Origin of the sequence: Neobacillus niacini, from assembly GCF_031456445.1 — a bacterium.
GTDB classification, from domain to species: Bacteria; Bacillota; Bacilli; order Bacillales; family Cytobacillaceae; genus Neobacillus; species Neobacillus niacini_I.
Genome location: NZ_JAVDUQ010000023.1, coordinates 1 through 57,671 on the forward strand (window position 1 = coordinate 1; position 57,671 = coordinate 57,671).

At 40.0% G+C, this 57,671-nt stretch carries 53 protein-coding genes, 2 pseudogenes and 1 riboswitch (1 of these 56 running past the window's edge); of the genes and pseudogenes, 23 read left to right on the forward strand and 32 right to left on the reverse strand.

What is annotated here, in order from left to right:
• A partial coding sequence (locus J2Y67_RS17535; RefSeq protein ID WP_157761917.1) for an IS3 family transposase occupies positions 1-87 on the forward strand: 87 nt, incomplete at its 5' end.
• A gap of 66 nt (positions 88-153) precedes the next feature.
• On the opposite strand, the gene nasC is transcribed toward J2Y67_RS17535, so the two are convergent.
• Both nasC and nirB read right to left on the reverse strand, forming a co-directional pair.
• On the reverse strand, positions 154-2,304 hold the full coding sequence (nasC, locus tag J2Y67_RS17540) for an assimilatory nitrate reductase catalytic subunit NasC (protein ID WP_310176139.1): 2,151 nt from the start codon (positions 2,302-2,304) through the stop codon (positions 154-156).
• 20 nt (positions 2,305-2,324) lie between these two features.
• The gene (gene nirB / locus J2Y67_RS17545) at positions 2,325-4,448 is read right to left on the reverse strand and encodes a nitrite reductase large subunit NirB (protein WP_310176140.1); all 2,124 of its coding nucleotides are present in this window, start codon (positions 4,446-4,448) and stop codon (positions 2,325-2,327) included.
• Between the two features lie 336 nt (positions 4,449-4,784).
• Between nirB and J2Y67_RS17550 the strand changes: the two genes are divergently transcribed.
• Entirely contained in the window at positions 4,785-5,990 is a 1,206-nt protein-coding gene (locus tag J2Y67_RS17550) for an MFS transporter (protein ID WP_310176141.1), read from the forward strand.
• 188 nt (positions 5,991-6,178) lie between these two features.
• On the opposite strand, the gene J2Y67_RS17555 is transcribed toward J2Y67_RS17550, so the two are convergent.
• Positions 6,179-7,615, reverse strand: a complete 1,437-nt coding sequence (locus J2Y67_RS17555; protein WP_310176145.1) for a DHA2 family efflux MFS transporter permease subunit — start codon at positions 7,613-7,615, stop codon at positions 6,179-6,181.
• Between the two features lie 275 nt (positions 7,616-7,890).
• Between J2Y67_RS17555 and J2Y67_RS17560 the strand changes: the two genes are divergently transcribed.
• The 3 genes from J2Y67_RS17560 to J2Y67_RS17570 all read left to right on the forward strand — a co-directional run bounded on the left by J2Y67_RS17560 (position 7,891) and on the right by J2Y67_RS17570 (position 10,623).
• Positions 7,891-8,670, forward strand: a complete 780-nt coding sequence (locus J2Y67_RS17560; protein ID WP_310176146.1) for a Cof-type HAD-IIB family hydrolase — start codon at positions 7,891-7,893, stop codon at positions 8,668-8,670.
• Positions 8,671-8,891: 221 nt separating this feature from the next.
• On the forward strand, positions 8,892-9,779 hold the full coding sequence (locus tag J2Y67_RS17565; protein ID WP_310176147.1) for an RMD1 family protein: 888 nt from the start codon (positions 8,892-8,894) through the stop codon (positions 9,777-9,779).
• Positions 9,780-9,918: 139 nt separating this feature from the next.
• Complete coding sequence (locus tag J2Y67_RS17570; protein WP_310176148.1) at positions 9,919-10,623, forward strand: YjjG family noncanonical pyrimidine nucleotidase; 705 nt, start codon at positions 9,919-9,921, stop codon at positions 10,621-10,623.
• 59 nt (positions 10,624-10,682) lie between these two features.
• On the opposite strand, the gene J2Y67_RS17575 is transcribed toward J2Y67_RS17570, so the two are convergent.
• Complete coding sequence (locus tag J2Y67_RS17575) at positions 10,683-10,910, reverse strand: hypothetical protein (protein ID WP_310176149.1); 228 nt, start codon at positions 10,908-10,910, stop codon at positions 10,683-10,685.
• Between the two features lie 86 nt (positions 10,911-10,996).
• Positions 10,997-11,272 (reverse strand): hypothetical protein, encoded by a 276-nt coding sequence (locus J2Y67_RS17580; protein WP_310176150.1) that lies wholly within the window; start codon positions 11,270-11,272, stop codon positions 10,997-10,999.
• 123 nt (positions 11,273-11,395) lie between these two features.
• Here J2Y67_RS17580 and J2Y67_RS17585 point away from each other — a divergent pair, with 123 nt between their 5' ends.
• Positions 11,396-12,139, forward strand: a complete 744-nt coding sequence (locus J2Y67_RS17585) for a YoaK family protein (protein WP_310176151.1) — start codon at positions 11,396-11,398, stop codon at positions 12,137-12,139.
• Positions 12,140-12,198: 59 nt separating this feature from the next.
• On the opposite strand, the pseudogene J2Y67_RS17590 reads toward J2Y67_RS17585, so the two are convergent.
• A pseudogene (locus J2Y67_RS17590) lies at positions 12,199-13,200 on the reverse strand (LLM class flavin-dependent oxidoreductase).
• A 119-nt stretch (positions 13,201-13,319) separates the two neighbouring features.
• Positions 13,320-14,438: a lipase/acyltransferase domain-containing protein gene (locus J2Y67_RS17595; protein ID WP_310176152.1), complete on the reverse strand. Its 1,119-nt coding sequence runs from the start codon at positions 14,436-14,438 to the stop codon at positions 13,320-13,322.
• A gap of 221 nt (positions 14,439-14,659) precedes the next feature.
• Between J2Y67_RS17595 and J2Y67_RS17600 the strand changes: the two genes are divergently transcribed.
• The gene (locus J2Y67_RS17600; protein WP_310176153.1) at positions 14,660-15,175 is read left to right on the forward strand and encodes a J domain-containing protein; all 516 of its coding nucleotides are present in this window, start codon (positions 14,660-14,662) and stop codon (positions 15,173-15,175) included.
• A 1,108-nt stretch (positions 15,176-16,283) separates the two neighbouring features.
• On the opposite strand, the gene J2Y67_RS17605 is transcribed toward J2Y67_RS17600, so the two are convergent.
• The 7 genes from J2Y67_RS17605 to queC all read right to left on the reverse strand — a co-directional run bounded on the left by J2Y67_RS17605 (position 16,284) and on the right by queC (position 22,824).
• On the reverse strand, positions 16,284-17,933 hold the full coding sequence (locus J2Y67_RS17605; RefSeq protein WP_310176154.1) for an AAA family ATPase: 1,650 nt from the start codon (positions 17,931-17,933) through the stop codon (positions 16,284-16,286).
• A 131-nt stretch (positions 17,934-18,064) separates the two neighbouring features.
• Positions 18,065-18,358 (reverse strand): hypothetical protein, encoded by a 294-nt coding sequence (locus tag J2Y67_RS17610; protein WP_310176155.1) that lies wholly within the window; start codon positions 18,356-18,358, stop codon positions 18,065-18,067.
• A 153-nt stretch (positions 18,359-18,511) separates the two neighbouring features.
• On the reverse strand, positions 18,512-18,706 hold the full coding sequence (locus J2Y67_RS17615; protein ID WP_310176156.1) for a Fur-regulated basic protein FbpA: 195 nt from the start codon (positions 18,704-18,706) through the stop codon (positions 18,512-18,514).
• 373 nt (positions 18,707-19,079) lie between these two features.
• Entirely contained in the window at positions 19,080-20,780 is a 1,701-nt protein-coding gene (locus J2Y67_RS17620; protein ID WP_310176157.1) for a pyruvate oxidase, read from the reverse strand.
• 182 nt (positions 20,781-20,962) lie between these two features.
• The gene (gene queE, locus J2Y67_RS17625) at positions 20,963-21,667 is read right to left on the reverse strand and encodes a 7-carboxy-7-deazaguanine synthase QueE (protein WP_396954099.1); all 705 of its coding nucleotides are present in this window, start codon (positions 21,665-21,667) and stop codon (positions 20,963-20,965) included.
• Positions 21,668-21,677: 10 nt separating this feature from the next.
• The gene (queD, locus tag J2Y67_RS17630) at positions 21,678-22,160 is read right to left on the reverse strand and encodes a 6-carboxytetrahydropterin synthase QueD (protein ID WP_310176159.1); all 483 of its coding nucleotides are present in this window, start codon (positions 22,158-22,160) and stop codon (positions 21,678-21,680) included.
• 4 nt (positions 22,161-22,164) lie between these two features.
• Positions 22,165-22,824, reverse strand: coding sequence for a 7-cyano-7-deazaguanine synthase QueC (queC, locus tag J2Y67_RS17635; protein ID WP_198309989.1), 660 nt, complete (start codon positions 22,822-22,824; stop codon positions 22,165-22,167).
• Positions 22,825-22,879: 55 nt separating this feature from the next.
• Positions 22,880-22,923, reverse strand: a riboswitch (PreQ1 riboswitch).
• A gap of 196 nt (positions 22,924-23,119) precedes the next feature.
• Here queC and J2Y67_RS17640 point away from each other — a divergent pair.
• The gene (locus J2Y67_RS17640) at positions 23,120-24,037 is read left to right on the forward strand and encodes an MBL fold metallo-hydrolase (RefSeq protein ID WP_310176215.1); all 918 of its coding nucleotides are present in this window, start codon (positions 23,120-23,122) and stop codon (positions 24,035-24,037) included.
• A 118-nt stretch (positions 24,038-24,155) separates the two neighbouring features.
• Here J2Y67_RS17640 and J2Y67_RS17645 read toward each other — a convergent pair whose 3' ends face one another.
• Entirely contained in the window at positions 24,156-25,346 is a 1,191-nt protein-coding gene (locus tag J2Y67_RS17645; protein ID WP_310176160.1) for a chromate transporter, read from the reverse strand.
• Between the two features lie 221 nt (positions 25,347-25,567).
• Here J2Y67_RS17645 and J2Y67_RS17650 point away from each other — a divergent pair, with 221 nt between their 5' ends.
• A complete protein-coding gene (locus J2Y67_RS17650) occupies positions 25,568-25,861 on the forward strand; it encodes a hypothetical protein (RefSeq protein ID WP_310176161.1) in 294 nt (97 codons plus the stop codon).
• Positions 25,862-25,946: 85 nt separating this feature from the next.
• On the opposite strand, the gene J2Y67_RS17655 is transcribed toward J2Y67_RS17650, so the two are convergent.
• Positions 25,947-26,354, reverse strand: a complete 408-nt coding sequence (locus J2Y67_RS17655) for a hypothetical protein (protein ID WP_310176162.1) — start codon at positions 26,352-26,354, stop codon at positions 25,947-25,949.
• A gap of 318 nt (positions 26,355-26,672) precedes the next feature.
• On the opposite strand from J2Y67_RS17655, the gene J2Y67_RS17660 reads away from it, so the two are divergent.
• The 4 genes from J2Y67_RS17660 to J2Y67_RS17675 all read left to right on the forward strand — a co-directional run bounded on the left by J2Y67_RS17660 (position 26,673) and on the right by J2Y67_RS17675 (position 29,650).
• Positions 26,673-26,843 (forward strand): hypothetical protein, encoded by a 171-nt coding sequence (locus tag J2Y67_RS17660; RefSeq protein ID WP_310176163.1) that lies wholly within the window; start codon positions 26,673-26,675, stop codon positions 26,841-26,843.
• A gap of 634 nt (positions 26,844-27,477) precedes the next feature.
• The gene (locus J2Y67_RS17665) at positions 27,478-27,717 is read left to right on the forward strand and encodes a hypothetical protein (protein WP_310176164.1); all 240 of its coding nucleotides are present in this window, start codon (positions 27,478-27,480) and stop codon (positions 27,715-27,717) included.
• Between the two features lie 179 nt (positions 27,718-27,896).
• Complete coding sequence (locus tag J2Y67_RS17670) at positions 27,897-28,628, forward strand: metallophosphoesterase family protein (RefSeq protein WP_310176165.1); 732 nt, start codon at positions 27,897-27,899, stop codon at positions 28,626-28,628.
• A gap of 122 nt (positions 28,629-28,750) precedes the next feature.
• Positions 28,751-29,650 carry a DMT family transporter gene (locus J2Y67_RS17675; protein ID WP_396954098.1) on the forward strand — a complete coding sequence of 300 codons (900 nt, stop codon included), beginning with the start codon at positions 28,751-28,753 and terminating at the stop codon, positions 29,648-29,650.
• Between the two features lie 37 nt (positions 29,651-29,687).
• Here the strand turns inward: J2Y67_RS17675 and J2Y67_RS17680 are convergent, their stop codons facing one another.
• Both J2Y67_RS17680 and J2Y67_RS17685 read right to left on the reverse strand, forming a co-directional pair.
• Positions 29,688-31,061 carry an MATE family efflux transporter gene (locus J2Y67_RS17680; protein ID WP_310176166.1) on the reverse strand — a complete coding sequence of 458 codons (1,374 nt, stop codon included), beginning with the start codon at positions 31,059-31,061 and terminating at the stop codon, positions 29,688-29,690.
• Positions 31,062-31,168: 107 nt separating this feature from the next.
• Positions 31,169-31,411 carry a glutaredoxin family protein gene (locus tag J2Y67_RS17685; RefSeq protein WP_310176167.1) on the reverse strand — a complete coding sequence of 81 codons (243 nt, stop codon included), beginning with the start codon at positions 31,409-31,411 and terminating at the stop codon, positions 31,169-31,171.
• Positions 31,412-31,807: 396 nt separating this feature from the next.
• Here J2Y67_RS17685 and J2Y67_RS17690 point away from each other — a divergent pair, with 396 nt between their 5' ends.
• The 3 genes from J2Y67_RS17690 to J2Y67_RS17700 all read left to right on the forward strand — a co-directional run bounded on the left by J2Y67_RS17690 (position 31,808) and on the right by J2Y67_RS17700 (position 33,669).
• The gene (locus J2Y67_RS17690) at positions 31,808-32,206 is read left to right on the forward strand and encodes a hypothetical protein (protein ID WP_310176168.1); all 399 of its coding nucleotides are present in this window, start codon (positions 31,808-31,810) and stop codon (positions 32,204-32,206) included.
• 57 nt (positions 32,207-32,263) lie between these two features.
• Positions 32,264-33,337: a glycosyltransferase gene (locus tag J2Y67_RS17695; protein WP_310176169.1), complete on the forward strand. Its 1,074-nt coding sequence runs from the start codon at positions 32,264-32,266 to the stop codon at positions 33,335-33,337.
• A gap of 83 nt (positions 33,338-33,420) precedes the next feature.
• Entirely contained in the window at positions 33,421-33,669 is a 249-nt protein-coding gene (locus J2Y67_RS17700) for a hypothetical protein (protein ID WP_310176170.1), read from the forward strand.
• Between the two features lie 50 nt (positions 33,670-33,719).
• On the opposite strand, the gene J2Y67_RS17705 is transcribed toward J2Y67_RS17700, so the two are convergent.
• Together J2Y67_RS17705 and J2Y67_RS17710 are read right to left on the reverse strand one after the other, a co-directional pair.
• A complete protein-coding gene (locus J2Y67_RS17705; protein ID WP_310176217.1) occupies positions 33,720-34,340 on the reverse strand; it encodes a polysaccharide deacetylase family protein in 621 nt (206 codons plus the stop codon).
• Positions 34,341-34,378: 38 nt separating this feature from the next.
• Entirely contained in the window at positions 34,379-34,504 is a 126-nt protein-coding gene (locus tag J2Y67_RS17710) for a hypothetical protein (protein WP_310176171.1), read from the reverse strand.
• A gap of 3 nt (positions 34,505-34,507) precedes the next feature.
• On the opposite strand from J2Y67_RS17710, the gene J2Y67_RS17715 reads away from it, so the two are divergent.
• Positions 34,508-35,518 (forward strand): CgeB family protein, encoded by a 1,011-nt coding sequence (locus J2Y67_RS17715; protein ID WP_310176172.1) that lies wholly within the window; start codon positions 34,508-34,510, stop codon positions 35,516-35,518.
• A 126-nt stretch (positions 35,519-35,644) separates the two neighbouring features.
• Positions 35,645-36,391, forward strand: coding sequence for a protein-glutamine gamma-glutamyltransferase (locus tag J2Y67_RS17720; protein ID WP_310176173.1), 747 nt, complete (start codon positions 35,645-35,647; stop codon positions 36,389-36,391).
• Positions 36,392-36,505: 114 nt separating this feature from the next.
• Here J2Y67_RS17720 and argH read toward each other — a convergent pair whose 3' ends face one another.
• Positions 36,506-37,996, reverse strand: coding sequence for an argininosuccinate lyase (gene argH, locus J2Y67_RS17725; RefSeq protein WP_310176174.1), 1,491 nt, complete (start codon positions 37,994-37,996; stop codon positions 36,506-36,508).
• Positions 37,997-38,154: 158 nt separating this feature from the next.
• Between argH and J2Y67_RS17730 the strand changes: the two genes are divergently transcribed.
• Positions 38,155-39,099, forward strand: coding sequence for a DMT family transporter (locus J2Y67_RS17730; protein ID WP_310176175.1), 945 nt, complete (start codon positions 38,155-38,157; stop codon positions 39,097-39,099).
• Between the two features lie 74 nt (positions 39,100-39,173).
• On the opposite strand, the gene J2Y67_RS17735 is transcribed toward J2Y67_RS17730, so the two are convergent.
• The 6 genes from J2Y67_RS17735 to J2Y67_RS17760 form a co-directional block, all read right to left on the reverse strand.
• Positions 39,174-40,166 carry an agmatinase family protein gene (locus J2Y67_RS17735; protein WP_310176176.1) on the reverse strand — a complete coding sequence of 331 codons (993 nt, stop codon included), beginning with the start codon at positions 40,164-40,166 and terminating at the stop codon, positions 39,174-39,176.
• Positions 40,138-41,436: an imidazolonepropionase gene (gene hutI, locus J2Y67_RS17740; protein WP_310176177.1), complete on the reverse strand. Its 1,299-nt coding sequence runs from the start codon at positions 41,434-41,436 to the stop codon at positions 40,138-40,140. Before hutI ends, J2Y67_RS17735 begins: the two co-directional genes overlap by 29 nt.
• Before the next feature lie 26 nt (positions 41,437-41,462).
• A complete protein-coding gene (hutU, locus tag J2Y67_RS17745; RefSeq protein WP_310176178.1) occupies positions 41,463-43,133 on the reverse strand; it encodes a urocanate hydratase in 1,671 nt (556 codons plus the stop codon).
• A 421-nt stretch (positions 43,134-43,554) separates the two neighbouring features.
• Entirely contained in the window at positions 43,555-45,738 is a 2,184-nt protein-coding gene (katG, locus tag J2Y67_RS17750) for a catalase/peroxidase HPI (RefSeq protein WP_310176218.1), read from the reverse strand.
• A 201-nt stretch (positions 45,739-45,939) separates the two neighbouring features.
• On the reverse strand, positions 45,940-46,230 hold the full coding sequence (locus J2Y67_RS17755) for an IDEAL domain-containing protein (protein ID WP_310176179.1): 291 nt from the start codon (positions 46,228-46,230) through the stop codon (positions 45,940-45,942).
• A 75-nt stretch (positions 46,231-46,305) separates the two neighbouring features.
• Positions 46,306-46,680, reverse strand: coding sequence for a glutamyl-tRNA reductase (locus J2Y67_RS17760; protein WP_310176180.1), 375 nt, complete (start codon positions 46,678-46,680; stop codon positions 46,306-46,308).
• Between the two features lie 438 nt (positions 46,681-47,118).
• On the opposite strand from J2Y67_RS17760, the gene J2Y67_RS17765 reads away from it, so the two are divergent.
• Together J2Y67_RS17765 and J2Y67_RS17770 are read left to right on the forward strand one after the other, a co-directional pair.
• Positions 47,119-48,270 (forward strand): SLC13 family permease, encoded by a 1,152-nt coding sequence (locus tag J2Y67_RS17765; protein WP_310176181.1) that lies wholly within the window; start codon positions 47,119-47,121, stop codon positions 48,268-48,270.
• Between the two features lie 101 nt (positions 48,271-48,371).
• Positions 48,372-48,561: pseudogene (locus tag J2Y67_RS17770) on the forward strand (IS4 family transposase); the annotation flags it as partial.
• A 264-nt stretch (positions 48,562-48,825) separates the two neighbouring features.
• Here J2Y67_RS17770 and J2Y67_RS17775 read toward each other — a convergent pair.
• From J2Y67_RS17775 to J2Y67_RS17785, 3 genes are all read right to left on the reverse strand, one after another.
• Positions 48,826-50,325 carry a helix-turn-helix domain-containing protein gene (locus J2Y67_RS17775; protein ID WP_310176182.1) on the reverse strand — a complete coding sequence of 500 codons (1,500 nt, stop codon included), beginning with the start codon at positions 50,323-50,325 and terminating at the stop codon, positions 48,826-48,828.
• A gap of 96 nt (positions 50,326-50,421) precedes the next feature.
• On the reverse strand, positions 50,422-52,038 hold the full coding sequence (gene dcuS, locus J2Y67_RS17780; protein ID WP_310176183.1) for a DcuS/MalK family sensor histidine kinase: 1,617 nt from the start codon (positions 52,036-52,038) through the stop codon (positions 50,422-50,424).
• 31 nt (positions 52,039-52,069) lie between these two features.
• Positions 52,070-52,747, reverse strand: a complete 678-nt coding sequence (locus tag J2Y67_RS17785) for a response regulator (protein WP_310176184.1) — start codon at positions 52,745-52,747, stop codon at positions 52,070-52,072.
• Between the two features lie 212 nt (positions 52,748-52,959).
• Between J2Y67_RS17785 and J2Y67_RS17790 the strand changes: the two genes are divergently transcribed.
• Positions 52,960-54,228, forward strand: a complete 1,269-nt coding sequence (locus J2Y67_RS17790; protein ID WP_310176185.1) for a dicarboxylate/amino acid:cation symporter — start codon at positions 52,960-52,962, stop codon at positions 54,226-54,228.
• A 121-nt stretch (positions 54,229-54,349) separates the two neighbouring features.
• Here J2Y67_RS17790 and J2Y67_RS17795 read toward each other — a convergent pair whose 3' ends face one another.
• The gene (locus J2Y67_RS17795; RefSeq protein WP_310176186.1) at positions 54,350-55,231 is read right to left on the reverse strand and encodes a LysR family transcriptional regulator; all 882 of its coding nucleotides are present in this window, start codon (positions 55,229-55,231) and stop codon (positions 54,350-54,352) included.
• 141 nt (positions 55,232-55,372) lie between these two features.
• Here J2Y67_RS17795 and J2Y67_RS17800 point away from each other — a divergent pair, with 141 nt between their 5' ends.
• A complete protein-coding gene (locus J2Y67_RS17800) occupies positions 55,373-56,281 on the forward strand; it encodes a DMT family transporter (protein WP_310176187.1) in 909 nt (302 codons plus the stop codon).
• Positions 56,282-56,388: 107 nt separating this feature from the next.
• Here J2Y67_RS17800 and gucD read toward each other — a convergent pair whose 3' ends face one another.
• On the reverse strand, positions 56,389-57,671 hold the 3' portion of the coding sequence (gene gucD / locus J2Y67_RS17805; protein WP_310176188.1) for an alpha-ketoglutaric semialdehyde dehydrogenase GucD. The gene runs 184 nt beyond the window's last position; only the last 1,283 of its 1,467 coding nucleotides appear in the window; its start codon lies off the right edge, out of view; the stop codon is at positions 56,389-56,391.

A 57,671-nucleotide genomic window follows, 5' to 3' on the forward strand; every position in this document is an offset into this window, starting at 1 on the left:
ATCTATTACAATCACTATAGATACCAATGGAATTTAAAAAAGATGACCCCTGTTCAATACAGAGATCATCTTCTTAAAACTGCCTAGGCTTTTTTAAAAATGTCCTTTACAAAGGGTACATTTTAACTTATCCCAGGCATCTTTCTTGTTTATTTAATTGGCCGAAAAATCCGTGATCTGACTCACTCTTACAGCACTTACTTTGAATCCTGGCATTTTGCAGTCAGGGTCTAGTTCATCAGAAACAAGGAGATTAACATTTTGCGAGTCTGCCCAATGAAACGGAACGAAGACCGTATCTTGACGAATCGTTTCTGACCATTTGCTCCGGACAATGATATTCCCCCTTCTTGATTCAATTTTTACTAAGGACTGGTCCGAAATACGGTATTTTTTCGCAGTGGTTGGATGAATTTCCATAAATGCCTCCACATTTCTAGCCGCTAAGGCTGCACTTTTTCTCGTTTGCACACCGGTTAAGTAATGGGACATGACTCGGCCGGTTGTTAAATACAGTGGAAACGTATCGTTAACCTGATCCTTTTGAATAACAGGTTTGTTGGGCACGACAACCATTTCTGCCTTCCCGTCTTCATGCGCAAAAGAGCTTTCAAACAGCCGCTTTGTCCCTTTATGATCAAGCTCTGGGCAAGGCCAAAGTATTCCGCCTTCCTTTCTGATCCGCTCATACGTTAGCCCGTAATAATCAGCGATTCCACCACGGCTAGCCATTCTTAATTCATTAAAAATTTCTTCTGCAGACGAAAATGAAAAGTACTCTCCCTTTCCAAGAACCCTCGCAATCTCACAAATAATTTGCCAATCATGCTTTACTTCTCCCGGACAAGGATAGCTCGCTTCTCTTAAAGTCACCCGCCCCTCTACATTCGTCATCGTTCCCGCATCCTCTAAATACGATGAGGTGGGTAAAATTAAATCTGCTAATCTCGCGGTCTCTGAAACAAACAGATCGACCGCGACAAAGAATTTTAGTTTTTTTATCGCTTCTTTTACGAAATAAGCATTTGGATTGGAGACAATTGGATTGGAGCACATTAGAAATAGACCTGTGATTTCACCATCATAGATTTTTCCCATCATTTCATAGGCAGAGACCCCTTTTCTCGGCAATTCATCCTTGTTGATTCCCCACACACTTGCCATATAGGCTCGATCTTCTTCGTTTTCAATGGAGCGATACCCGGGGAGCTGATCTGCTTTCTGCCCATGTTCTCTTGCCCCCTGGCCATTGCCCTGCCCCGTTACCGCAGCGTAACCGGAATGGGGCTTTCCAATTTTCCCTGTAGAAACAAGAATATTCAGGAAATTACGGACAGCCTTCGCCCCATCTGTTTGCTGTTCTACCCCTCTCGCTGTAAAAATCATTCCTGATGCTTCTTTGCCAAACATGATTGCTGCTTTCCGAATTTTTTCACGTGGTACCCCTGTTATTTCTTCTATTTCCCCCAAGTTTAGTGAAACTACATAATTTTTAACTTTTTCAAACCCATTAACCCGTTCTTCGATAAATGTTTTATCAATATATTTTTCTTCAATGATTACCTTCAACAATCCATTTGCCAGGGCTGCATCTGTTCCCGGTTTCAGTTTTAAATGTAAGTCAGCCATCTTGGTCGTCGCTGTTTCCCGAGGATCAATCGCGATGAGGTAAGCTCCGTTCTCTTTTGCTTTCTCAAAGTATGGCATGATGGTCGGCTGGCATTCGGCGATATTGGTACCTGCTAATATAATGCAGCGGGTAAAAGGAATTTCTGACAAACTGTTGGTAAACCCTCTGTCCATTCCGAATGTTTGATTTGCAGCAGAAGCAGCTGCTGACATACAGAGGCGGCCATTATAATCAATGTATTTCGTCTTTAAGGCAACGCGGGCAAATTTCCCCAGCAAATATGCCTCTTCATTTGTAATCGATGCACTCCCATAAACCGCTAAGGCATTTTGTCCGTCTTCCCTTTGGATTCGAGTAAAGTTTTCCTTGATGTGATGTAACGCTTCCTCCCAGGAGATACGGACAAATTCTCCTTTTACCTTTAACATCGGATACTTCAATCGCTCCCTGCTAAATGCGTGTTGATGGGCATTCATGCCTTTAATACATAAACGCCCTTGTGATGTCGGATTTTCTTTTCCAATTGCCAGATATTTTTTTCTTGAAACAATGGATTGTTCCACTAATGTCATTTTGCATTGCATACTACAATAGGGACATTGCGTTTCAAATAATTTTTCCGATTGGACTTTTTGCTGCTTCGAGCGGAAATATTTTAACAGAAGTTCAGTCATGACCTGTCACCCTTTCTTTATTACAAACTTTTTTCTAAAACAGCCTTCCTTATAAACGCCTCTTCATCTAAACGCTCTAACAACTGCTGGCGAAGTTCGTCATCAAACAAGACTTCTCTCACATGGATGAGACCCGCTCGTTCCATCCATTTCCCAATTCTCTCCATATAATTAGCGCTCTCGCGATAGTACTGAATAAGACTACAGATTATTTCCATTGCTTTTGGATTGGTTTCCGCAATGCATACTAACTCACCGGTACGCACCTTGCGTCCGCTCAAGCTGCCGACATAGATTTCCCACCCTCTATCCATCCCCAAGACGACTAGATCATTTGTGGTGGAATCGGGTCCATTATGAATACTAGTGGAAACAGAGATTTTTACCTTAGAAGGTGTTAGGAGGAATTCAAATCTCTTTTCCAGATCACCAGCCAATTCAAGTGAGGATTGATTTTTATCGTTACATGTGAATTTATTCACTTGAAGAATCACATTCATCCCTTCATGATTAATCAGTTTACTATGTTTGTGCTCATATTCAGGATCAATCATCGTTAAATAATAGTGAAGGGCGGGTTGGCAGATTGGACAACCTTGCTTGTTCTTCCAATGGAGTTCTGCCATCACTTCCTGTAATGAAGACAGACCTTGAACCTGAATTTCACGAACAACTTCCTCTTGGGTCAACGGAGTACAGTCACACATGGAAGTCTCCTCAACCAAACTTTCTTCAAATTCATCACTCTGAATATAGGATAGGAGATTGGCAACTAACGGCTTGCAGCCACCACAAGAACCAGCTGCCTTGGTGCATTTTTTTATTTGGTCTACGTTCGTTAAACCGTTTTTTTGAACCGCGTCGATGATGTCCCCTTTCGAGACCCCGTTGCAGTTGCAGATTATGTTATTGCACGGCATGGAAGCAAGCGAACTTTCCTCACGATCAGCAAATTGAAACAGAGTTAACTCTTCCCCAACGGGTACAGCCTCCTGTTCCACAATCATTTCTAGCAATCTCGTACAGTCTTTTACATCCCCAAATAATACAGCACCAATCATTTTTTGATCTTGAAAAACTAACTTCTTATAAACGCCTCCCGGTCCATCATAAATTTTAATGACCCTTGATGATTCCGTTTCAGCAAACTCGCCGACAGAGAACACCTCCACATCTGATATTTTTAATTGGGTAGACAGGATAGACCCTTCATACCCCTTGGTGTCCTGTCCACAAATCCGTTTCGCCAATACTTTTCCTTGTTCAAACAAAGGCTTCACCAATCCATAAACGATCCCGCGATGTTCCACGCATTCTCCAACGGCATAAATATTCGGGACACTTGTTTCCATGTAGTCATTCACAAGAATCGCCCGGTTTGCTGTGATTCCACTATCTTTGGCTAATTGAACATTGGGTCTCACTCCCACTGCCATCACAACCAAATCTGCTTCCGTTTCGGTACCATCATTAAAACGTAAGCCTTCTACTCGGGTGTTCCCGAGGATTTCTATTGTCACTTTTTCAAAGAGAAACTTCATCCCTTGTTTTTCCAGTTTGTTTTGCAGCATTTGGGCTGCCGTTTGATCGAGCTGCCTTTCCATTAGATAGCTTCCATTATGGACAACCTGTACATTCATCCCAAGATTGAGCAGCCCGCTAGCCGCTTCCAACCCTAAAACTCCACCACCAATGATGATTGCTTTTTTATAGTTCTGCGATGCCTCGATTATTCTCTTACAATCATCAATGGTTCGAAATGTAAACACACCTTGTTTATCCACACCAGAAATAGGAAGGAGAAACGAGTCGGAACCAGTGGCTAGAATCAGATGATCATAGGAAATTTCACGATTTTGATCGGTTTTTAATACCTGTTTCTCTTTATCTATTTTTATCACCATTTCTCCTGTAAAAAGTTGAATTTGATGGTCTTCATACCATTCTCGTTCATTTAAGGTAATCTCTTTGAACAATGTCCGCCCCTGCAGTACAGACGACAAAAGAATTCGATTATAGTTCACATGTGGTTCTTTGCCAAAAATCGTGATGTCAAACTTATCGGGTTCTAACTTGATTATTTCCTCCAGACAACGCACACCCGCCATGCCATTCCCAACCAGCACTAGTTTTTCCTTCTCCATTTATAAACCTCCAGCTCTATTTAAAGATGGTCATTCTTACGGGATAAATATCACATTCATTATTCCATAGGTACAATCAAAAAAAATTATCTGTGTTACATTTTCTAACACGAAAAATTCTTCTTTAAAAACCGTGTTAGATTTCTTAACACAAAAACTGACAATTCAAGAGCTTATCTATTACGCTTAAGCAGACAAAAATTTCAAAATTTGGAGGTTTTGTAATGGAAAAAGAGATTGGTTGGTTTTCATTTTTATTTTTACTAGGGAAGGTATGGTTTTCGAAGAACCCGGGTATCAGTTGGTAAAGAAAATTCTCGAAGGGAGATCAAGTGGATGAGATTAACAGATTTAAGAAAAAGCGGTCACGCACCGTCATTAATAGCCTCATTTTTATATTTTGATGTAAGTTTCATGATTTGGGTGATGCTCGGGGCCCTAGGGGTTTATATTACAAAGGATTTTGGACTTTCCCCCTCGCAAAAAGGGTTTATTGTCGCTGTTCCGATTCTGAGCGGTTCGTTTTTCCGCTTAGTGCTCGGAATCTTAACCGATCGCATAGGACCACGAAAAACGGCAATCAGTGGGATGCTTGTCACGATGGTTCCGCTTGTATGGGGTTGGTTATTTGGACAAACGTTAACAGAGCTTTATTTGATTGGGATTCTTCTCGGTGTAGCAGGCGCAAGTTTTGCTGCAGCTATTCCGATGGCGAGCCGCTGGTATCCTCCACATCTACAAGGGCTGGCGATGGGGATTGCCGGCGCAGGAAACAGTGGGACGCTATTCGCCACTTTATTTGGTCCGCGGATTGCAGACCAAATTGGCTGGCATAATGTCATAGGGCTAGCTATTATTCCGCTTTTTGTGGTTCTTATCCTATATATCTTGCTTGCAAAGGATGCTCCATCGCAGCCACAGGCTAAACCTGTCGTGGAATATTTCAATGTTTTTAAAAAGAAGGATACATGGTTTTTCTGCTTGCTTTATAGCGTCACCTTCGGCGGATTTGTCGGCTTATCCAGTTTTTTAAGTATCTTTTTTGTGGATCAATATGATTTATCAAAAGTAAAATCTGGGGATTTTGTTACCCTTTGTGTTGCGGCAGGAAGCTTTTTCCGCCCTGTTGGCGGATGGATTGCGGACAAAATTGGCGGTGTTCGCCTGCTAATTTTATTATTTATTGTCGTGTCGCTCACAATGTTCGGTGTGAGCCGACTTCCTTCGTTGACGATGGTGACCATTTTGTTATTTTTTGGCATGCTTTGTCTCGGAATGGGTAATGGAGCGGTTTTTCAATTGGTTCCGCAGCGATTCCAACAAGAAATTGGCATGATTACCGGTATTGTTGGAGCTGCCGGCGGGGTTGGCGGATTTTTTGTTCCTACTATACTGGGGACACTTAAACAAACAACTGGAACGTATGCAGCAGGCTTTATGGTTTATGCTGGGGTTGGTGTTTTAGCACTTTTGGTGCTAGCTGTTGCCCAAGTTTCATGGCGAAAAGCTCTGATATCGAAAGAAGCTTCTGTTAAAATTTAGTTCAGTTCTTATAAGTAAGGCCCTGTTAAATTTGGTTGTTGATTTCCGTTCCAATCAACTTCTCATATAACCTATCTAAAAACAACAATCTTTTAGAAAACAGCCTTCAAAAAACATTGACCTTTAACCTATTCTAAAATAAAAGAAGACATGTGCAACAAAGCATATGTCTTCTTTTCGTTCTTATTTTATTCCTGCATTTTTACGCTTACCTTGCTTTTTCCTTTCAATTCCCCTTCTGACTGTTGATCTCTTTTTATAAAAAAGGATAGGACAAGCCCTAACAGTGAAAGGATCGAAACCACCATAAAGGCCACATCGGCACCGTACATATCAGGATTAGCAATGTCCGGGCGCTTCTTTGCCGTTTCTGCGGTTGTGGTCATGACCGTAACAAGAATCGCAGTGCCCACCGAGGCTGCAATCATTTTCATCGTATTATCCATGGCAGCCCCATGGGGAATTAATCGTTTTGGCAGTTGGTTCAGAGCAGATGTGGCGACTGGCATCATCACCATCGAAAGACCAAGCATTCTGATTCCGTACAATACAGTAATATAGGTTATCGTCGTCGATGGACCTAAACGTGTAAAAGCAAACGAAGCCATTGTCATAATAGTTAAACCAATCATCACTAACCATCTTGCCCCAATTTTATCAAATACTCTTCCAACAATCGGAGCGCTGAACCCGCTAACCAAAGCCCCAGGTAATAGGGCAAGGCCTGCTTCGAATGCAGAAAATCCGCGCATGTTCTGCATAAACAGTGGAATTATCGTCTCAGCTCCAATTAAACCCATAAAACCAATCATTCCAATGATAATAGCAAACGGGAAAATGGAATACTTAAACACCCCAAATTCAAGCATCGGATGCTTCAAGCGTAACTGTCTAGAAATAAATAAAACCAATGAAACCGCTCCAATCCCAAGGGATAGGATTGTAGTATAATTGGACCAACCGTAATTTCCTGCAGCAGTAAACCCGTAAAGCAGTCCCCCGAAGCCTAGCGAAGAAAAAATAATCGAAATCACATCGACCTTTGGTTTTGAGATTTCGGTTACATTTTTTAAAGCAATAAAGGCAATGAGAATATCAATAAGGGCTATTGGTAAAATGATAAAAAACAGAACTCTCCAGGAAAAATGAGATGTCACCCAACCGGAAAGGGCTGGACCAATAGCGGGTGCAAAGGAAATTACAAGTCCGACTAAGCCCATTGCAGACCCTCGCCGATTGACAGGAAAAATCATTAAAAATACCGTTTGCATCAAGGGAAGCATAATTCCCGCTCCAATGGACTGGATAACTCGCCCGAGCAACAGCATTTCAAAATTGGGTGCAACCCCTCCTGCCAAGGTGCCAACCGCAAATATACTCATTGCCGAAATAAAAAGCTGTCTCGTGGTAAATCGCTCCAATAAAAACGCGCTGACGGGAATCATAATTCCGTTCACCAGCATAAAAACCGTTGTCAGCCATTGCGCGCTATTCGCAGTTACATTCATTTCATCCATTACTGGAGGAATTGCTGTAATCATCAACGTTTGATTTAAGATTGCAATAAACGTTCCTGCCAGCAAAAGAGCTACAATCGTGGTGTGCTTACTACCTGATATCGCCATTCATCCATCCCCCCATTTTTATCTTTAGAAATACCATCATGAAAAAAGTACTTTTACAGATTAACCGATTTTATCCTTAAGTTCCAATTAATTGCTCCTGTTTAATTCAGTAAAAATCAATCTGGGGAGTAATTGTTGGTTAATGGCTTATCCTTATCATGACTTAGATTGACTTGGGAATTACAAGTAATCAGATGGATCCATTAAATTGCTTTTTCAAAACATGTTATACTGTACTATAGATTACAAGATTAGCACTGTTAGGAGAGTATTATATGAATTACAAGGTTGTCATCTTAGATATCGATGGTACAATTCTTCCACATGGAAAAACAATTAGCCTTGCCACGTTAGATGCCATTCAAAAGTTAAGAGACAAAAATATTAAGGTTGTCATTGCTACGGGAAGAGCTCCCTATTTTTCAAATTCTATTATTCACGATACGGGTGTGGATTCCATGGTCTTTTTTAATGGGGCTAATGCCTATCATGAAGGAAAAGAAATATACAAGAACGCGATTGAGAAAGAGGTTTTAGAGAAGGTTCTTTTAATGTCTCACGATTATCAGCATCCTCTTACCTTTTTAGGAGGAACAAGTTTTACCGTCACAGACCAAAGTCACCCTTTCGTAGTGGAAGCGTACAAGCATGATTCGTGGATGCCTGAACTGGCACCTCCTCAGTTTTGGAAGGATCAAGATATTTATCAATTATTTCTTCATTGTGAATTAGAGGATGAGCTATCCTATCAAATGAAGATTCCGGAATTAGATTTCAGAAGATGGACCTCCGGTGCTAGAACCTGTGATGTAAATTTGTCCAAATCCAACAAAGCTGTAGGTATAACGAAATTATTAGAAAAGCTCGGAATTGCTCCAGATGAAGCCATTGCATTTGGGGATGGATTAAATGATATTGAAATGCTGTCTCTAGTGGGAATGGGTGTGGCAATGGGATCAGCCCGCGATGAAGTAAAACAGGCTGCCAATATGGTAACATTATCGGCCGAAGAAGACGGAGTCCGATTCGGGTTAGAGCGTCTTGGGTTAATATAGGTAAAAAATTTCCCTTCATAGGTTGTATGAAGGGAGATTTTTTTGGGCAAAATCGGAAGGATTTGGTTCGTAGGCGAAATTGTCAGAAACACAATATTCGCCTCTTCTATTTCTACCTTAAGCATTTCCGCCATCTTGTTTGCATGCGTTGCCAAATCAAAAATGGAAGCAATCTTGAAAAACTTTCCGCTTCCAAAGAAATGGGCAATAATAATTTTTACATGAATAGAATAATAGAAAGCATGACCAATTCGCTGAAAAGAGTGATCTTAATGAAGGACATTTCCTTTAAAGCATTTGCCATCACGAATGAAATTGATTTAAACAAAATCGCCATTCATTGCGGGATTCCGAAAAAATTCACTTGGGAAGAGCCTTTAATCTTGAGGGGGAAAATTTTAAAAGACATCCTTGGACAAGAAATCGAGGAAACGCAAATGGTGCTGGTTTTCTCCTTTGGCAGCGTTGTTTTCATCAATCACATCGATTTCCACGAAATGATGGTCTTTTTTCGCTTTGTCCATTCCTTTGAACCAGACATTGACCTCAATCAATCTAACAAATATACGGATAATTACAGCTTGCACATTCGTGAAACCGAAACCCTCGAATTGACAGACGAATATGTAGTTGTACCGGTATATGAGAGCTTCTATCCTGAGTTAATTTCCACCGTGCTCGCCAAATCAGTTGCACTTGAAAAAACAGAAGAACAACTTGGAAAAATCCACGATAAGCTTGAAACGATGATTGACCGGCTCGAAAAAGGAAAGCTACGAATCGGCAATAAGGAGCTTGCGAGAACGACAGCAAAAATCGTCCGCCATGAATACAACACCCTTGCGTATATCATGATTTTGGATAAGCCTGATATTACCTGGGCCAGCCTTACTGCGAATGTATTTTACGATAAAATGATCGAGTTCTTTGAATTAAACGACCGATATAAAATTCTGAAAAGCAAAACAGAAATCTTATACAGCATAATGAATGGCTTTTCCACCATCAGTCACTCCATTCGAGGACTATTTGTAGAATGGATTATCGTCATCCTCATAGTCATCGAGATCGCACTGACAATTTCCCAAATTATTGGATGGCTTCCTTAAAAAGGTGCCTGACCCCCATCACTGTAACGCTTTAAAGCGCTGGGGGTCAGGCACCAATTTTTTTATCTATACAATTTATAAATAATTAATGTAAAATGAATAGCAGTAAAATGAATGGAACTAAGATGGAGAGGTTACTTTGAAAAAATATAGAACTTTATTATTTGATGTTGATGACACTTTATTGGATTTTGGTGCTGCGGAGGAATTAGCATTACGCTTCCTTTTTGAGGAAGAAAATTTCCCTCTCACAACGGAAGTGGTAGACCGTTATAAAAAAATCAACCAAGGATTGTGGACGGCTTTTGAAGAAGGAAAACTTAATCTTGATGGAGTATTAAATTCACGTTTTACTCTTTTATTTAAGGAATATGGTCTCGTGGTCGATGGGGCTATGCTTGAAAACAAATACCGTCGTTTATTAGCAGAAAGTCATAAGCTGGTTCCAGGTGCATTTGAACTAATTTCCGAACTAAAAAATCACTTTGATTTATATATTGTCACAAATGGTGTTTCGGATACTCAGCATAAACGCCTTGGTGATTCAGGCTTATCTTCATTTTTCAAAGATATCTTTGTATCGGAAGAAACAGGCTTCCAAAAGCCATTGCAGGGATTTTTTGATTATGTGTTTGCAAGAATTCCAAATTTCTCATTAAAAGATTGCTTAATTATTGGCGATTCGTTAAGTTCTGATATGAAAGGCGGACAGCATGCCGGAATCGATACATGTTGGTTTAATCCCAATCAAATGCCTAATCATTCTGAAATTATGCCAAGCTATCAAATAGAGAAACTTGATGAATTGTATGAAATATTGAATTTAACCGCAGTTCTTTCTTGATTACAAATCTAGTAGGTTACAGGGAGCATGTTAATTGCTCCCCTTTTTAATTCACCTGACTAAATCCTCTTTTTTATATCTTCCCGAATGAGTTCCACCATCTCTTCCGATAAATTTACCGGCAGGGATGTGCCATTCTCGAACACCCAGCTATTGATGATTTCAAGATCGGCTTTTTTGAATGTGATACTGTACTCTTTTTGATTGTAAGAAAATTCTACGGTTACATATTCCTCACTAGCAAAATCATCGTCGATGATCATTTCGTTCAATTCATATGGTTTCACGAGGTATTCTCCTTCAAACATTCATTTTCTTACTTTTAGGGTTTGCTTTTCATACTGGATTATTCTACTTCTACAGCGGACCCCGATTATGTATTTGCTTTTACCCAATCCATCAGCTCTGAAATTGCATCCTCCAAATCAACTGCGGCCGTACCGTCTTCGGGAATTTCTCCAAGAAATTGATTAAATTCATTCATCCTATCTAGAAGACCATTTTTGGATTGTTTTGCGTTTTTCTTCAAATCCTTAAAACCATCGTCTTCTCCGAGCTCATCAACATTTGTCCAAACTTCTTGCAGGACGGTTTCTAATTTTTGAACCGAACGATGCAGTTCTTGTAATTTTTCAAGTGTTTGTTTCATTTATCCTTCTTCCTTTCAGACAAGTGTTCTCATTATAAGTTTTTATCGTTGGATACGCAAAAATTCTAGTACGAAGGGGATGATAAAATTTAGCGCGATAGAAAATTATTAGGAGATACTTCGATGGAAAAGACTCAAAAGATAGATTTTGCCTCTTTGAGAAAATATATAAATTTCAGTTTCGCAAAGCTGCCGCGATTAACAGCTGAATCGGTGGCTTTAGGAATATTTCTGGCATTTGTCGGTGGCTTTTTGGATGCTTACACCTATGTAAGCAGGGACGGTGTTTTTGCTACTTCTCAGACAGGAAACCTCGTTTTATTAGGAGTAGAAACAGCACAAGGACAATGGGATCAAGGTTTAAAACATATCCCTCCCATTTTGGCATTTGTTCTTGGAGTGACCGTTGCCGAAGGATTGAAACATCCAAAAATTACAAGAACTTTTCCCTTTCCAGCCCGTACCGTGCTTTTATTAGAAAGTATCGTATTAGTGTTGGTCGGAACCTGGCCCGTCGAAGTACCAAATATAATTGTTACCGTAACGATTGCCTTTGTTGCTTCTGTTCAAATTTCCTCTTTTCGCACACTTGTAAAGTGGCCCTATAATTCAGCAATGGTTACGGGAAATTTGCGAACTGCTGCTCAAGCAGCCTATACAGCACTTGTCCTGCATGACCGTCAAGGTATCATTCAATTTTTCGATTTCACGGTCATTATCCTTTCATTTTTAGTTGGGGCTTTTACAGGCGCGTTGTCCACTATTCACTATGGCACAAAGGCGATTTGGATTGCCTCCCTCGTCCTCATCTGTGCTTTGCTTGTTTTAAATGTGAATTCGAAAACTCTGCTTCGAAAGGCGAAATAAAAAATGGCAAGATTACCCCAACTATTTTGGAGAATATCTTGCCATTCCAAAATATTTTTTTATTTCCCCTCAACGACTTCTTTTAAAATTTCGTAGGACCTCATTTGTTTTTCAACATCATAGATATAAGATACCGCCATAATTTCTTGGACATCATATTTTTCTTGAAAGCTCATCAATTGTTTTCGGATTGTTTCTTTGCTTCCTAATAAAGCTACATTCGTTCTTTGGTTAGCCATTTCTTTTTCCATTGGTGTCCAAATCTGGTCCATATTATCAACCGGCGGTTGCAATGGATTTCTAGTGTTACGGACAATATTTAAGAAAAATTGATGCATCGTTGTCGACAGAAACTGTGCTTCTTCATCGGTTGCTGCTGCAATTACATTTAAACAAACCATCATATAAGGCTTATCCAAATATTAGGATGGCTGGAACCGTTGCCGATAAATCGAAATTGCTTCTTCCATATAGGTTGGTGCAAAGTGGGAAGCGAACACATATGGAAGCCCTAAACTTGCCGCTAAATAGGCTGAGTCTGTAGAGGAACCGAGAATATAAATGGGTATATTTGTCCCTACACCGGGGTATGCTCTCACATAGTTTTGCTGTTCTTCAGGTCCAAAATAAGTAAGCAAGGCTTGAACATCCTCGGGAAAGGTATAGACGGAATCATTTTTTGAGCGTCTTAAGGCATTTGCCGTCATCATATCTGTTCCTGGTGCACGACCAAGTCCCAGTTCCACCCGGTCTGGATAAATCGTTGCCATTGTTCCGAATTGTTCGGCTACGACTAACGGAGCGTGATTTGGAAGCATAATTCCCCCGGATCCGACACGTATGGTGTTGGTATGTTCTAATGTATGTTTAATTAATATAGAGGTTGCTGAGCTAACAAGTGTCGGTGAATTATGATGCTCAGCAATCCAGTATCTTTGATAACCTATTTTTTCAACCGCTTGTGCGAGATCTACCATGGACTCAATTGCTTGTTTCGAAGTTTGTCCCGCGCGGATGGGAGCTAGATTTAATACAGATAAGGGTATATGAATATTGGCCATGATCACTTTGTCCTTTCATGTTGAAGATAATACTACTATAGTAACAATCCAAATGAAGAAAACAAACTTAAATGCTTATACGGGATATTATCTACAGAACAGAATAAAAAAGCCTTTATTTATAACCGATTAACCGACCCATCAATGACGCACCACCAAGGATTACCATTAGCATTTAAGGAGTTATTATCCAAAAAAAAGCGAGTGATAAGCGTTTGAACTCTGCCGTCATTCAAGAAAAGTGGATGCATGGCTAATTGATTCCACTTTTTTTGCACCGTCAACGTTATTACAGACTGTTTATATATCTCCGCACTTTCAATCGGAATGGCACCATCCCCATCTCCGGTTGAGTGAGGTGTATCAAAATTAAAGAAATTTTTCACTCCGCCGTCAGGGCTTTGAGGCTCTACAATGACTTTGCTTTTTGTTTCTTCGCCCACTCCGGCAAGAATTAGCAATCTTTTCTTCACCTCATCCGGAAGCTCCTCTAAATCAAGCATGGCGGGGTCCTGCAAACCCCGAAATTTCCTCAACTGACTAATTCGTTCAAAAAACATTGGTCTGTCATCATCACCAATATTCGATTGCCAATCATCAGGATTAAATAAATCAAAAGCCGAGCCGTCTTCAAATACAATTGCATCTTTATAGGTCGGACATAATTCGTATACCGATGGAAATGTACGGGCAATTTTTCGAAATTCATCATTTGCATTGAAAAGTGGAAATTCAAAGCCGCCCTCCCCGGCGGTGAGCGAAATCAATGCCCTAACAGAACCCTTAAACGGACATACTGCCAAGACGGCATGTTCGATTGATTCATAATTTCTATGTAAATTTTTTAAATAACAGCAAAACACCATTCCGCCCAGGCTATGAGCAATGAAGTTGAATTTTTTCACAGAAAGTTTTTCTTTGAGATATTTAACATAGGTCTCCAAGTGTTTACTATTTTCTTCTGAAGATTTCCTCCAGTCGTACCCAAAAATATATACAGGACTGGCCGTCTTTTTTTCAATGATGTGTACAGCCTGCCTGTAAGCCAAATCTTCTACATCACTCCGTTCAATTATCGATTTTGGATTCACTTCAAAACGGCTATCCCGCTTTAATGCAAGGTCATAGATCGTTTCATATTTACTTTGAACAGCAGACCAGATTGTATCGAAATTTAGGGAATTGGTATTTACGAGTTTTGTACCTTGTATACCCGGGATTAAGATTGTAGGGACCATAGTAAATTCCTATTCCTCCTTCTATTTTGGGAGTTACCAATCTATAATATATTTTTATTCTATGCAGGAACGTGCACTTCCTTTGTCTAAATAGATCTAATAAGAAAAACTTTTGAAAAAATTTTTTAATAAAAATTAAATAAACTAGTAACCTGTAATATTTTCAGTATGATACATTAAAAATAGCGTGTAAAATCTGAAAACGATTGTTGAGTGGTCTTATGTTAAATGTTAAAGAAGTGACGAAACGCCTTAAAGAGGAAGGAATCACGGATAGTGAATTAAAGGTCATCCAGTGGATTCTTGAGGGTAAAATAACAGCGAGAAGAGCTAAAAATTTAAATATCGATTACTTGGTTAACCCCGGTGATTTAGCATCATTTATTATAGAAAAGAAAATCGAGGAGAAAACGAAGAGATTTGGAGTCGATTTTAAGCAATGGGAGAAAACGTTCAATGAAAACCGGAAATTAAAAGAGGAAATCGAACAATTAAAAAGTTCGGTTCGGATCGAACAGGCTAAAGTTCGTTCTCTGAAAAAAATGTTACAAGCAGAGTATGCTCTTACTACTGCTCCCCCGCTTACCTTTAACACCTTATTTGGCTTAGATGCGTCCGCCGATAAATCCTCGGTAAAAAAGGAATTTAAAAAATTACTCAAATGCCTTCATCCCGATCGGGGCGGGGATGAACAACTCTTCAAAATATTTTATGAACACTACGAAAAATTAAAGTAGTATAGACTCTCGGAATAAATAAGCAATTCATCGAGAGGCTTGTAAAAATTTTACTGGGAATTCTATCCGAAATATCTGACGTAATTATCGGTTTCATTGTATTTTTAAAAATGTGCATGCCAAATAAACCTACATCTATCATTTTTATAAAAAATCGACTAGGTGAAGGCTGTTTTCGTAAACTTTGTTGCTTTTAGAGAAGTGGTTGATTTCCGCTCCAGGATGCTCCCCGACCGCCCGCGGAAAGCGAAGTGCCTGGAGCGGAAATCAACAGGCAATTTAACAGAGCCTTTTTGTAAAAGAAAAATCCCCCCTATACAAAGTAGGAGGAATTAAATATAAGTAGTTTAAGAAAACCCTTGAACCATCTGACTCGGCGAATGCCGAGAGTCTAGTAGTTTCTTAAGAGGCACAAACTTTATCGTAAATTTACATTAAAAAAATAATACCTTAACAAATATGCTCTATGCTATTTTTATAAAAGTTTTCAAATCGGAAGTGGTAATCATGATGCTAATGCTTTCTAGAATGATCATAATGACAACCGTTTGCACCTTTTTTCCTTAAGGTTACTTCATTACAAATAATGACGATGTTCAATTCAAGCGTTCGTAGAAATTTGTCATATTCAACGGGATTTCTACATATTGTGTAATGTTTAACTGCTTAAATTTTTTGAAAGGTGTTGTTCATTTTGAAAAATAAACGTGTCATGTATCAAGGAAAAAAGTATATCCTTTACCATCAATATTCCTCCGACTTTTGCGAAATCCAAGAAGAGCGTTACAAGTTTAATATTCTACTTGTTCATGTATCCGAACTCACAGAAATAGAATAGTCTTACTAAGTTACATGAACCTTAAAGGTTTGTTCATAGTTTGTTCATTTTTCCGGGGTAAGATATTCATATGGAACGGAAACAACCTTTTCATAACCCCCCTTTTAATATATATTTTGTGGATCCGGCGATTGCCGGATATTTTTTTTCAAAAAAACAACAATCATTGAAAAATCAGTACCAAATAATTTGTTGTAAAATGAAGACACCTTCGCTAATCCAATTTCTTAGCGAAGGTGTTTTTTAATTATTTAAATAAGAGCTTATTCTTCATGCCGGTTGTGGACGGCTATGCCCATATAAGTTTATATAAATTTGTTCAATCTCTTCGCCGGTTAAATCTCCTTGTTTCAGCAATTCCTCCGCAATCATGTGGACGAAGTCAGCGTATTCACGAACCAATTTCTTCACTTCGAGCATTTGTTCTTTCAACAATTCATTAATTTTTGACCGAAGGGCCTTAAGTCCCTCGGCTTGAGCTCCTAATGCGAGCCAGCTGAACAGCTCATCACCCATGCCTACAGCACCTAAATAAGCACCCGCTAACAATGTTGCCTGCTGCAAATCCGAGGTAACCCCATTTAATTTTTTTCCAAGGAATTCTTCTTCTACTGCCCTAGCGGCAAGACACACTTGAATTTCCGCGAGGATTTCATCATCACTTCGGTTATAACGTTCATGAGTCGGCTTGGTTGCAGCAAGACCCAGTGCCCCGCCACGACGAATAATCGTCACCTTCCAAACCCGTTCGTGAGCCTTTAAAAGATATTGTGCGACCGCATGACCGGCCTCATGGTACGCGACATTTCGTTTTTCGTCGTCACTCATCGAACGGAGCGGTTGTTTTAGTCCCCACTCATATGTCTCCATCGCTGCCCGGAAATCCTCGTAGCTTGCTAACTGAGCACCTCGCTGATGGGCAATAACAACAGACTCATTCACGATATGTTTAATTTGGGCTGGGCTATATCCGATGGTGTCAAGTGCTGCCTTTTCGGCTGTAATCGTTGGATCTTTCTTTACTTTTTGAAGATAGTAATCAAAGACATCAACACGCCCGTCAAAATCTGGGGAGTCCACCCAAAGCTTACGGTCGAAACGGCCAGGGCGAAGAAGCGCTTGGTCAAGAACATCGGGAAGGTTTGTGGCTCCAATTGTTAAAACTGCGGGACGATCGGCTTTCTTGCGTCGCAGGCCGAGGGAGCGAAGAAGCTTCGCTATTTTTGAATTATCAATATTCGGTGGATCCATTTGCAAAAGCAACTCGTTGAGGAGACCAGAGCCGCCCATGCCCATTAGTCCTCCCATCATTCCGCCCCCGGCACCGCCAGCTTGCCGGCTCATGCCGATTGCGTCAATTTCATCAATAAAGATAATGCACGCTCCGTACACTTTCGACAGCTTCCGAGCTTTTCGATACAGCCCCATCACCTTTAAATTGCCAACGCCAAAGAACATGTTTTGAAAGCTTGGCGCTGAGGCATAGGCAAAAGGAACCTGGGCTTCGTTCGCAATGACTTGAGCCAAATACGACTTGCCTGTTCCGGGTGGACCGCAGAGCAGCAATCCTCGAATTGCCTCGCCGCCCATTTCTTTGAATTCTTTAACACCCTTGAGCAAGGTAACAATCCGCTTTGCATTTTCTACAATCTCCGGATTTCCGCGATAATCATCCCAGGTTGCACCCGTCTCTCCTGGCAGAATCCAATACGTTCGACCCCTTGCCAAGAACCAAAAGAGGGCAACAAATTGGATAATCATAAAAAGCATTGCAAAAAGCAGCTGCAGAAGCAAACTAGCAATACTAATGGCGAGATTCCAGGCGCTCGGACCTCCACTCCAAATCAACACTGTGATGAGGACGAGGGATGCGGCCCAGAGGATGATTTTACGCCACTTAATCCACCGATAATTCCTCATGTTCTCATATCCTTTACTGAAGATTTAGAATATTCTATGAGTAATAAGTCCTTAAGTTGCCTATAGTCGAGAAAAATCGGGTGATGCCAGGCACCACCCGATTTTTCTTGTTTCACAGGAATGTTTCACATCTATTTGCTGAATTTTCCTTTGATGTCCATTAAATATTTAAGGATCACCCCGAGTCCGCCAATAAAATAGAAGGTCACGAGGATCCAGCCGCTAGGATCAATCGGGAACAATGATATAAGGATATTTAATGGCAGTACGAGGTAGATAATATCTTTTAAATAATTTAATACAATGGAAGGTGTAAAGGAACCTTTCCAAAACGATTGGAAAAATCCGATAAGAAAATCAATGATCATGAGTCCAAAAACGCCCCACATTGTATATAGAAGCCAGTCTGTAAGTGCAAACGACATGTTTTATCACCACCTTTACTCTAAAATATGCAAAGTGCAAAGGACAGGTGATGATATAGTTAATTGAATTTTAATAATTTTCACACTATAAAAATCAGCACTTTTATTAAAAAAGCTCCCACCCCTACTTCGGGATTGGAGCTTTTTTAAGTATTATCCCGTGACGAGATTTTTCTTCCTCTGTATAGCCAAATCATTTGTAACTATATATTGGTATTCATTTTCCAGTTCACATAAATTCCATTCGTAAAGATGTTTATTATTTTTCTTGTAAATTCCAAATTTCAGCAATTCATCAATTAGGAATTGCCGTTTTTCCTGCCCTGCTTTTCGAAGTGAAATTTTCATTTGTAAAACCTCCTAATTATTAGCTGGTTTTTCGGTGGTTTACGTTTCTGATTCGAAATGATTTAGCTGGAAATGTTGGTAGTATGGACCAGAATTTTTAAAGAGGTAGAAAAAATCCTGTCAAAAAGCGTTTGTAGGATTAGACCAAAATTCAAAGATATTAGATGAACAAAAATCAGCTCCCTTCTCCATTTGCCATTATAAAGGAGCGGGCCACAGGGAATTGTCGATACCTGACAGGTGGACTCACAATTAAAGGAATTGTTACATTTCTATAATATAAGTAAGAAAAGTGATTTTTTTGGTAACATTAGGTTGTCCTTTGCAAAAAATGGAACCGATGTGAAGGTAACACCGGTTCCGACACAGTCAACTATAGCGGCGGTAAGTCCAGTTTTCCTTCTTCCAAAAACACTTTTAACATATGCTTCGTATACCCTGCAGCTTGGGCATAGGTGATTTTGGCTGGCATCGGGGCTTCGTCTGCATCGACGACTACATCCACAATGCATGGTTTATTTTGTTGAACAGCTTGCTGCAATGCAGTGAGAAGCTCCTCGGGTTGTTCAATTCGATAGCCGATTCCGCCACAGGCATCCGCATATTGGGCAAAATTAGGATTCGTCAAATCCGTTTCATATTCAATATTTCCCATAACCTCTTGCTCAAACTTAATCATCGCAATTTTATGATTGTTTAGCACAATTACGACAATTGGCAAATTGTATTTTACTGCCGTAACAAAATCAGCCATCATCATGCCAAACCCGCCATCCCCACAAACTGCAATGACTTGTTTTTCCGGATAGGCGATTTTTCCGGCAATTGCTCCTGGTAGTCCGCAGCCTAATGTAGCCAGCCAGCTTGAAATAATAAATTTTTGATTAGTCATATGAAAATGGCGGGCCATCCAAACGGTTACATTCCCAACATCGACAGACAGAATGGCATCATCAGACGTCACTTCCTGGAGGGAACGGATGACACGCTGCGGCTTAAGGGGAACGGAGCCATTCTCCTCCTGCCGTTCTAACCGACCCCACCACTTTTTCATGCTTTCCTGGCTTTTTTCTAAAAAATCTCGATTTGTTTTTACACTTAGGTTCTCTAAAAGCCATTTGAGCGAAATCCCGACTTCCCCGGCTAAACCGACATCAACCGGATAGCGTTTTCCAATTTGGTAGGGGTCGATATCGATTTGGATGGTTTTTATCCTTTCTGGTAAAAATCCTGTGAACGGGAAGGATGTACCGAGCATGATCAATAAATCGGCCTCATGCATCGCTTCAAATGCCGCTTTTGTGCCAATTAAGCCGAGTCCGCCTAAACAATAGGGATGCTTGTCGGGAATAACTCCTTTCCCAGGTAAGGTTAAGACAATCGGCGCGGCGATTTTTTCAGCGAACGCTAACAATGTTTCGCGGTAACCATGCAATCCTCTCCCAGCAAGAATAATTGGTCTTTCAGCAGTTTCTACGGCTTCTTTTGCTTTTTCCAAATCCTCGGTAAGTGGGTGGATTTCTTGCTTCACCACAAAATTTGATGTAATGCGTGCTTCCTTCCCTACCTCAAAACGTGGGATGTCATCTGGAATGGTCAGCACGGATACCCCTTTTTTCGCATAGGCGGTGCGAATAGCTTGATTGACTACAGCTGGAAGCTGCTCTGCGGACATAATCCGCTGGTTGTAGACTGCCACATCATCAAACATTCTTTCCAAATTCACTTCTTGAAAAAAGTCTGTCCCAATCAAGTCAGATTCGACCTGCCCGGCAATGGCCAAAACCGGTACTCGGTCAAGTTTTGCATCATAAAGCCCATTTAAAAGGTGGATGGCACCCGGACCGGCAATCGCTGTACATACGCCTATTTTTCCGGTTAGTTTTGCATAGGCAGCCGCCGCTAAAGCACCTGCTTCCTCATGCCTAACCTGTATAAATTTAATTTTATCTTTTGCTTTGCGTAATGGCTCAATGATGGAATTAATCGAATCTCCCGGCATCCCATAAATATGGTCCACACCCCATTCGATTAAGAGATCAACTAACTTTTCCCCTGCAGTCGGTTTAAACATGGAAAAACCCCATTTCGAAAAAATGATACTAGTAGTGTGGTTCTTTTCCATTATTTTCATTCTTTGTAGTCGTGAATTTGGTGATTTTTGAAGTGAGCATTCACCGTAAATGAGCTTAAAAAGTAAATCGAAAAAATCGGGCGGCGCCAGGCACCACCCGATTTTTCTTGTTTCACAGGGATTTAAACTCCGCGCTTATTCCCCCACAGCAAGGTATGCAGCTGAGGCAGCACTTTAATGGTATTAAAATCAGAATCTAGCATGACTTTATCTACGAGAAGTTCATATTTTTTCAGAAGATGCATCAGCAATGCTTGGTTATCAGAAGTGTTGATATCATCATTTCCCACCGACAAGAAGAATGGGACATAAGGGTAGCGCTGGTGAACTTCTTTGGCGTATTCGTAGTCAAGATGATCAAAAATCACGACTTTTAAACTTATATTGTGATTGGTTGACTTCAAATTGTCTATGATCTCATCTAGAACTGCAAAGTCTGTTGCCATTTTCGAACTTGGCGGTTTAGGAGAAATGGTGAGTTCATCAATCTTTAAGAACCAATCCTGCCACTTGCTTCCTTGGGTTTCCAGGCCAATTTTTATATCATTCGCATTTAGGATATCAATCAAAGCATCCAGGTTTTTCAGCAGCGCCGGGTTTCCGCCTGAAATCGTAACAAACGAAAAGCGATCGCCGCCAATTTCTTTAAGCTCCTGCCAAACTTCCTCTGCTTCCATCATCCGAATATCATTTTTTCCAGAACCATCCCAGGTAAAGGCAGAATCACACCAACTGCAGGAATAGTCACAACCGGCTGTTCTGACAAACATCGTCTTCTGTCCAATCACCATCCCCTCACCTTGTATCGTTGGTCCAAAAATTTCCATCACGGGCAGTTTAGTCAAGTTCCATCCACTCCCGTCTTGCTTCAGCATAGCTTGTCGGTGTTTCAAAAAGTCTCACAAACTCGACTCTTGCACCATGATAGTTTTGCTGTCTCTCTTCCTTTAAAAGAGCCTCAGACATTTTTTCATAAATCCAGACGACCATGTTTTCCGCCGTCGTATTCATCGGAGGCAAAGTTTCATTTAGGTAGCGGTGGTCTAGAAAAATTTCAATCTCATTTTTCCAAATTTCTTTAATATCGCCAAAATCAATCATTAGGCCGCGCTCGTCTACAAAACCGCTTAAGCCAAAGATGACTTTATAAGTATGACCATGGAGGTTTTTACATTTTCCCTCATAGTTATGGAGATGGTGCGCCGCATCAAAGGTAAATTCCTTGCTAACAAGGACTCTTTTTGAATGATATTTTAATTGATTCGGCTGGATGTCTTCGTTGATTTTTTGGAGTTTATCCACGATACGAAAACCATACATGTGATTATAACTCCTTTCGTGTGCTTAAATATTGATCTAATCCGTTTTTTCTTAACTTACAAGCCGGACACTCACCGCAGCCATCAGCAATAATTCCGTTATAACAAGTTAACGTTTTTTCTCTGACAAAATCTAAGGCGCCTAGTTCGTCGGCCAGCTGCCAGGTTTCCGCTTTATCGATCCACATTAATGGGGTATGAATCACGAATTGCTGATCCATTGATAGGTTCAAGGTAACATTTAAAGATTTGATAAACACATCACGGCAATCCGGGTAGCCGCTGAAATCTGTTTCGCAAACACCTGTTACAATATGTTTTGCTCCTACTTGACTCGCTAACACACCGGCAAAAGACATAAATAAAAGGTTTCGACCAGGAACAAATGTATTTGGCAGTCCCCCGTCTTCTCCTTCTTTCACTTCGATATCGTCCCGCGTTAACGCATTGGGAGCAAGTTGATTTAATAATGACATATCTAAAATATGATGTTTTACACCAAGTTCATTCGCAATATTTTTAGCACATTCGATTTCCGCCTTGTGCCTTTGATTATAATTAAAGGTTACAGCAATAACCTCTTCAAATCGCTCTAATGCCCAAAATAAGCATGTCGTACTATCCTGACCGCCGCTAAAAACAACAACTGCTTTATCTTTTTTCACGTTTAAACTCTCTCCTTTAAATAAAAAAACAGACCCACTAAAGAAAGCAGACCCGTTTTCCTTAGTTTTTTTAAAGAGGGGTGCTAGAACCTCTACCGCCGATACGCGGATTTGTATATATAAATAGTCACCAAATAATATTACTATTTTTTGTACTCCCTGTCACTACCCGAAATTACAGAATTCGACAACCCCTTAAATGGGGTGCCAAGTGATTGGATTTCTTCTTCTGACAAACCTCTTCTCAATTGAATTTGCTATAATGATAAAAATAAGCGTTTATGCGGGTGATTTTATGAGAAATAGATATTCCAATTTGGACGACGTACAAAATAAAAATTCGTTTAATGATATGTTGAAGTGGATGAAGGAACGGCGAAGCAAAATTAAGGATTTAACCATACAAATCCCGCAATCCCCCACCAAGAAAATAAATGAACTGAAAGCAAATAACAGCAAGACTTCATTTACATGGATTGGTCATTCTACGTTTTTCATTCAAATGAATGGGGTGAATATCCTAACTGATCCGGTATGGGCCAAACGAATGGGTTTTCAAAAGCGGCTAACTGCTCCCGGTATTGCTTTAGAAGATATGCCGGATATTGATATCGTCGTCATTTCCCATGGCCATTATGACCATCTGGATTTTCCTACTTTAAAAAAATTAAAAGGAAATCCACACTATTTCGTTCCCATCGGTTTAGGTGCAAGTTTTTTCAAAAAAGGGTTTCACCGTGTAAAAGAAATGGGATGGTGGGAAAGTACTGTGTACAGGGGTCTGACCATTCATTTTGTTCCGGCTCAGCATTGGACGCGGAGGACTCTTTCTGATATCAATACATCCCATTGGGGAGGCTGGATTTTTCAACATGAACGTGGAACACATTATTTTGTTGGCGATACCGGTTATTTCAGAGGATTTAAAGAAATAGCTGCCAAATTTGAAATTGATACCGTATTGATGCCAATTGGTGCCTACGAACCGGAATGGTTTATGGCCGTGTCTCATATATCACCTGAGGACAGTGTTCAAGCTTTTATTGAGTTACAGGCGAAAAAATTCATTCCGATGCATTATGGGGCTTATCGTTTAGCGGATGATACAGGTCCTGAAGCGTTGGAAAGATTGTTGAAGGAATGGGAAAAAAGGGAACTGCCTCCGGAGCTCTTAAGGGTTTTATTAATCGGAGAAACCATTTTTGAATCTTGATAATAGAACAGGGCGGTCTTTCGACGCGCCCTGATTGATTTGGATTTATTTTAGTTTACATAATATCATTATAGTCTTTCAAAATGTGTAATCTATGAAAAGCTACCGATGTCCCGTCCTAAAACAGTGACATCATCATTCCCCCCGCTACACCTGCTGCCACAATCACCCACGGGGGCAATTTCAAAATGACAAGCAAACTGAATAAAATTGAACCAAGCGCAAAGTCTTTAGGCGATTGAATGCCACTTGTCCATATCGGGGTATAAAACGCAGCAATAAGGATTCCCACTACCGCACCATTTACAGCAAGCATGGCCCCTTTTAGCTTTGGGTTTCGCCGAAGTCTATCCCAAAACGGCATCGTCCCGATTATTAATAAAAATGCCGGTAAAAAAATGGCTATGGTGGCTAAAATGGCTCCCTTCCAGCCATTCATCACGGCACCTAAATAGGCTGCAAACGTGAATAGCGGTCCGGGTACTGCCTGCGCTGCACCATATCCGGCCAGAAAGCTCTCCTTTGAAATCCAGCCTTGCGGAACAAATTCTTTTTCCAATAGCGGAAGGACCACATGTCCCCCTCCAAATACAAGGGCACCAGAACGATAAAAGCTGTCAAAAAACGCTAGCAAATGGGTTGTTGACACTTCTCGAAGTATTGGCAAAAGGATTAATAAACCGAAGAAAAATGTTAGGCATCCTAATGCCAGCTTTCGAGAAATCGGCACAGGAATGGACAAGTCCACTTGAATGTCTGTATGCTTGAAAAACAGAAATCCAATTAATGCAGAAATCAAAATAATTCCAATCTGTGTAAAGGTGGTTGGAATAAGCAAGGTCGCAACTAATGCACCTAAAGCTAATGCTTTGCGTTTGATGTCTGGTGTAAGTGTCCTCTCCATGCCAATGATTGCTTGCGCTACCACGACGACCGCAACAATTTTTAAACCATGTACCCAACCTGCATCATAAACATTACCCCTTTTAAGAAGAAGAGCAAAAATCATAAGAACAATGACTGATGGAAGGGTAAAACCGAGAAAAGCGGCCAATCCTCCTAAAACACCCGCTCTCATCATCCCAATCCCCATCCCTACCTGACTGCTGGCAGGACCGGGGAGGAACTGACACAGCGCGACAAGATCAACGTAACTGCGTTCATCTAGCCATTTTCTTTTTCGAACATATTCCTCATGAAAATAACCCAAATGAGCAATTGGACCACCAAACGAAGTCAACCCAAGCTTCAATGCAACTCCAAAAACCTCCAATAATAACCGAACCTTGTTTTCTCTAACAGGACTCATAATTCCTCCCTTAATTCTTATCCGTCATCCTATATCTATTAGTTCATATTTACATCATTCCCCATACACATTTCAAGCTTTATTTTTTTGTGAAACATTTGATTGTAAAACAACAAAAAAACGGGCATATAGAATTCAACAGAATCCACAAAGCGTCATTCAGCCATACACATTTTTTATTGAACTGCATTTACTGTAAAGGGGAAGGAGGAGTTGATGATATGACCGATTTAAATTTTCATCAAATTGCCCATGAACTGTTAAAAAAAGAAGTTGAAGTTGTTACTCTTCAAGGGAGTTTTAATGGTCGCCTAAAAGCTGTTGGTTCTGATGTAGTGATTTTGCATAGCAGGGGTAGAGGGGTTCCAATGGAATTAGCCATTCGAATTGAAACGATTGTGACCCTTTATCGAGTGGAAATGATTCCAAGGAGTCCATTTGGCTTTAATCCAATGGAAGCTCAATTGGATAACGATCATGAGCATGAACATGAACTCCATCACGAAAGTAATTAATTTCACCAATTGTCATACCAAAATAGAACAGAAAACCGAGCTTGGAAAAGTGTTCCAAGCTCTTATTCTTTTCCCCACCCTTCCTCTACTTTTCTTTAAAACTATAAAGAAAAACATATCCAAAAATTACACCAGCAATCGTGTTTACGGTTAAGCTAGAACCAAAAGTTTTAAACCAGATAAAATAAAGATATGGTATATGCACAATAAACGACAATGGAATGGTTGCAATAATAAAGGATGGGATACCGATTGCTGTTAAAAGGGCCCAATCTACAGACAACCTTTTCTTTTTGATCAGATCTCCCACTAATTGAGGTGTACGTATTAATAGTCCTACGAATATTGGAAACAGTCCAGAAAATACAATATAAGGAAATGGCCGATAATATTGTTCTTGGTAAGCTCTTAACCTGGATTCAATCTCCGCCCCTAAATATAAGATTATCATAATGAAAAGTAACCAAACGAGGTAGCTCAGGAATCTTTTCATACCCTTATTCCTCCTTTGTCATTAATAGACTCTCGGCATTCGCTAAGTCAGATGGTTCAAGGGTTTTCTTAAACCACTGATATTTAATTCCTCCTACTTTGTATAGGGGGGATTTTTCTTTTTACAAAAAGACTCTAAATTTGCCTGTTGATTTCCGCTCCAGGCACTTCGCTTTCCGCGGGCGGTCGGGGAGCCTCCTCGTCGCAGACAGCTAGATATCTAAGAAGTAAACCCACTTGTAATTGTAGTGCCCAATGACTAACGAAATACACTCACCCATGGCTGCATCCTGCTTCCCGGCATGATTCAGTCAGCCTAGTGGCTAGTTCAATTGAATTTTCGCAACGGTACACCTTGGGCACGATTGATAAGATTCTTCTAGATGCCGCACATGATGCGGAGGCAATTTATGAGTTACTTGACCATCAAAATGTGGAGCCCTTCATTGACCTAAATGTTCGGACAAAGAAAAACTTTAGTACCATTTAGAAGCTGGGAGACATCGCTCCACAAAGATGTGGTACCTTCGACTTTACGCAATTATGATGTGCCAACACATCGATGCATGGTACAGTAGTCAGAATGAGACACTAAACGCTCAAGATATCATCTTTCCATAGGGCTCTTTTCTAAAGATTGTTGTTTTTATCAATGGATTTTGTGAAAGTAAACCATTGATAAGAACGTTGATTGGAGCGTAAGGTGCGAGACTCCTGCGGGAGCAGTGGGACAGGTGAGACCCCACAGGCGCTTAAGCGCCGAGGAGGCTCACCGCCCACCCCGCGGAAAGCGAGCATCCTGGAGCGGAAATCAACCACTTCTCTAAAAGCAACAAAGTTTACGAAAACAGCCTTCACCTAGTCGATTTTTTTTAAAAATGATAGATGTAGGTTTATTTGGCATACACATTTTTAAAAATACAATGAAACCGATAATTACTTCAGATATTTCGGACAGAATTCCCAGTAAAATTTTTACAAGCCTCTTGATGAATTGCTTATTTATTCCGAGAGTCTATATTACTTCATTCTAAGCGACCAATTGGGATTTTATCACAAAACCAGCTCGTGAATGAATAAAAAAAGACAAGTTTCATAATTTTATAGAAAAGGGGGAATACCATTTGCTTAAAATTCTATTCATCACCTTATTCATTCTACTTGTCATCAGTTTTATTTTTGTCATTTGGATAAAAAATCGCCAACAAACTGTTCGATCTTTCACCATCCCGACTTTTTTGGAAAACAGACCCGAGCATTTAGTTGATGAGGACCAACCGCCCACATTTATTGAGGTTATTAATAAGTTTTTCGGTGATAAAAATGATCATGACGAGATAGATGACAGCGTTGAGGATGAATAGTATCAGTCCTCTTCAATAAGTTTCACATCTCCTTTTGAAAAAGTTCGTATAATGTCCCTCCCACATGGACACCTCCCCTATTTTGTCCACCGATGGTTCTCGTCGCCAGGAGAGCATATTTTGGATTTTTTGGATATTGGGTTAGAATATGGTTATCTTCAAAGTTGGAGCGTATAAAAATGGATAAGAAAATTGCAATTCTCACGGATATTCACGGGAACCAATCTGCTTTAAAAGCGGTCATGGATGATATTGATCGCGATACTCAAATCGAGCATATTTATTGTTTAGGGGATTTAATTGGTATTGGCTATGAAACCAATGAGGTTTTAGAACTGCTTGTTTCAAGAAGCGATATTTCCTTTGTTATAGGGAACCACGATGAAGCCATTCTTGATGTCATTGCGGGAAGAGATATTTATAGTAAAGGCGCCGAACGTGAACATCACAAATGGATTGCAGCGCGGCTAGATCCAAAATTTATCTCTTTTTTAAAAGAAATTCCTACCACCCTTCATGTTGAATACAATGAAAAAGAACTACTTTTCGTTCACTATCATCTTCAAGAAAAGAAGAAATTTTTAACAGTCGATAAAGAACCAACTGATAAAAAGCTGGATGAATTTTATCAAAACTCAACGGCGGATATCGTTTGTTTTGGTCACCATCATGTCATCCATCATTTTAAAACAAAGGACCGACTCTATCTGAATCCCGGTGCGCTAGGCTGTAATCATAAACCATATGCCCCCTACGCGATTCTGACAATTGCAGAACATGGCGGAACGAATGTGTCTTTTAAAGAGGTACCATATGATAATGAAGAGTTTTTACAGGGTTACAAAAAGTTTAACGTTCCCGATGCTGATTATATTTTAAAAGTATTTCATGGAAATCAACATTTGAATTGATAACAGAGAGGGGCTCCCCCCTCTTTTTTTTCTGGAAAACTTTATTGAAGAATAACGTATATAGTTCTATAATTATCTTTTAATGAACAGTTTCCTATAAATATATAGACAAGGGGATAAAAGTGAAACAGTCCAACTCAAAGTCCATCGTTTTCCCATTAGTATTTTCGATTGTTGCCATTTCGTTTTCCGCTATTTTTGTCAAATGGTCCCATGCACCCGCAACCATTTTAAGCATGTATCGGATGGGGCTTGCATGTTTATTGCTTGCACCATTTGCTTGGCGGAAGCGGGAGGAGTTTAGCAAAATTGCAAAAAAGGAATGGTCTTTTCTTATTTTTTCTGGTTTATTTTTAGCCCTGCACTATGGACTCTGGTTTGGGTCTTTAAAGCTGACAACCGTTGCCAGTTCAACAATTATCCTCGCGTTACAACCGATTATTGCGCTTATTGGCGGTTTTTTCCTTTTTAAAGAAAGAACGACCACTTCGAGAGTCTTAATGATGGGCATTGCCGTCATTGGAGCGATCATGGTAGGCTGGGGAGACTTCGGCTTAGATCAGAAAGCAATAACAGGTGATTTCCTTTCCTTTTTAAGCGTGATTGCTGTTGTGATGTACCTTTTAATCGGTCAAAGAGTGGTTAAAAAAGTATCGCATTGGATTTATAGCTTTTCTGTTTTTGGTATAGCGGCGATTTTTCTAGCCATTTATAACGTTTTAACAGGAATTGCCCTTGGTGGCTACGGTGCACGTGAATGGGGAATCTTCGTTTTACTAGCCATTATTCCAAATCTAGCAAATGTGATTTTCAACTGGCTCTTAAACTATGTCAATGCAACCACCATTTCGATGAGCATCTTAGGAGAACCTGTCGGAGCAACTGCCTTATCCATGCTATTTTTAGGTGAACGACTTGTAGGTTGGCAGATGTTTGGGGGAGTTCTTGTACTATTTGGTGTATTTTGCTTCTTGATTCAACAACAAAGACAAAAACCAATTGCACATAAGGAAGCAGCATGAAAAAAGCGATGAATCCAATTCACCGCTTTTTTGTGTGTTATACAAGCTCTTCACGAACCTCAACACTCACATATTTGCGCCTCTGGATATAAATCAAACGAAGGGATAATGCAATACCCGCTGAAAGAAGCCCGATTGTTAACCCAATCCAATATCCGGCCGCTCCCATCTCTGTAAAATTCGCTAACCCATAACCGACCGGAAGACAAATGAGCCAATAGGCGATCAAGGTCATGACAAATGCAAGATTCACATCTTTATAGCCCCTTAACGCTGCCTGAGCCGTAGCCTGTATGGCATCACTTAATTGGAAAAATAAGGCGAAAATGAGAAAATGAGCGGTCAAATTAACCACAGCTCGTTCATTCGAATAAAATCCTGCGACATCATATCGGAAGGTTACAACCAGTAGCCCAGTAAAAAGCGCCATTAATACAGCTAAAAAAACTCCCAACCAACTGTAGTCCTTTGCATCCTTATAGCGGCCGGCACCCACCTCGAAACCAACTAATACAGTTTGCGCCATTGAAATACTAATCGGTATCATATAGAGGAACGAGACGATGTTTAGCGCAGATTGATAGGCAGCAATTGTGGTAACACTGAATTTACTTAGCAGGATGGTTACAACCGCAAACATACTCGTCTCAAAAAAGGTAGAAAGCCCCATCGGAACCCCAATTTTTAAAATTCCCCTACATTCCGACCAAGAGAATTCCTTTAAATGATTAAACACTTGATACGTGGAAAATGGTGCCTGTGTTTTAACAATAAACACCGTCATACCGGCAATGAACCAATACGTAATCGAGGTTGCATAACCGGCTCCTCCTCCCCCAAGCTTCGGGAATCCCCAATACCCAAAAATCAACACATAATTTAAAAAGAAATTGACAGGCAGAGAGACTAGTAGAATAATCATCACAACACGTGTTTTCCCTAATGCATAAATAAACGATCGTAAAACATTGAAGAGAAATAGCGGAATGATTCCAAAACTTAATCCTACCAAATAGTCAAAGGCTGGTTTCCGAACACTTGACTGCAAATTCATTTGATCGAGTATGATATCTAAAAAAAGGACTCCAAGAATTAGGACAAGCACACCTATAATCAGGGATAGATAAATTCCGTGTTTCACACTCGACGCTACTTCTTTATTTTTCCTTTCTCCATATCTTTGAGCTGCAATCGGTGATACAGCAAGCAGAATACTACTTAACCCTGTAAAAATCGGATTCCATATCGAGGAACCGATGGCCACCCCGGCAAGATCGGACGAATTGTATTTTCCCGACATAATCGTATTAAAAAACACCATCGAAAACATTCCAAGCTGTGTAATTAGGATTGGAATCAATAGAATAATAATTTGCTTTGTTTTTTCCGTTATAGTAAAGGTTTGTTTCATGATTGTACTCCCTATCTAAGAGGTCATCCCTGAATAAGGTAATGCATGACTATTTTACCGTTAGTTGGTGGAAAAAAGAAATAAAAAAATCATCCCAGCTGGTGTTTTTACATTTCTTTTGCAATCTCAATTAATTCCTTCAATTCATTTGCAAAGCCTTTAACTGCACGATTTTTAACTACCGTTACTGGAACACCAAGAAAGCCGAACTTTTCTACTTCCCTTTGGTATTCGGCATTCATGGAAATGTTCCTAACCTCAAAATGAATTCCTTCTTCTGTTAGTACCTTTTTGACCATAGTGCATTCAATACAATCATTGGTAGTATAGACGATGACTTGTTTTTCCATATTCGTATCTCCTATTTTGCATTTAATGACAAAAATATTTAAAAAACACCATTTTTCGAGGCTAAAAACGTGATAAATGTCTGTTTTTGCGCTTTCCCAAGAAATTTTTAGCGAACGGTCTGTCATCTTCTTTTTTTTAATAAGAAAAGGCGATAACTTCATTAGAGCAAAAAATGGTGCTTAGGCACTTCCTTGTCCTCATATGACAATCGCATATTTTCCCCTATTCTGTCAAAACCCAACACCAATCAACATGATGATTAATATCATGGATTTAGGAGGCAAGCTGTTAAAAGAAATATAATACAAATATTTATTCTTAATGGTATTTGACCTAGAACAACTTGTCTAACCATTTAATAGTTTATAATAATCTACTTCTTGGAGGTGACGAATTTGCCACCAAAGCCACCAAAACGTGGTCCGAAACATCGGCTCCGTAAACACCCGAATCCTCTTTCACTAGGGGGTCTGAAAGGTCCAAGCGGTTTAACAGGTGTTACAGGACTTACTGGATTAACTGGTTTAACTGGGTTAACTGGGTTAACTGGATTAACTGGGTTAACTGGACTCACTGGATTAACTGGAATGACTGGAATGACTGGATTAACTGGAATGACTGGAATGACTGGAATGACTGGAATGACTGGGCTTACAGGACTTACTGGTACGACAGGCACTACAGGTACAACCGGCACCACTGGAGGGTCAGCACCAGAGGATGCTGCCGGATCAGTAGACTCCATTCAATGGGTAAGGTCCTTATATAACAAGTATATTGGTCCAGAAAACTAGGATGAATCTGCCTGCATTCTTTAACGAGATGCAGGTAGATTTTTGGAGGAGAAACAAATGATTTCCCTTAGTTTGTGTATGATTGTCAAAAACGAAGAAAAAACACTTAGCCGCTGTTTAGATTCTGTTAAAAATATTGTCGATGAGATCATTATTGTCGATACAGGTTCAAGCGACCAGTCGATAGAGATTGCGAAGCACTATGGCTCTAAAATCTATCATTTTCAATGGGTGGATGATTTTTCCGCTGCGCGCAATTTTGCTTTCAGCCATGCTCAAAAGGATTATATTCTAACCATGGATGCCGACGATGTTTTTAGTGAGGCAGATTCCAAAAAACTTCAAGAATTAAAACAAACCATAACGCCCACCATTGACGCCGTTACCATGAAATATCTCGCCGGCTTTGATGAATCAGGCAACGTCCTTGTGAGCCTGAGGCAGGTCAGGATGGTTAGAAGGGAAAATCAATGTAAATGGCAGGGTGCGGTTCATGAATACCTTGAGGTTCAAGGGAATATGCTTCACAGCGATATCGCTGTGAAGCATAAAAGGATGCATAAGAACAGTGATCGAAATCTAAGAATATACGAACAGCGCCTTCATAATGGGGTACACTTTTCCTCAAGAGATTTGTACTATTATGCGAATGAGCTTTACGATCACCAACAGTACAAAAGAGCCATCCAGTTTTATCAAAAATTTTTACAATCGGATAAATGCTGGATTGAGGATGTAATCCAGACACATGGCCGCATTGCTGAATGCTATGCGGCATTAGGAAAAATGGACAACGCCATTCACAGTGCTTTAAACACATTAAAATTTGCTCCTCCCCGTGCAGATTCCTGCTGCCGGTTGGGATTTTTCTTTTTACAAATCAATCGTCCTGAAGTAGCAGTTCATTGGTTTCAATTCGCCACTCAATTACCAGCAATCGATACGGGCGGAATAACAAATCATGCCTGTTCCACTTGGATCCCCCACCTCGAACTTTCCGTCTGCTACTCCCACCTAGGCGAATATCAAAAAGCGCTGGAACATATTGAAATCGCAAGAACCATCTGCCCCCAGCACGAAATAATTTTAAAAAACAAAGCCATTTTGGAGAATTTTGTAAAAAATAACTAATTTCAAGCACACAGATCGTTGTGCTCTTTTTGTATTCTGCCCTTTGGTTCCGGTTTGATTCTAAATGTATAGAACCTTGATTTTTGACAAATTATATGCATAAAAGGGGGATTTTCATGATTTATATTTTAGCGATTATTGCTTTAATCATGATCGTCGGCTTAGTTTATACATTTAGAACTGGTAGAGCATTCAGTGTAAGTAACAGCGAACATGATGAGGAAATACACAAAAGTATTCAGAAACATCCGATGGCACTTAATCCTGTATTTTGGACTTACATCCTTGCCATTGCTGCCGTGCTTATTTACATCATCTATCTCGCCTTCTAAATATCCTATTTAAAAAGGCTGCGAGTGACTCTCAGCCTTTTTTGTAAAAATTAGTGATGATTAGTATCTATGTGATAAACTTTCTGATAGTATTCAGGGACGGTTACAAACTCGTAGTCCAGATTTTTTAGATATTCAATAATTTTTGGAAGTGCCTCAACCGTTTTTTCTCTCCTCCCGCCGCCATCATGCATCAGAATAATATGGTTCCTCCGTATTTTCTTGGAAACACGGTCTTCAATTGGCTCCTGAATGGAAAGATTCCAATCCATTGTATCTATATCCCAGAGGACTGAGTGAAGCCCTAATTCTAAGATAAGTTGTCCGGCCTCTTCGCTAATCTCCCCATACGGCGGTCGAAAGATTTCCACATTTTTTTTCGTAACTTTCTTGATTATTCCATTCGTGCTTTCAATTTCTTGGATAATCTCCTCGGGGCTAAGTTTTGTGATATCCGGGTGATTCCAAGTATGATTACCAAGAACATTTCCATTTGAAATCAATTGTTTTAGGATTTGGCGCTGTGCTTGGGTAACATTCTTTCCTACAATAAAAAAGGTTGCTTTAACTCGGTAATATTTTAGAATCCGCAGGATGTGAGGAGTGTATTCCGACGGCCCATCATCAAATGTTAATGCGACATATCGTTTTTTGCTTGGTTGTTCGATTATATTTCCCTCCCCTTTTTAAAGTTGATGAAAATGGAAGGCTAAAACTGCTTCTTTTCTACCTTCGTCATGATTACTATATGATAACGGACAGAATTTGTTTGGTGGATTTCACCCATTCCATGAAACTTTCCACGAATGCCGTCCCCTGTTTGTCCAAGATACATATAATGGTAGAAAAACAAGGCGGTGTAACGGACTTGAGAATTCTTTTTATCGATAGTAATGAATTATTAATGTATGGGTTAGCTAACGGATTTAAGGAAGCAGGACATAAATTATTGGTTTCTGGGAAAATAGGTGAGAATACCGTTTCACGTTTAATCTCACGCTTTAAACCTGATCTTATTTTTTCTGAAGGATGGGGGAAGGAAAATGACAACGAATGGAAACAGGATATAATTGCAAAGCAAATAAAAGCTTCCGGTATTCCCCATATTTACTGGGCTGTTGAGGACCCCCATTTTACTTTGGATTTTTCCTTACCACTTATTTTACGAATGAAACCTGATTTTGTGTTTACGTTAAGTGAGCCTCTTGTAAAGTTTTATAAAAAACTAGGAATCCGCGCGGGACATTTAGATTTTGGGTACGAACCCAGCATCCATTATCCTAATTCCTATTATAAAACCAAATATTCTATTGCCGTTGTCGCAAATGCCTATCCTGAGGTACTGACACAGTCCCCTGATCACTATCGAAACCAATCGCTCAAAACGCTCATCAAGCCATTATTGGAAGAAAATATTCGGATTGACTTCTGGGGGCAAAATTGGGATAAAATGGGTGATATTCTTGGTGTAGAAATTCCAAAGAATTGGATTCATGGTTATTTACCATATAAGGACGCTTATAAGGTGTATAATTCTGCCCAAATGATTATTGGACCGCAAAACTATAAAACACAGGTTACGCAAAGAACCTATGAAATATTGGCTTCAGGGGGATTTTTACTTACTTCCGATACCGAAGGAGTCAGGGAATTATTTACACCTGGAGAGGACCTTATTGTTTCTTCGAGTCCAGAGCAAACCCTCGAATTGGTTAAATATTACTTAAAACACCCGGAAGAATGTAAAGCCATCAGCCAGCACGCACTCAAAACCGTCTCCCCTCACTCCTACAAAAACCGCGCAAAACAAGCAATCAAAATCCTTAAAAAAGAAGGAATTGTGAAATGAACGGAACCTTTCAAACGGTGATTCTAGTGACATGCACCAAGTAAATGAATTCACATTCATGCACTTATCTTAATAACATTTCATATCTTTTAGGAAGGGATGATGCTCGGAGGCGGGTGATTTTTTATGATAATAGTAAATGGAAAGCTTGTTAAGTCTGAAGAACTTAATAACTTGATTAAGGATAAAGAACAACGGAACATTGTCAAACAAATGGCAGCGTTAACGGAGACCTACGAGTATCAATCGTTGGATGAATTGAAATTTGAACTGGTGTATAGAGAGAACACGATGAAAGCAGCACAACAAATGAATAAAAGCGGGGTAAAGTTTACCACCTTTTCTTATGCTTTTCCGAATAAAAAGTTTTGGCAGCGTCTGCCAAATGGGGGATTTTTGTTAAAAAGCGGTACAGCACCCTCCACAGCCATACTTGATATTTTGAAAAATGGGAAACTTTATGCGTTTGAGTGCTCGACTGCCATCGCGATTGTACTCTATATTGCCACCCTTTATACGATTGGACCGGAGTTATTTAATCGGTATTTTAAAAGGTTATATTTATTTGATTGGCAATTTGATGAAGACCTTCCCGTCTTTCCAAAAGAAGGAACTGACTTTATACCGGGTGATGTTCTCCACTTCAATAATCCCGATTTTGATCCAAAGCAGCCTCATTGGCGTGCTGAAAACGTGATTTATTTTGGTGATGACAAGTATTATGGCCATGGTGTTGGAATAAGAAATGCCAGTACGATCATTAAATTCTTGAATACAAAAAGAATGACCGAACCTACCGAATCCGCTTATCTTATGCGGCAAATAACAAGGCCGGTTTATCGGTCGCTATTTTTATTAACTTTACAAAATTAAATTCATAACACAGGAATGTCTCTTCTTTAGACATTCCTGTTTATTTTTTATCTTTATTATTTCTTCTATAAAAGGTTATTTTTCTAGGAAAGTAAAAAACTTTTTTCGCGGAACTCAGAAGGAATATTCACGCAGGCGCTTCCTTTTTCCGTCCATTTTACGGACAACATTCCTAAATGTTTCCATGGCTTCTTTTAGGCGTTCCTTCCTTACTTCCAGCATTCTTTTCACTTCCCCCGGACTAGGCCCCCCGCGAATGCTTCTGACTTTTACAAAATACTCCGGTGAAACGATGTTATTCCACGCTTCCGCTGAAATTTTTACATCCACAAAAGTTTGAATCATTTTATTCATTTCTTCTATCTTCCAATCCGATAATTCTTTTCTCGCGTCGGTTGTTTTTTTCGCAATGAAGCTGGCGATTTCATGTGCTTGACGAAATCCAATCCCGTAGTCCCGTGTAAGCGTATCCGCCAATTCCGTAATTGTAATACATGATTTTCCCGCCATTTCCTTAGCATGCTCCTTATTAACCTTAAGTGTGGAAATGACGGCATACATCAGCTTCATCACACGGTTCGCCTTATTGAATGCTCGGTATAGATGGGGCTGCAAATCGTCCTCCGTATCGACGATATCCCCGAAAGGTGTATTGTGAATCATATTCATGACCGCCTGTGCCTCACTAAAAGCACTGCTGGCAAGTGCTCGTGAATGCTCAATTGAAACGGGATTCCGCTTTTGCGGCATGATACTGCTCACCTGCACGTAGGGATTCGCAACCGTGAATGTTCCATATTCCCTCGTTACCTGCTGGAGGAAATCCTGTATCCACCGACCCGTATTGACCATGGATGTCATCAAGGCTGCGGCGGTTTCAAGCAAATAATCCGCTCCCGCTATGGCATCATAGGAATTTTCTACCATTCTATCAAACCCCAATAGTTCCGCTGTCCGTGATCTGCTGATTGGAAATCCTGTCGTCGTCATTGCAGCTGCTCCAAGTGGCGACCGGTTGACGGTTTCATAGGCAGACCATAAGCGTTTGATGTCTCTTTGGAGGACATCATAAATCGCCAAAAAATAATGTCCTAGTGTCGTAGGCTGAGCCGGCTGTGTGTGCGTATACCCTGTTATATTGGTTTCTGCATGCTGTTCAGCCTGTTCTAAGAGAGTTTCGCTGAGCTGATAACAGGAGGTGAACAGCTTTAAAAAGTGTTCCCTCAGCACCAACCGATACATCGCCACCCCCATATCATTTCGGCTACGAGCAATATGGATTTTCCCAGCCAGTTCCGGCCCAATTTCATCAGCGATTTTCGCTTCCATCATGAAAAATAAATCTTCGTACTCTGCCCTGTAGGTTAAGAGGGAAGAATCCGTTTTGGCTACTTTATTCGTTCCCGTTAACATCCTCTTTGCTTCATCAGAGCTAATGATTTGTTGTTCCTTCAGCATAATAATATGAGCCCGGTGAATATCAAACATTGAATCGAATAAATAATCCCGTTGGTCATTAAAAACAGGCATTAACAGTTCCTCTTTATAGGTTTTTCCAGGAAAAACTGTTCCTTCTGCCTTTATAAATTCCTCCTGGTTACTCATGTTTTTCAACTCCAAAATTGAGTGGATTTTTTCCTACTATTATTTTATGTAAAAAATGTTTAGATGGCAGTTTCATAAAATACAAAAGTTTTAAAAAAAATTATTTAGCTTCCCGAAATACCATGCTATAATGAGTAACAGTTTAAAATCCAACTATAGTGGAAAGGTATGTGTTCACCATCATGTCGATGCTTAAATCGAAAGCATTAATCAGCTTGTTTCTCGTTTCGATTTTATGGGGTTGTAATTATCCAGTTAGTGCTTACTTGTTAAAAGGCTTCTCGCCTGTTTTTTTGTCAACGGTTCGGATTTGTTTTACCTCGCTATTTTTAATCGTGGTTGCACTCATTCATAAGGGAATTAGAAAACCAACCGCGATGGAGTGGAAATCATTAATGGGTGTGGGGATTTTTGGGACACTTTTAAACCAAACGTTTTATTTTACGGGACTCCATCACACAACACCAGCTAATGCTTCGTTAATCATTGCACTGGCGCCAATTGCTACCATTCTGCTGGAACGGATTATTTTCAAAGTGAAATTAACACTGAAAAAATCGCTGGGAGCATTAATTAGTTTGATTGGGGTATTTTCCATTATCGGTGTTGCCGGGGGTTCCTTCGGGGTATCATTTGGAGATGTAAATATTTTCGTTGCCATGCTTTGTTTATCGATAAGTTTATTGTATATCCGCCGATTATCGAAAACATTAAATTCTTATATCATAACGGTCTATGCTACTGTACTTGGCAGTGTTATCATGATCCCGGCTGCCGGAGTGGAAAACCTCGTCAGCGGGTCTGTTATCAGCCACTCGCCTGTCATGTGGATTTTGTTAATCTCTGCAGGGATCCTGGCTCAGGGATTGGCAGGTTTTTGGTGGAATGGCGGTGTAGCACAGGTCGGAGCCGGAACGGCCTCGATGTTCATGAATATCCAGCCCTTCGTCGCTATTATCGCCTCCCATTTTATTCTTGGGGATCAGATTCTTCCTGCCCAAATTTTCGGAGGAATCTTAGTTTTACTAGGTGTATTCATTGCCAACATGCCATCACAGGCCGTCAAACCGGTGGTCATCAACCAAACGAATAAAACCATATAAAACGATATAAAAAATGTCCACCCCCAGGTGGACATTTTTTACACTCTGTCTATCGACAGGTACTTTGTGAAAAATTAACGAAGCATGACACCGCTTAGGAAAGTAAGGAATACATGTGTGCCCATTTTTACAGTTTGCTGTACTGCAGAATCCTTTATTGGGTCGAGACAGACGATGTCCATGGCCTTTACCTTTGGATGCTTACCAGCAGCGAGAACGCCTTCAAGTAATTCCGCTGAAGTCAGTCCGCCCGGAGTTGATGCTGGGACGCCTGGTGCATAAGCAATATCCAGGCAATCCATATCAACCGTTAAATAGATTGTATCCACCTTCGCAGCAAGTTCTTCCAAGCAAGCCAATACAGTTGCTTCAATGCCCTTTTTCCGTGCATTGCGAAGGGTAATATAGTTAACGCCATGTGCATCGGCGTACTCTTTCAAATCTTTTGTATTAAAAAAGCCGTGCAAGCCGATATTGTACATATCCGATCCGTTCACAACACCGCTTTCAATTAAATTCCGCATCGGCGTTCCGTTCGATGGTCCGTTATCGCTCATATCCCGTAAATCAAAATGGGTATCGAATTGAAGAATTCCAATTCGCTCCCCCGGCTTTGCCTTATGCAGTCCCTTCACCATCATTGCCGTAATCGAATGATCCCCGCCAATGGCACAAACCTTTGAATTAACAAAATGATTGTGAAGAGCTTCCGAAGCCTCAATAATATTTTCATGGCAGCGGTGAATATCGGTGACATGCATAGGGACGTCCCCCACGTCCAATGCAGACATATCAGCTAAATCAATATCTTCGTCCAAATTGTAGGTCGTAAAGCCTTTCCAAGCACGACGGAAGGCATCCGGAAATTCAGAAGCACCTGAAGCACTGATGGATGAACGTGACAAAGGTACCCCAACCACCACCACTTCAGCGGACTTACATTTTTCAGGATCAGCCGAAGCTGTCAATGGCTGAATCCACTCGTGAACCTTCTCCGGAGCACGCCCCTCCGCTCTTACCCATGTAAAGGTGTGTGGATTAATTTTTGGATACAAGAAGCTCTTCATGAAGCTGACCTCCCTTGACAACCACTGCACCATTTTTTACAACCGTGTCAACGTGATTTACACCATAGGAGTATTGAAGCTTCATATAGTTTGGAACATTAAAAATCGTTACGTCGCCTTTTTTACCTACTTCCAAGCTTCCGATTTCCTGTGCACGGTTAATGGCATGCGCCCCATTAATCGTCGTTGCCGCAAGCACTTCGGCAGGAGTCATGCCCATTTTTAAGCAGCCTAGGCTCATAATGAATGGAAGTGAAACGGTTGGCGATGAACCTGGATTACAATCTGTTGAAAGCGCAACAGGCACACCTAAATCAACCATTTTCCGTCCGTTCGCAGACTCGGCCATTAAAAAGTAAGCTGTTCCTGGAAGTAAGACACCAACTACGCCTTTTTCCGCCATCGCTTTCATGCCTTTTTCAGACGCCTTTAGTAAATGGTCAGCAGAAACCGCTCCTACTTCTGCGGCAAGTTCTGCACCTTCATAAGGTTCAATTTCATCGGCATGAATTTTTGCAAGCAACCCGTGTCGCTTACCTGCTTCTAAAATTCTGCGGGATTGTTCAGGTGTAAATACGCCATACTCACAGAAAACATCATTGAATTCCGCAAGGCCAAGCTCAGCTACTTTTGGAATCATTTCATTAATTAGTAAATCAATAAATTCTTCTGGATTTTCCTTATATTCCTTTGGCACAGCGTGTGCGCCCATGAATGTAGAAACCACATCAATCACATGTTTTTCGTTTAATTCTTTTGCTACTTCAAGCTGCTTTAACTCCGTTGCCCATTCCATCCCATAGCCGCTTTTGGCTTCAACTGTTGTAACGCCGTGACGTAAAAATTGATTTAAACGCTCATAGCTTTCTGCAAAAAGCTGTTCATGGCTGGCCGCCTGCGTTGCTCTTGTTGTCGCATGAATCCCGCCGCCGGCATTCATGATGTCCATATAGGTAGCCCCTTGAAGACGCATATTAAATTCGTTTTCGCGGCTGCCCGCAAACACTACATGTGTATGTGGATCAACCAGTCCCGGCGTCACAAGCTTGCCGGTCGCATCTACGACTTCCGCTTCACTCAAACGCGCACCATACTTCGCTGCTAACTCTTCATCCGTTCCTACCGCCTGAATGACTCCATCTTCAATCCAAACGCTTCCGTTTTCAATTATACTAAGCTCAGACATCGCACCCTTAACAAGGGGAGCCTTTGAGCTCCCCTGTAAGGTAACGAGCTGAGAAGCATTTCTGATAAAAAGTGCTTTACTCATTCGTTTCAATTCCTTTCAGTCTGGTCTTAGTCTTGTTTTAACATTGGCATTTTGATGCCTTTTTCTTTCGCTGTTTTAATTGCAAGCTCATAACCGGCGTCCGCGTGACGGACTACACCCATACCAGGGTCAGTCGTTAATACGCGCTCTAATCGTGCTTCTGCTTCTTTCGTACCATCAGCAACAATAACCATACCAGAGTGCTGTGAATAACCCATGCCTACGCCGCCGCCATGGTGTAAGGAAATCCAGCTTGCTCCACCAACTGCGTTGATCATTGCATTTAGAATTGGCCAGTCAGATACTGCATCACTGCCGTCTTTCATGCTTTCTGTTTCACGGTTTGGAGAAGCAACGGAACCAGCATCTAAGTGGTCACGGCCGATAACAATTGGAGCTGAAACTTCGCCTGAAGCAACCATGTCGTTAATGATTTTACCAAAGCGCGCTCTTTCACCATATCCAAGCCAGCAAATACGTGCAGGAAGACCTTGGAATGCAATTCTTTCTTGTGCCATCTTAACCCATTTGCAAAGATGCTCATCATCTTTATATACACGAAGCAATGCTTCGTCAATTTTGCGGATATCTTCTGGATCACCAGATAATGCTGCCCAGCGGAAAGGTCCTTTCCCTTCACAGAACAATGGACGGATGTAAGCTGGAACAAATCCAGGGAAATCAAATGCATTTTCAACACCTTCGTCTTTTGCTACCTGACGAATGTTGTTACCGTAGTCAAATGTAACTGCACCTTTTTGCTGCATTGTTAGCATTGCTTTTACATGTGTTGCCATGCTTTGTTTTGAAAGTTTCACATATAATGTTGGATCTTCTTTTCTTAATTTGTCAGCTTCTTCTAATGAATAGCCAACTGGTACATATCCATTGAGTGGATCATGTGCAGATGTTTGGTCTGTTAATACATCTGGGTTAAAGCCTTTTTCAATCATTAATGGTAAAATTTCTGCTGCGTTTCCAATAAGCCCAATTGAAAGCCCTTTTCCTTCTTTCTTTGCTTCAAACGCTATTTTCAATGCTTCATCAAGGTCATTTGTTTTTACATCTAAGTATCTAGTTTCAATACGACGATCAATTCTCCACTCATCGACATCGATGCCGATACATACGCCATCGTTCATTGTTACTGCAAGTGGCTGTGCACCACCCATACCGCCTAGGCCAGCTGTTAATGTGATGGTGTGTTTTAATGAACCGCCGAACTCTTGACGAGCAAGCTCTGCGAAAGTTTCATATGTTCCTTGAACAATTCCTTGGCTTCCGATGTAGATCCAGCTTCCTGCAGTCATTTGACCGTACATCATCAAGCCTTTTTTATCTAGCTCGTGGAAGTGCTCCCAGTTTGCCCATGCAGGTACAAGGTTTGAGTTCGCAAGTAATACACGTGGTGCATCCTTATGCGATTTCCAAACAACTACTGGCTTTCCTGATTGAACTAACATTGTTTCATCATCTTCTAGTTCTAAAAGCGTTTTCACAATGGCATCAAAAGATTCCCAGTTACGAGCTGCTTTCCCGATTCCGCCGTATACAACAAGATCTTCTGGTCTTTCTGCTACTTCCTGATCAAGGTTGTTATAGAGCATGCGAAGTGCTGCTTCTTGAATCCAGCCTTTTGCATGTAGTTCAGTGCCTTTATAATTTTTAATCACTCTTTTTTCAGATGTTTTCGTCATTATTTACACCCCTTAGTTAATGTTTAACTCTGATTTCATTATATAAATCGAATCATCTGAAAAATACGAATAAAACATTAGAAAAAGGATAATATTTTTTAAAATTGGGGGTGTTTAAATAAAAATTTTCGGATGATATCTATACTTTTTTTAGAAAGATACAATTTATTTAGATTTTATAGGAGTAATTTATCTAAAAGCGATTCCACAACATTTAAAATAATTACCCTTTTAAAACACGAATGCTGTCATCCAAATTAGATAACAGCACTATTATATGGATCAAATTAGGTAATTTAATTTCTATGTTGATTTTTCACTAAAATAGAGACCGACTAATAATTGTCGGTCTTCTTAGGGATAACATAGATAATATTTAACAACTTCATAGGGCTTGTTACTTTAATACCCGTAGGTGCCGTTAATTAAGGTCGAAACGATCTGCATTCATTACCTTTACCCAGGCAGCTATAAAATCACACACAAACTTCTCTTTGTTATCGTCTTGAGCATAAACTTCTGCAATGGCACGTAGAACGGAGTTTGAACCGAATACTAGGTCAACTCTAGTTGCTGTACGCACTACCTCACCTGTCTTGCGGTCACGTCCTTCATATATACCACCTTCTACAGGCTTCCACTCAACTCCCATGTCAAGCAGGTTAACAAAGAAGTCGTTAGTAAGTGTACCAACACGATCAGTGAATACGCCGTGTTTTGTACCACCATGATTTGTTCCTAGAACACGCATGCCGCCAACAAGTACAGTCATTTCTGGTGTAGTAAGGTTTAGCAGTTGTGCTTTGTCTACTAGAAGCTCTTCTGAACTTACATTAAACTGCTTCTTCTGATAATTGCGGAAACCATCAGCGATTGGCTCTAGCACTGCAAAGTTTTCAACATCCGTTTGCTCTTGTGTTGCATCGCCGCGTCCAGGGGTAAAAGGAACTGTTACGTCAAAGCCTGCATCTTGAGCAGCTTTCTCTACTGCGACACTACCACCTAGTACAATCAAGTCAGCCAGGCTGACTTTCTTATCTAGATGACTTTGAATGTCTTCTAGTATAGTAAGCACTTTTGTAAGTTGTTCCGGTTGATTCACTTCCCAATCATTCTGTGGAGCAAGACGGATGCGGGCACCATTTGCGCCACCACGATTATCTGAACCACGGAAGGTACTTGCTGAAGCCCAAGCAGTTGTGACTAACTCGCTAATTGTAAGGCCTGAGTCTAGGATCATCGTTTTAATTTTTTCTACATCATTATATGTTAATTCATAATCAACAGTTGGTACAGGATCTTGCCAGATAAGCTCTCCTTCTGGAACTTCTGGGCCAAGATATCTTGAAGGAGGACCCATGTCACGGTGTGTTAGTTTGAACCAAGCACGAGCAAAAGCATCTGCAAACTCTTCTGGATTCTCATGGAAACGACGAGAAATTTTTTCGTATACTGGATCAAAACGCAATGCCATATCCGCAGTGGTCATCATCGTCGGAACACGTTTTGATGAATCCTCTGCATCCGGTGCAAGATCCTTCTCATCAGGATTTACAGCAAGCCACTGATATGCCCCAGCAGGACTCTTTGTAAGCCACCATTCATATCCAAACAATAGATCAAAGTAACCATTATCCCACTGTGTCGGATTAGCAGTCCAAGCACCTTCAATACCACTCGTGATGGTGTCATGACCTTTACCAGTGCCGTATGTGCTTAACCAACCTAAACCTTGTGCTTCAATTGGAGCAGCTTCTGGTTCTGGACCAACATGAGCTGCATCTCCTGCACCGTGTGCCTTACCAAATGTATGGCCGCCAGCAACTAGTGCTACTGTTTCTTCATCGTTCATTGCCATACGTGCAAATGTCTCGCGAATGTCACGAGCACTTGCAAGCGGATCTGGTTTACCGTTTGGACCTTCAGGGTTCACATAAATTAGACCCATCTGAACAGCAGCTAGGGGGTTCTCAAGGTCACGATCGCCTGTGTAACGGTTATCACCAAGCATTTCAGTTTCAGAACCCCAGTAGATATCTTCTTCTGGATGCCAAATATCCGCACGTCCGCCTCCAAAACCAAATGTCTTGCCGCCCATTGATTCTATCGCAACATTACCAGTTAGAATCATTAAGTCAGCCCAAGAGATCTTGTTGCCATACTTCTGCTTAATCGGCCATAACAGTCGACGAGCTTTATCAAGGTTACCGTTATCAGCCCAGCTGTTCAGTGGAGCAAAACGCTGATTGCCAGTTCCGGCACCACCACGGCCGTCACCTGTACGATAAGTACCTGCTGAGTGCCAAGCCATACGGATAAAGAATGGACCATAATGTCCATAGTCAGCCGGCCACCAATCTTGGCTGTTTGTCATAAGCTCTTTAAGATCCTGCTTAAGAGCATAATAATCTAATTTTTTAAATTCTTCTGCATAATTAAATTCTTCTCCCATAGGGTTAGATTTTCTGTCATGCTGATGAAGAATATTCAAGTTCAACTGGTTTGGCCACCAGTCTCTATTTGGCATATTACTAGATTTGTTAGAAGTTGCACCGCCATGGTGAAACGGGCACTTTCCAATGTTAGTAGTGTCTTTAGTGTCCATATTTTTTTCCTCCTTAGTCATTTTTTTCATCCCGTTAATACTCTTGATAGCACTTAAATATGATATATAACTATTAAAAATTAAAATTATTTAAAAATCAATATTAATATAAAATAAATTTAATGTAATTTTATTTCAGATAATTCAGTCAAAATATTTTAAATTGTATATAATACTTGTGCTAGAATAAAGTAGCAATATTCATAGTTTATTTAATATATGCCTACCTTTTTCAATTAACATTTGTTGTTGGTGTCTTAATTTTTCATACTTAGCTGATAATTCAAGAAATAAAGGCTTATCCATTGATACAAGAGCATCATTAATCTTTTCCTCTAGGAGCGTAATTTGCCGGGTAACCATTGCTTCTTCCAAAACCATTTGTATATACATATCAGGATTTGAACTCATATCTTGAGTTTTCTTTGATGAGTTAAGCGATTTCATAATCTCACTATATGAAGTGCTTTTATACGTTTTTTTCTTTTCCATTGCAAATCACCCCTAATACCTTTTTATATAATCATCTTTTGCTAATACATATCATTCATTTTATTCCAGATTTATTCATGAGTGGACGGGAATATTCCCGAAGGTAGTAAAAGGATGTAATACATTGAATAAGTCTAAGTTTGGCTTTGAATTACATTTTCTGATTTTACGCTGCTTGTCTATTTCTTCTTCTAAAGAAAAAAGTTGAATAATAAGGTCCAAAATTTCCTTTTGGTTTGAATTAGTAGCTACTATCTGTTTCATTCCAATTAAAGGAGAATGCATCATTTGGGTTACGATGCTTTTTGAATATTTACGATTAATTTTTCGTTCCCTTTCGGTCAAACCTGGTAACTTATTTTCAATTTGATTGACAGCCTCTTCATAGATTGAAAATGATTTTGAACGAAGGGCAGCCATAATAGGTGTAATGCCCAATGTGCTTAACACGCCTTAAAGGTCAGCAATTCTTGGTCGGATTTTTTTCCTAACTCTATTGCAGCATAACTAACAGAAACCACCAATTACCACCTTTCGGTATTATCATTAGTTTTTATTTTTAAAAAAGGCTATTTTCGCATAGATTGTTGTTTTTCGTATAAGTTCATCAACCCGTATAACTATATGCTTCGTGGCATCTTTTCGTATGAATATTTGCGAAAATTGCCTACAAACTTAGTAAATGAACCTTATTAAGCCTTAAAAGCAACAAAGTTAACGAAAAGAGCCTTAAAAAAAGACAAAAAGAGCCTGTTACCAAAGGAAATAATAATCCCTTGGTGACAGGCTCCTCGAAATTCATTGAGTATTTTATTATATATAGTTTCCTATTTTTAATGAACTATAAAAGTCTTTATGATATTATGTTAAAACGGAATGGGGGGAATTATGAAAGAATATACCTTTGTGCAAAGTGAAAAAAAACTGCACTTGAAAATTGGAATCTTAAAAAAAGACATTGTATTTACAATATCACTTGCGTTAGCAATTATGAGTTGTTTCATCCATACTCCAAAACTGGAGTATATTAATTTTAAGGTAGTATTTAGTTTATTTAATCTTATGCTCGCAGTTAAGGCCCTTGAAGATTTGAAACTATTGGATAAGTTAGCAATTGCTATCCTGAATAAATGCAATAATAGCAAAAGAGTTTCGATTATCCTGATTTTATTATGCTTTTTTAGTTCCATGTTAGTAACGAATGATGTAGCATTAATAACCTTTATACCCTTGACCCTTATTATTAGTAAAATAACAGAAGCTAACATGTTGGATACCATCATACTTCAAACCATTGCTGCGAATATTGGAAGCAGTTTAACCCCTATGGGGAATCCGCAAAATTTGTTCATATTTTCTTATTATGGGCTTAAGCCGATGCAATTTTTTACAACCGTCCTTTTATTAGCGGTGCTGGGAATGATTCTGTTATATATTCTTAATCATAGATTGAAAAGTAAAGAACTAGAAATGGAGCTTCCATTTACTCCTATGGCAAATAGAAAAAAAACAGCTGTATGGGGAATTGTATTTTGCATCATAACAGTATCCATACTTGGTGTTATTAGTTACAAACTTGCATTCCTTATAACATTGATAACAGTATGTGTTCTTGATATAAAATTATTGAGAAAAATCGATTATCTATTACTTATTACCTTTATATGCTTTTTTATCTTTATAGGAAATATATCGGATCTTGTAGTGGTGCACACATTTGCAAATGAAAACCTGAAAAGTCCCACATCCATCTATTTCAGTTCCATATTTTTAAGCCAACTTATAAGCAATGTACCTGCTGCAATCTTTTTATCAAAATTCAGCATGGATTGGCAACCTTTATTATTAGGAGTTAATTTAGGCGGACTTGGTACGATTATTGCTTCTCTGGCTAGCGTGATCTCCTATAAGCTTTTTATAAAGAACGATCCTTGGAAAAGTAAAATGTACTTAATTAGGTTTAGTATATACAACTTTTCATTTTTAGCATTTTTAACTCTAGTTTGTTACTTAATATCGAAAATCTTCAATCTCTTTTAATAGAGGGTAGTACCATATTCCTACCCAGCAAGGCAAGTCATTACAACCAAAGCAAAAAAACGCTATCCTTTCTGTAATATATTGGAAAGGGTAGCGTTTTTTTGTGTTGCGAGATTTTAAGTGAACCTACTCTGTTTTCTCAGGAATTGCAAAGATCTTTGTTACTACAAGCTCGTACAAAAGCTAGTTAGAAATGTGGGCTTTGTTCTAAAGACGAGTAAGTATCAAGCTAAAGATTTAATAGCGTTGGGTGTTTGGTTAAGTCAAAAAGTAGCGAGTACTTCCTTGACTTAGTTATTTAGTTCTTGGGTGTCTTGATCAGACCTGAAGGACTTGACCAACGATTTAATCCATCAGAAACATAGACTTTGCTTTGCAGAGACGGCTCTGCTCAATACATTCATTAATGTTTAGCATGACAGGCATGTGGTTGTACCCCAAAAAGGCAGAAACCCTTATATTTCAAGGGGGATTCTACCCTTTTTGGTTTCCAGGGAACTTTCAGTGCCGCTTATTTTGTATATGGTTTATACTCCTAACAGTTCCAGAATTCTCTCATTCAATATTCAAATTTTCCGCTTTATTTAATCGAAATTCCCTTGGAGACATGCCGATTGTTTCTTTAAAGATTCTGCTAAAGTAATTAGTATTTTGATAGCCAACAAGTAAGGAAATTTCCTTAATTGGTTTTCTTGTCTCAATGAGAAGTCGTTTTGCTTCTTTCATTCTAATTCCTGCCAGTACTTCAGTGAAGCCTTTTCCCGTTTTTGAAATCAGCAGATGACTAAAATAGGACGGATTTCGGTCAACATATTGTGCGACAACTTCCAGCTTCAAATTCGTTTCCGAAAAATTAGCTTCCATATAAGCAATTCCCCGTTCGATTGGGTCCTGTTTAAAATTCCGTGAAATGGCTTCTGCCCCAATAAAGATTTTTTGAATAAATAAAATCAAATTCTGAACCGTCCGATATAACACCGTATCATATAAAATCGAATTGAAAATATAACGATATTCACGCTCATATTGTGGCTGGTTATCTAGATTATAGGTCTGCATGTACCTCCTGATTTGAGCGAGAATACTTGTCAGCCTGATTCTGACCAAACCCGGGTCTGGATATGGATTTTGGAGTTGAAGAAATTCATCATAAAGCCATTTCTTTATTTTTTCCAAATCAAAATTGGTCAGCATATCAATCCAAGTCCGTTGATCGGGTGGGGTTAAAAATGGATCCATATGCACCCAGTCCGGCGAGTATTCGAATTCGACTACCTGTTTATAGCCTTTATAATAAGTGAATTCCAGCATTTTCTGTGTTTGAAGATATTTTTGGTTTAGCGTCTCGGCTGGATTTTTCCCTGTGTAAACCACTATGGCAAGGGGCTCAGAGAATTCTTCATCCCACCTTCTCATCGCTTTTTGGCATTGCTCCGTTATATTTAGACAGGATTCCTGAAATAACAGGACAACCAAATCACTGAGAGCGAAGACACCATGCAAGTCTTTAAACGGATATTCTGACAAAAAGGAACTTAAAATGCCAATGGTTTCGATATTTTCCGTTTTAAAGGCTGCGATATGATAGTCCTCAATTGACCCGGATTGTGAAATAAATAGGGCTTCATAGGATAGATCTTTATAGGAATTGGGATGGTGGGCGCCATTTGAATTATTTTTTTTCCCAATACTCCGCGATGCCTTTTGAAAGGCAGAGTTTACTTTTGTGGTTGAAAAAGGCTTAATCATTAAGTCCAAGGCTTGCATATCAATCGCTAGGCGTGCTTTTTCAAAGGTCGCCTCGGCACTAGTGAGGACCAGGACAGGATCATAGATTTGCATCAACTCACGGAAAGAAGACCAATCTTCCCTGCCAATCATATCCAGCTCCATCACGACTACATCCGGAATTTCTCGCTCAAATATAACAATAAACTCCTGATAATCGGACGCTAAAAAAATATTCGTAATCGGAATCGAAGACGTCCTCAACCACCACTTCACCCCCTCCCGCTCATTCAAATCCCGATCCGCAATCAGCCACTTCCCTTCCATCTGTGGGACCCTCCTTTCAATACGGTATTACAATACAGTGTCAGGCAAAGCCGGTGGACTTTTCCCGTTTTCGTCCGTATCCAGTGGACACTACTCCTACTCTTTACCTTGATAGGGCATGGAGAGGATAAATGTGGTACCTTTGCCTTCTGTTGAAATGACTTCAATGGTGCCGTTTAGGGTTTCAATACTTTGCTTCACTAAATATAAGCCGATACCTCTATCTTGCCCTTTGGTGGAGAATCCTTTAATAAATAGTTGATCCACTGCAGATTCCTCCATTCCTTTTCCGGTATCGTGTATTTCAAATACGAGCTGACCCTCGTAATAATCAAACCTGAGTGTAACCGATTTAATCATCGAATCCTTTACAGCATCTAAAGCATTATCAATCAGGTTTCCAAGAATGGTTACTAATTCGTGCGTTGTCTCTTGGCGGCGTGGTTCGGCTATAATCCCTTCCCCATCGATGGTCAATTCACAGCCGTTTTCCCTGGCAAAGCTCAGTTTCCCTAAAAGAAATCCTGCTAAAACTGGATCCTTAAAGCGGCTGACAACAAAGTTCACTTCTGTCTGTTGATGATCAACAAGATCGGTAATATATGAGGAAACTGTTTCGTAATTTTTTATATGAATTAACCCGGAAATCACATGTAATTTATTGATAAATTCATGCGACTGGGTTCGTAATGCTTCCGCATAGAGCTTAACCCCAGTTAATTGTTCCGCCAACTGCTTGATCTCCGTTTTTTCCCGGAAAGTTGCAATCGCACCGACAATTTTTCCTTTCACGATGATAGGAACCCGATTCGTTATAATCGTAACCCCGCCGATGTCCTGCTCCTGATCATAATGATGCTCGCCTGATTTCAAAACAGTGGTCAATCTTGAATTAGGCAAATACCCGTCAATTTTTCTCCCTAGCGGCGGATCCTGAATTCCTGCTTTTTCAAAGAGTCGAATGGCTTCATTATTGACTAATGTCATTCTGCCCTCCTGATCGACCGCAAGGATCCCTTCTCTCGTAGATTGGAGCATCGTACTTCGTTCTTCAAGGAGTTTGGCGATTTCACTGGGTTCAAGACCAAATAAAATCTCTTTAATTTTTCTTGCCAAAAACAGCGCACCGATGATTCCCACCAAAATTCCGAAAATCGTTCCGATAAAAATAATATTTCGGCTTTGTTTGACCGCTTGATTGACTTTCTCCAGAGAAATCCCGACAGCAACTGCCCCTACCTGCTCATGGTTTTCATCAAAAACAGGAATAAACGAACGTAATGACACTCCCAATGTCCCTCTGGCAATCGAAACATGCTCATGTCCTTTTAAAACGGCTTTTTCATCCCCTCCAACAAAATGCTTGCCAATTTCGTTTTGATTCGGATGAGATTTACGGATTCCATTCATATCCATAACTACGATAAAATCAACCTGTGTGGATTGCCTAATTTCATTTGCAAACCTTTGGATTTCCTTTTCATCCGCTTTGCCGGTGAGTCCATCTATCACAAGCGGGGTCTGGGCGACAATTTTTGCAATATGGGTTGCTTTATCTGCTTGATTTTCCTCCGTTTGGCTCGAAATCCTGTAGGTAATTAAAAGATCGGTAACAAGAAATGCCAAAACCACCACGACACATACCATTAAGGTAATCACGGCTTGTAGGCGGATCTTTGTCTTTGAAAGTTTGTTATATACAAGCCCTTCCACGATGTTCTCCCCTTCTCAAACCCTTGTAATCCTAAATTCCGTACCGATTAACTGGTCTACCGACTCCTCCATAATGAACATGAATTTTCACTTTGCCTTCTTTTTCTAAAAAATCGAGGTACCTGCGTGCTGTTACCCGGGCGATTCCAATGCCTTCAGCTACTTCTTCAGCAGAAACAGGTGTTTTTTGAAGAGAAAGATAGTTTGTAATTTTAGTCAAAGTATTCGGATTTAACCCCTTCGGCAGGTTCTCGGGTTCTTGCTCTTCTTTATTTTTTAAAAATAACAGCTGATCTAGCTCATCCTGTCCAAGGGAATCTTTTTCCTCTAATTTCATGCGATATACTTTATAGTTTTCTAGAGATTTCTTAATTCTCTCAAACGTAAAGGGTTTCATAATATAGTCAACCGCCCCCTGCTGGAGGACACGGTGAACCGTTTCAATATCATTTGCGGCTGTTATGGCGATTACATCAACCAATAAATTTTCTGACCGTAATTCTCTCACCATTTCCAAGCCATTAACATGGGGCATATAGATATCGATGATAGCTAAATCAGGCTTGGATTCTTTTATTAATGTCAGACCCTCAAGCCCGTTTGCAGCAGTCCCAATAATTGTAAAACCTTCTAATCTTTCAATAAACTGGCGGTGAACTTCCCGAACCATTGGATCATCTTCTACTAAAATTACCTTGAATGGAAACAACGCAGTTCCCCCCTGTTTTTAAAATACTCTAATCCTATCATCACCTATTTTATCAGTATAGTAAATTGAATAAACACTATTTCCAAGAATTTTTAGATAACAAAAGGAACAATAAGACCAATATGACCAAAATCCAATCTTTTCTGAATTTTCTATTATGATATTGATAGATGGAATGAAAGCGATAACAATTTTTAAAAAGGGGTGTAACGATGAAGAAGATTAATTTTAAAAATTTAACGGTTCAAGTTTTAACAGGTATTCTTCTCGGAGTCATTGTTGGTTTCTTGTTTCCTAAATTCGGGTCAGAACTAAAAGTTTTGGCGGATATTTTTATCAAGCTGATTAAAATGGTCATCGTGCCAATTGTATTCTTCACGATTGTCATTGGAATTGGAAATATGGGAGATTTGAAAAAGGTTGGACGAATTGGCGGTAAAGCACTCCTCTATTTTGAAATTATTTCTACTTTTGCTTTGGGAATTGGTTTATTGCTTGTCAATATCCTTAAACCCGGTTCCGGTTTTGATACACACGGTGCGAAAGCCAGTGATGTTGCCCAATTTACTGAGCAGGCAAAGGAAAGCAGTCACGGATTTGTCGAATTCATTTTAGGAATTATTCCGGATAATTTTGTTGCAGCTATGGCAAATGGACAGCTCCTTCCGATTCTATTCTTCTCCGTTCTTTTTGGGATAGCTCTTGCATCATTTGGAGAAAAAGGCAAGCGGGTTGTTGCCTTGTTTGAGGACTTTACGGAAATCTTCTTTAAAATTGTTAATATTATCATGAAGTTTTCTCCGGTTGCAGCATTTGGTGCAATGGCATTCACGATCGGTAATTTCGGTCTTGGCTCTTTAGTATCGCTTGGAAAATTAATGGGAAGTGTATATGCTACAATGTTTATCTTTATCGTCTTTGTTTTAGGGGCTGTAGCAAAGTTTTACGGCTTTAATATTTTAAAATTCATCGCATATATCAAAGAAGAAATTTTATTAGTATTGGGTACTTCTTCTTCTGAATCAGCATTACCAAGAATGATGGAACGCCTTGAAAAATACGGCTGTTCAAAGTCTGTTGTGGGTCTAGTCGTTCCAACGGGATATTCATTTAACTTGGATGGTACCGCAATTTATCTTTCAATGGCAGCAATTTTTATTGCACAAGCCTATCATGTAGATATTACGATTTGGCACCAAATCACTTTGCTTGGAATTTTAATGCTGACTTCAAAAGGTGCAGCAGGTGTAACCGGTTCCGGTTTTATTACCCTTGCCGCTACCCTTTCAGCTTTTCCGGTTATTCCGGTTGAAGGGATTGCCCTTTTGCTAGGTGTCGACCGCTTCATGTCCGAAGCACGTGCGATTACCAACCTAATCGGAAACGGTGTAGCAACGGTTGTCGTTTCAAAAATGGAAAACGAGTTCCACCCAGAAAGTGAAACAGAAGCAAATAAATCGGATGTAACCGTCAGCGCATAAGAAAATTTTTCATACGGTGTCTGTTGCTATTCATGGACAAATATGGGGATTTTGGCACCTGGAGCGGACACTTTGATAATTTCAAATAGGTAAAGAGCTTGGAGTCAGAAATCCAAGCTCTTTATCTATTATTCGAAAGGGTTAAATACGATTGAATACAGTTAACCAATTTTCTTGACGCCGGAGAAATGTTTTTAAATGAAGGCACGGCGATACCAATCGAGCGATAATAATCCCCTTCCAGGCTAAGAACGCAGACATTATTTGGTACCCGGTTTAAGACCATTTCGGGCAGGATACTGATACCCAATCCATTTTGCACCATGGATATAATCGCTTGGTCATCCTCCAACTCAAATTTGATGTTGGGGGTCACATTATTTTCTTTTAATATCCTTCTTACGTCATTATCACAGCTTTTCGTTGGCATAATAAACAATTCTTCTTTGATCTGGTGAAAACTAACCACCTTTTGTTGATTGAGTGGATGATGATCCGGAACAATTACGAGCATTCTATCTTTTTTAAGTGGAATCACCTCCAATGACTTCACTGTGGGTAACGATAAAAATCCAAAATCAACAGCACCGCTTGAGACCCAATGTTCGATCTCCTCATAATCCCCATCCAGCAATTTAATCTCTATGGAAGGGTGGGATTCATTAAATCGCCTTAAGATTTCAGGCAGCCAATTAATTGAAACACTCGAAAAGGTACCAATCCGAACGGTTCCGACTTCTAATCCATTGATTCTAGCAATTTGCTGCATCATTTGCTCATTGCATTTTAAAATGTCACGGATGTATTGCAAGACAAATTCACCGTTACTCGTCAACTGAATACCTGTCCGACCTCTAATGAGAATGGAAAACCCCCATTCTGATTCTAGACTGGCTATTGCATGACTGACAGCTGACTGGGTTAACCCTAGTTCTGTCGCTGCTTCAGTCAAACTTCCTAATTCTACAATCGTACTAAAAATCTCAAACTTAACAAGTGACACACCTTCATCCCCTCCTTATATGAATTTTTTTCAAGTAAACCATTAATAACATTCATTTTTTTTATCTTTAATTTACCTGTATACTACGTAATAAGCAACTAAATTCTGAACAGTTAAATATTTAAAAAGGCAGGGAACGAAATGATGACTCAATCAAAAGCAAATTTTATGTTACTAATCGTAACCATTTTTTGGGGCTCGTCTTATCTATTTATGAAAATGGGTCTCACCGTTATCCCTGAATTTACTCTAATCGCATTACGTTTCGGCATCGCCTTTATTTTAGCCGGAACCCTTTTTTTCCGACGCTTGCTTCATGCGGGTTTTAAAACGATCCAATATGCTTTTTACTTAGGGACTATTTTGTTTTTTGTATTTATCTCGATTACATTCGGAATAAAAACGACGACTGCTTCCAATGCAGGATTTTTAGTTAGTCTAACGGTCATTTTTGTCCCGCTCTTATTAGCGCTTTATTTAAAAAGGATGCCTGAGAAACGTATTCTCTTTGGGATTAGTTTTGCTTTAATCGGTATTGGTTTTTTAACCTTACATCATCAATTCATCATCAGTTTTGGAGACTTTTTATGTATTATAGGAGCATTGTTTTATGCAATTCACATCATTGTAACCGGAAAACTAACAAAAGATGTCGATTCAATTTCTCTTGGAATTTTACAACTTGGTTTTGCCGGAGCATGGGGACTATTATTTTCCTTGATTGTGGAAAAACCTCAACTGCCCAGTACATTGGATTCTTGGGTTGCAGTTCTTGGCTTGGGTGTATTTTGCAGTGCATTTGGGTTCGTCGTGCAAACCATTGCCCAAAAATATACGACGCCAACCCATACAGGGCTGCTTTTTTCATTGGAACCCGTTTTTGCAGCTTTCTTTGCTTTTGCTTTCGCAGGCGAAATGCTGACAGCAAAAGGATATTTGGGTGCATCATTAGTCTTAATAGGTGTTCTTACAGCCGAAGTGGATGTTAAAAAATTTTTATTGAAAAAAGAAGCCTGCAAAACAAACCAAGGTTGTGAAATGACGAAATAGTCAGTTCCCAACCTTGGTTCAATTTTTGTATAAAAAATAGTTATCATCGAATGTCTTCCTAACAGCGGGCAAAAAGCAAAATATGTTTACGAACTAGGATGTCAGCTTTACCCTTTCACAAACACGGTTTTAATGGCGGTGAAGAATTCTTTGGCGGCTTCGCCTTGTTCGCGTGATCCGGAGGAGGAGGATTTCATTCCTCCGAATGGGGCTTGAAGTTCGACGCCGGCACTTTCGGCATTAATCCGCACCAAGCCCGCCTCCATATCATCTATAAATGTAAGCATTTTCCCAATATTGGTGGTAAAGATAGATGCACTTAACCCATATTCTGAATCATTGGCGATTTCAATCGCTTTTTCCAGCGAATCTACTTTGATTAACGCCAGCACCGGTCCGAAAATCTCTTCCCGGGCAATCGCCATATCCGTGGTAACACCCTCAAAAACGGTTGGATTGATATAAAATCCAGCCTTTAAACCCGATTCAACAGGCTGGTCACCGCCGCAAAGCAAGATGGCTCCTTCCTTCTTCGCGGCTTTAATATAATACTTCACGGTATTTAATTGGCTCTCACTTGCACAAGGTCCCATCCACGTGTCTTCAGCAAGCCCGTCACCAACCTTAATACCGCGAACTTTCTCGAGTAATAATTCCTTAAACGCATCATACACCTTTTCGTGAACAATCACCCGGCTCGTGCAAGTACATTTTTGGCCGGTTGATTTTAGCCCCCCGCTAATCACAGCGTCTGCTGCTTTCACCAAATCGGCATCCTCGGCAACGATCACCGGGTTTTTCCCGCCCATTTCAAGTTGGAATTTCGCACCGCGGGTGACGGCCACTTGCCCAACCCTTTTCCCTGTTGCTGAAGATCCTGTAAACGTAATTCCATTGATATCGGGATGTTCAATAAGTCCATTTCCAATCACCGAACCTGAACCAGTTACGAAATTTAAAACACCCTTTGGCAGCCCTGCTTTCTCAAAGCACTCCACCACTTTTGCCGCGGTTACCGCAGCTTCTGTCGCCGGCTTAAAAACAACGGTGTTCCCGTAAATTAAGGCAGGTGCAATTTTCCATATCGGAATTGCTACAGGGAAATTCCATGGTGTAATCACACCGACTACTCCTAAAGGTGCCCTGGAGGTAAACATTAAGGCACCGCTATCAGATGATGGGATAACATCACCCGATTTGCGCATCCCTTCCCCTGCATAATAGCGCAAGATCGCTACACCACGAGCCGTTTCCCCTTTTGTTTCCGGCAGGGTTTTCCCCATTTCCCGTGTCATCATCTCGGCGATTTCATCCAAATTTGCCTCCAAAATATCGGCAACCTTAAACAAATAATTTCCCCTTGCCGGTCCGCCAAGCTTCCACCACGATT

Bases quoted from the DNA above. Each gene is read 5' to 3' on its own strand.
- nasC (WP_310176139.1), bottom strand. From the start codon at position 2,304: ATGACTGAACTTCTGTTAAAATATTTCCGCTCGAAGCAGCAAAAAGTC.
- nirB (WP_310176140.1), bottom strand. From the start codon at position 4,448: ATGGAGAAGGAAAAACTAGTGCTGGTTGGGAATGGCATGGCGGGTGTG.
- J2Y67_RS17550 (WP_310176141.1), top strand. From the start codon at position 4,785: ATGAGATTAACAGATTTAAGAAAAAGCGGTCACGCACCGTCATTAATA.
- J2Y67_RS17555 (WP_310176145.1), bottom strand. From the start codon at position 7,615: ATGGCGATATCAGGTAGTAAGCACACCACGATTGTAGCTCTTTTGCTG.
- J2Y67_RS17560 (WP_310176146.1), top strand. From the start codon at position 7,891: ATGAATTACAAGGTTGTCATCTTAGATATCGATGGTACAATTCTTCCA.
- J2Y67_RS17565 (WP_310176147.1), top strand. From the start codon at position 8,892: ATGAATAGAATAATAGAAAGCATGACCAATTCGCTGAAAAGAGTGATC.
- J2Y67_RS17580 (WP_310176150.1), bottom strand. From the start codon at position 11,272: ATGAAACAAACACTTGAAAAATTACAAGAACTGCATCGTTCGGTTCAA.
- J2Y67_RS17585 (WP_310176151.1), top strand. From the start codon at position 11,396: ATGGAAAAGACTCAAAAGATAGATTTTGCCTCTTTGAGAAAATATATA.
- J2Y67_RS17595 (WP_310176152.1), bottom strand. From the start codon at position 14,438: ATGGTCCCTACAATCTTAATCCCGGGTATACAAGGTACAAAACTCGTA.
- J2Y67_RS17600 (WP_310176153.1), top strand. From the start codon at position 14,660: ATGTTAAATGTTAAAGAAGTGACGAAACGCCTTAAAGAGGAAGGAATC.
- J2Y67_RS17605 (WP_310176154.1), bottom strand. From the start codon at position 17,933: ATGAGGAATTATCGGTGGATTAAGTGGCGTAAAATCATCCTCTGGGCC.
- J2Y67_RS17610 (WP_310176155.1), bottom strand. From the start codon at position 18,358: ATGTCGTTTGCACTTACAGACTGGCTTCTATATACAATGTGGGGCGTT.
- J2Y67_RS17615 (WP_310176156.1), bottom strand. From the start codon at position 18,706: ATGAAAATTTCACTTCGAAAAGCAGGGCAGGAAAAACGGCAATTCCTA.
- J2Y67_RS17620 (WP_310176157.1), bottom strand. From the start codon at position 20,780: ATGTTTAAACCGACTGCAGGGGAAAAGTTAGTTGATCTCTTAATCGAA.
- queE (WP_396954099.1), bottom strand. From the start codon at position 21,667: ATGGAAATTTTTGGACCAACGATACAAGGTGAGGGGATGGTGATTGGA.
- queD (WP_310176159.1), bottom strand. From the start codon at position 22,160: ATGTATGGTTTTCGTATCGTGGATAAACTCCAAAAAATCAACGAAGAC.
- J2Y67_RS17640 (WP_310176215.1), top strand. From the start codon at position 23,120: ATGAGAAATAGATATTCCAATTTGGACGACGTACAAAATAAAAATTCG.
- J2Y67_RS17645 (WP_310176160.1), bottom strand. From the start codon at position 25,346: ATGAGTCCTGTTAGAGAAAACAAGGTTCGGTTATTATTGGAGGTTTTT.
- J2Y67_RS17650 (WP_310176161.1), top strand. From the start codon at position 25,568: ATGACCGATTTAAATTTTCATCAAATTGCCCATGAACTGTTAAAAAAA.
- J2Y67_RS17655 (WP_310176162.1), bottom strand. From the start codon at position 26,354: ATGAAAAGATTCCTGAGCTACCTCGTTTGGTTACTTTTCATTATGATA.
- J2Y67_RS17670 (WP_310176165.1), top strand. From the start codon at position 27,897: ATGGATAAGAAAATTGCAATTCTCACGGATATTCACGGGAACCAATCT.
- J2Y67_RS17680 (WP_310176166.1), bottom strand. From the start codon at position 31,061: ATGAAACAAACCTTTACTATAACGGAAAAAACAAAGCAAATTATTATT.
- J2Y67_RS17685 (WP_310176167.1), bottom strand. From the start codon at position 31,411: ATGGAAAAACAAGTCATCGTCTATACTACCAATGATTGTATTGAATGC.
- J2Y67_RS17695 (WP_310176169.1), top strand. From the start codon at position 32,264: ATGATTTCCCTTAGTTTGTGTATGATTGTCAAAAACGAAGAAAAAACA.
- J2Y67_RS17710 (WP_310176171.1), bottom strand. From the start codon at position 34,504: ATGTATCTTGGACAAACAGGGGACGGCATTCGTGGAAAGTTTCATGGA.
- J2Y67_RS17715 (WP_310176172.1), top strand. From the start codon at position 34,508: ATGGTAGAAAAACAAGGCGGTGTAACGGACTTGAGAATTCTTTTTATC.
- J2Y67_RS17720 (WP_310176173.1), top strand. From the start codon at position 35,645: ATGATAATAGTAAATGGAAAGCTTGTTAAGTCTGAAGAACTTAATAAC.
- argH (WP_310176174.1), bottom strand. From the start codon at position 37,996: ATGAGTAACCAGGAGGAATTTATAAAGGCAGAAGGAACAGTTTTTCCT.
- J2Y67_RS17735 (WP_310176176.1), bottom strand. From the start codon at position 40,166: ATGAAGAGCTTCTTGTATCCAAAAATTAATCCACACACCTTTACATGG.
- hutI (WP_310176177.1), bottom strand. From the start codon at position 41,436: ATGAGTAAAGCACTTTTTATCAGAAATGCTTCTCAGCTCGTTACCTTA.
- hutU (WP_310176178.1), bottom strand. From the start codon at position 43,133: ATGACGAAAACATCTGAAAAAAGAGTGATTAAAAATTATAAAGGCACT.
- katG (WP_310176218.1), bottom strand. From the start codon at position 45,738: ATGGACACTAAAGACACTACTAACATTGGAAAGTGCCCGTTTCACCAT.
- J2Y67_RS17755 (WP_310176179.1), bottom strand. From the start codon at position 46,230: ATGGAAAAGAAAAAAACGTATAAAAGCACTTCATATAGTGAGATTATG.
- J2Y67_RS17765 (WP_310176181.1), top strand. From the start codon at position 47,119: ATGAAAGAATATACCTTTGTGCAAAGTGAAAAAAAACTGCACTTGAAA.
- J2Y67_RS17775 (WP_310176182.1), bottom strand. From the start codon at position 50,325: ATGGAAGGGAAGTGGCTGATTGCGGATCGGGATTTGAATGAGCGGGAG.
- J2Y67_RS17790 (WP_310176185.1), top strand. From the start codon at position 52,960: ATGAAGAAGATTAATTTTAAAAATTTAACGGTTCAAGTTTTAACAGGT.
- J2Y67_RS17800 (WP_310176187.1), top strand. From the start codon at position 55,373: ATGATGACTCAATCAAAAGCAAATTTTATGTTACTAATCGTAACCATT.